This is a genomic window from Flavobacterium tistrianum (genome assembly GCF_003254545.1).
GTDB classification, from domain to species: domain Bacteria; phylum Bacteroidota; class Bacteroidia; order Flavobacteriales; family Flavobacteriaceae; genus Flavobacterium; species Flavobacterium tistrianum.
The window spans coordinates 288,358-346,028 of record NZ_QJRH01000068.1 but is presented as its reverse complement, the minus strand read 5'-3'; the positions used below and the strand labels follow the sequence as shown (position 1 = coordinate 346,028).

The window sequence follows — 57,671 nt, the reverse complement described above, 5'->3', positions numbered from 1 at the left end:
GCCCAAATAAATTGTGGAGGAACCCCATACTTGATAACTCATCGTAATTCAGGATTGTCTTGTTTTCCAATGACCATGACTTTTACTAATCGAGCAAATTCAGCAGATGTAGTTTTGGCAGTAGTTCCAACTGGAAATGGAGATATTATTGGTGGTTTTACGCCAGGTGCTACATATAATATTTCTTACACTGATGGCGCTGGATATACTTCAGGATTATGGAATGTTAATACAGTTGGTTTTCCTGCAACTTCATCTTATACAGTGGGGCAAGTATCTAGTGGTGTTCAGCCTAATTTAAATACATTAGGTTTTGGACGCCTTGCAGTAAGTTTTACCACTATTCCTGGTCAAAATGCAACAGTGGAAGTAATTGCATCAAGCAACCCTACAGCTGTTCCTGTTGGCACGACATTTACCAATATTGCATCTAGTGTTTATTTACCATCAGTAAATCCATCCGATCCGGGAGCTTATTGGCCAAAGGGAACTTATAGATTACAAATCACTAGCCTTTGCGGTTCGGCACCTTTAAATGTAACCGTTTCAGGATATGTTGCCAGCCTTTCGGGCTATACGACAACTCCAGTCTGCGGAGGTTTTAACTATACGATGAACGGCAATTTTGATGTTCCAACTGCCTATGAGGTGCGTATTATTTCCGGCCCATCAAGCGTAGGGCAGACAAGAGACATGGCCAGTGCAACAGCATCACTTCCTTTTAATGGGTTAGGTTACGGCACTTATGTTTTCGGTCTTCGTATAAAAGGAGGAACAACAGACGTATTAACCCAGACGGTAACCTACGACGCGAACAATGCCATAATAGTAGACAAGACAAATACGGGAGGTTTCGTGTGCGCTTCCGGCGCCACAAATGGGGTTTTAACGATCACTGCCGCTTCCAATTCTCCAGCTCCTGGGAATGTCCTCCAATATGCCTTAAGCACGGACGGCGGAGCGACTTTCGGGGCTTATCAGAGCGGCAACACCTTCAGCGGCCTTACTGATAACACTTATTTTTTCAGGATAGCAGATGGCTGCGGAAATGTGATCACACAGTCGGTTCAGATCGGTGTTGCCGCAGCGCCTGAAGCGACGGCAGACGGCTTGAACACTCCTGCGGTGATCTGCGATAAGACCTCAGGCAGCGTGCATCTGGATGTTGATATCTTTGGAGCCCTGTCATACTTATGGACAGGCCCGGGAATCAATGCATCAAACCGGAATGAGAAAGACCCTCTGGTCAATTATTCGGATTTAACAGTCGGTGCAAATAATTATACCTGCACAGTTACTCTCGGTGCGCCCTGCAGCAGCAGCGTGGTCTCCAATCTGACCATTAATGTGAATGCAAGGCCGACAGTTGCAACCAATGCGCCTGCGCCTGTCTGCACGCCAAATACGGTCAATCTTACCGATCCTGCCGTTACGGCTGGAAGCGCTTCGGGTCTGACGTATGCCTATTTCTCAGACGAACAGGCCACGATTCCCGTTGCAGATCCAACGGCAGTTTCGGTTCGCGACACCTATTATATAAAAGGAACGGACGCTAACGGATGCTTCAGCATCATGCCGGTTGAAGTGACTGTAAATGAGCTTCCGCAGGCTGCTGTAACATATCTAAACGGCCCCTACTGCCAGACGGGAACAGCGCTTCCCGAAGAGCTGGGCACTGCAGGGGGAACCTACACTTCGGATCCGGGCTTAATAATTGACGCAAACACTGGAGAAATAGATTTGGCTGCATCAGCATTAGGGGTCCACACCATTACTTATGCATTCAGCGACGGAAGCTGTTCTAATTCCATAACAACAGATGTCACAATTAATGCCCTTCCGACGGCCTCAATAAATTATCCGAACGGACCTTACTGCAACAGAGGAACTGTTTCATCTGTAGAGACAGGCATAACAAATGGGCAGTACAGCTCAGATGCAGGGCTCAGCATTGATCAAATTACGGGAGATATTGATCTGGGAGCATCTGTGCCTGGAACTTACACGGTTACCTATACATTCAATAACGGAACCTGTTCAAACAGCACCACAGCGACAGTTACGATAAATCCAACAGCGCTTCCTTCAGCTTTGGCCGATATAACAGCTGAATGTTCTATAAACTCTTTAACGGCTCCGACCCTAACAGATCCATGTGCAGGCTTAATAACTGCCACAACACCGACACTTTTTCCAATCACAGCCCAAGGGACAACCCCAGTAACCTGGACTTTTGACTATGGAAACGGATATACCCAGACGGCAAACCAAAATATAATAATCAAGGATATTACAGCACCAGCAGTTCCAATACTGGCCGATGTTACGGCAGAATGTTCCGTTACAGCACTGGCAGCTCCGACCGCAGCAGACAATTGCGCGGGAACCGTAACGGGAACCACTGCGGCGCAATTGCCGATCACCGCGCAGGGAACAACAGTGGTGACCTGGACTTTTGATGACGGGAATGGAAATATCTCGACAGCCGTGCAGAATGTCATAATCAAAGACATAACAGCGCCAATAGTTCCGGTACTGGCCGATGTTACGGCAGAATGTTCCGTGACGGCATTGACAGCTCCGACCGCGACAGACAATTGCGCGGGAACCGTAACGGGAACAACAACGGCGCAATTGCCGATCACCGCACAGGGGACAACTGTGGTAACATGGATTTTTGATGATGGGAACGGGAATATTTCAACAGCAGACCAGAATGTGATTATAAAAGATATAACAGCTCCGGCAGTTCCGATACTGGCAGATGTTACGGCTGAATGTTCCGTGGCAGCATTAACGGCTCCGACCACAACAGACAATTGCGCGGGAACCATAACGGGAACGACTATGGCCCAATTGCCGATCACCGCGCAGGGGACAACTGTGGTGACATGGACTTTTGATGACGGCAACGGAAACATTTCAACAGCAGACCAGAATGTTATCATAAAGGATGTTACAGCTCCAGCAGTTCCGATACTGGCCGATGTTACAGCCGAATGTTCCGTGGCAGCATTAACGGCTCCGACCGCAGCAGATAATTGTGCGGGAACCGTAACGGGAACCACAACAGCCCAATTGCCGATCACCGCGCAGGGGACAACTGTGGTGACATGGACTTTTGATGACGGGAACGGAAACATTTCAACAGCAGACCAGAATGTGGTTGTAAAAGATATTACAGCTCCAGCAGTTCCGATACTGGCCGATGTTACGGCAGAATGTTCCGTGACGGCATTAACAGCTCCGACCGCAGCAGATAATTGTGCGGGAACCGTAACGGGAACCACAACAGCGCAATTGCCGATTACCGCGCAGGGTACAACAGTGGTGACATGGAGTTTTGATGACGGGAACGGCAATATTTCGACAGCGAACCAGAATGTGATAATTAAAGATGTTACGCCGCCAGCTGCGCCAGTCTTGGCCGATGTTGCGGCAGAATGTTCCGTGACGGCATTAACAGCACCGACCGCATCAGACAATTGCGCGGGAACTATAACGGGAACAACTACGACTGTTTTCCCAATAACAGCGCAGGGAACAACGGTCGTTGCATGGAATTTTGATGACGGCAACGGCAATATCTCGACAGCGAACCAGAATGTGATAATTAAAGATGTTACAGCTCCGGCAGTTCCGGTACTGGCAGATGTTGCGGCAGAATGTTCCGTGACGGCATTAACAGCACCGACCGCATCAGACAATTGCGCGGGAACTATAACGGGAACAACTACGACTGTTTTCCCAATAACAGCGCAGGGAACAACGGTCGTTGCATGGAATTTTGATGACGGCAACGGCAATATCTCGACAGCGAACCAGAATGTGATCATAAAAGATATCACTGCACCTGCAATCCCTATTTTGTCAGATATAACAGGACAATGCAACGTGACGCCAGCTGCTCCAACAACTACCGATGCATGTGCAGGAGTCATTACGGGAACGACAACTACTGTTTTTCCGATAACAGCTGCTGGAACAACAGTTATTGCCTGGACTTTTAATGATGGAAACGGTAATAGTGTAACGGCCAACCAGAATGTAATCATTAGCAATATTGCTTTGGCAGGAGCAGAAACTGCGGCCTGTTCTGCAGTGCAGCCCGGATACAATATCACTTTATCAGTAACAGGCCAGGCGCCTTATACTGCTACAGGAACCGGAGCACCGGGAACATGGTCGGGAAATACTTGGACATCGGGGCTTATCAGTTCGGGAACCAATTATAGCGTAAGCCTGCAGGATGCGAATGCCTGCAATGCGGTAGCCGTATCCGGAATTTCGCCAAACTGCTGCCGTTTCAGTGTGATCTGCCCAACTTTCCAGCCTACTTCGGTACAGTGCTATGATGAGCTCCCTTCAGCGGGAAGTCTGACAGAGGCACAGTTCGAAGCTTTAGGAAACGGCGACGGACGCATTGCAGACACCCGATGCGGAGTGGTGGATATTACAGCATCAAACAGTGCAGATACAGGCTGTAATGCCAATATTACAAGAACCTATACTATAACAGAGTATGCGGATACAAATAATAATGGTGTCCGAGATGCGGGAGAGAACACCGTTCTGGATACGGCAGTCTGCACGCAGATTATTCAGGTTCGCGATACTACAGCTCCTGTTTTTGCAGAAGCATTGCCTGAGAAGGTTATATCGGCAGATTGTGATACAATTCCGCCTGCACAAACTTTTACAGCGACAGATAACTGCGGCAGTGCGGCAGTTGCTTATGACGAGCAGAGAGTTGACGGGGACTGCGCCAGCAGATATTCGCTAATTAGGACTTGGACAGCTTCTGATAAGTGCGGGAATCAGAGTTCCTTTGTGCAGACAGTAAATGTTTCTTGTGTTGAAGAAGTTTACAATGCCATATCGGCAAATGGAGACGGGCTAAACGACAGCTTTTTTATTAAAGGGATAGACTGCTATCCGGACAATAAAGTAAAAATCTACAATAGATATGGTGTTATTGTCTATGAAAAGAATGGCTATGATAATGTTACCAATCCGTTTCAGGGCTTCTCAGACGGGCGTGCAACAGTTGCCAGAGGAAACAAGCTTCCAACCGGAACCTATTTCTACACTTTAGAATATGACAGCAACGGAAGAAAAGTCGAAAAAGCCGGATATCTTTATGTCAATAGCCAATAGAATAGAATTACTAAAAAAAGCGGTTTCATATTATAACATGAAACCGCTTTTTTTTAAAGCCAAAAGCTTCTTTCTTTAAATTTGATAGACTTTCCTATTTCGAAGCCATGTAATTTAATATTTGACCGTTATGAGTTTCTTAAAAAGAAGTTTTCTTTTATTCTGTTGCATCCTTCTTTCTCAAGTTTTAAAAGCCTAAGATGCTCCTTACGCCATGGGATTTATTCCGGCATCTATAAGCGAAGTTGACGTTGCTTTTCCTTTAATAGAAAAATGGCATTTGAGTGGTCAAGCAGATATGCAGCTCGTTACACAAGGCACTTACACAAACGAAAATCCTTTTGAATATACCCAGCGTAAAGTGATAAAACCTTGGATTGTTTATTCAGGTTTAAAAAATATGAAGCTTTGGTTGGGATATGCACATAACCAGAAATATGCGATAAAAGAAGCGGGCAATTACAAAACTTTAGAAAACAGGCTTATTGTTATGGGGACCTATACTCAGGAAATGCCCAAAGGATCTCTGTTTGAGCAAGTGCGTTTTGAAACTAAGTTTTTTGATGACAGAAATGGCAATCATCAAACGATACCAAGAATAAGGGCTCGTTTTGGTGTCAATCATTATTTGAGACAAAGCAAGGAGAAACCAATTTTTCTAGCGCCGAATATTGGATATTATACTGAATTAATGCTGAAGTTTGCTTCAAAAGATTATGCCGAGGAACATTTTGATATTTTCAGACTTTCAGTTTATTATACTGCTGGAATTACGCCAAACATTCACTTCTTGGCGGGTGTAATAGGTCAGATGCAGCTGCGAACCAACGGAACTCAATTTGATGTTTATTACGGACTAATGGTCTCATTAAAATATAGCGTAAAACCAAAAGCACGCGAAACTTTTGATAGCGTTGATGGCGGTGCAGATTAACCAAATTATTTCTGACGATTTTAAAAGAGTTTATTTTGCTAAAAACTTATAATATTTAACTTTGGGAACGTTATAAGAAATAAACAAAATGAAACAAGCGATTATAAATGCTGTTGTACACACAGGAGAAGAAATAATAGAAAATGGAGTTGTAGTTGTAGAAAACGGAGCTATTATTTCGGTTCAAAAAGAAATTCCAAACGATATTAAGACAATTGATTTGGGAGGAAATCATCTTTCGGCAGGATTTATAGATATTCAGATTAATGGAGGAGAAAAGTATTATTTTAGCCAAACGCCAAACGAAAAAACCATTCAAGATATTTACGATGCCAGCATGAAATACGGCACTACGCATGTTTTACCTTGTTTAATTTCTTCATCAAGAGAAACCATTTTAGAAGGAATTGAGGCAGTTCGCAATTACATGAAAAAACATCAGAATGGTGTAATTGGAATGCATTTAGAAGGGCCTTTCTTGAATCCTCAGAGACGTGGAGCACATAGCATCGATCAGGTTCGAAAACCGACTGATGAAGAACTGGAAGAAATCATCAGTAAAGGAAAAGACGTTATCAAAGTCATTACCATTGCTCCAGAATGTTTTACAGAAAAACAATTAAATATGCTGATTGAAAGTGGCATTACAATTTCAATCGGACATTCTACTCTTACTCATAAAGAAGCACAGCCTTATTTCGCAAAAGGAATCAATCTCGTGACCCATTTGTTTAATGCTATGTCACAATTCGGACATCGTGAGCCAGGATTGGTGGGAGCCGTTTTTGAGAACGAAAAGGTCTATGCTCCAGTAATTTTAGACGGTGTGCATTGTGATTACGCTGCAGCTAAAATTGCTTACAAATTAAAACAAGATAAATTCTTCTTAATTAGCGATGCTACATTCCTAGGACGTAAAGTAGCCAATTTTAAATGGGATAATTTTGATGCTCATTTAGTAGATGGTTTCTATAGAAATGACGACGGAAATCTTGCAGGCGCCTCAATCTCAATGACAGAAGCAGTGCAAAATGCTTATAATCATCTACAGGTTTCTGCTGATGAAGCGATAAAAATGGCAACCACAAGAGTAGCCGCAGCAATTGGGATGAAAGAAAAAGTAGGAAAAATCAAGGAAGGTTTTCCTGCAAGCTTTGTGCAGTTTGATTCTGATTTGGCTACAATAAAAACTTTAGATTTTAGGCAATAGAAACTTTAAAATCTGACCTTTAAGTATAGTGGGAGTTTACTAAAAAAATATTTTCAGTAAACTTTTGGTTCGTATTTTTCTTGCAATTTACTTGTATATACAAAGTATGTTTATAGTTTTGCACGGATATTTAACCCCAAACCTACTTACTTAATGATGAGAAAAAGCACTCACTTTTTTGTATTTGCCCTATTGGCAAGTATCCTTTTTGGCTGTAGCGACGACGGAGATTCGTACAAACCAAATTATCTGCCAACTATAGATGCTACGACTTTACCAGCAGAAAATAAACCGATGACAATGTTTGAAGATGACGAAAGTCCTTCAAAAATGTACGATAAAGTAGACCGATGGTTTCGCGTAAACGAACCGCTTCAGGTTATCCAGAAAGGAAAAGATTCTGTGCAGATTTCGTTGTATTCTCCAGTTGGACTTACAAATGTGAAAATCTATGCAAAACTGCCAAATTACGATAAAAAGTTTGTGATTTATACTTTTTCAAAAATACCAGCTTTTCATCGTTCATTTCATAAACTTCCTTTGACCGAAAAAGCAAACGATTATCTGTTGGAAACGGGAAGTACAGTAACGATAGATAAAATTGAAGGATTTTCTTCTGGCGCAATTCAGTTCTCAGTTGAATCGGATGATCCTTTATTTCAAAAATTCAAAAAAATAAAATCAAATCATTTAGTTCAGTTTCATGATGGATACCATATTAATGAACTAGGGAAATTTCTTCCTATGAATCCTGCTTTGGCAAAAGAAGCAATCACAATGATCATTAATTATTCTTATGCGTTGAGCCACCCATTGTATTACAGCACATTTACCAATTTTGATAAATACAAGCAAGAGCAAGCTGTAGCAGCTGGAACGGGAATAAACGGAGCTTTAAACTGGCACGGAAATGCTGATGATGTAGATGGAGTTTACGATTATTATTCTAAAGAAGAAATAGAAAAAATATACTGGAATTATTTAGATAAAAGAACCGTTTGGATGGCAATGGTTGGAGGAGATTCTGCTTGGGGCGGAGGAAATCTAGCGTCGCAATGGGAATCGGGATATGTAACGGGACATTGGGTTGGAGAAATGTCGGTTTGGTCGCATGAATACTCACATCATATTGGTTTTAGCCACAGCAGTAATTTAGCAAATAGCGGAGAAGGCGGTGGCCAGCAGGAAATGCTGACGGAATTTTATAAGTATTTGATTTATTTAAATGATCTTCCTTTTACAGATCCAGATGTTTTAAAAACGTACGAGAAATCAAAATATCTAAGTAAAACTTATAAAAAACCAGTGTTTAAAATTGATCCAAAGAATTCATTCTTAGTTAAATATAAAGGTGAAGGAAAATGGAACTAAAATATAAAACAACAATGAAACATATTTTGCCCCTGATATTTGCGCTTTGTTTTTTTACCAATTGCAGCAAAGACGACAATGAAACCAAAGATTATACCTATTATTATCCAACAGACGAAGCTTCTATCACGGCCGAAAATATTCCAGGAAGCGCAGAAGCATTTGATCCGAAAGGAATAGCAGTTTCAAACGAGAAACTATACGTTATTAACGGAAATGTTTTAGAAGTCTTTAATGCTCTGACATTACAGCATATCAAAACAATTAAAGAATATGTAAAAGGTACAACTACGATTCCGCTGACAAGCTTGACTTCGGTTGCTGTTGACAACGGACGTATCTATGTTGGAAGTACAGAATCTAGATTATTTGTTTTTGATGAAACTACCAATGCAGGAATTAGTACAGTTGGAAACGGACAATGGTGGCAGACTTTTGTACACGTTTTTGGCGTTGTAGTAAAAGACGGATTGATATTCGTTAAAGAAAAAGAAAAAAGCATCAAAGTATTTGAAACGTCTCAGATTACCGAAACGAGTAATTGGAATTTAGAACCTATTGCAAAACTTAATACTTTAAATGGCTACACAGAAGTATATTCTATGGATGTTTATGGCGGAAACCTTGTGGTAGCAGGAAGAGATGCAAAAAGTTATTTGTTCTATAATATTGCGAACATCAAAGCGAACGCTAAAAATTCATTAACAACTCCGATTGAGCCAGAAAAAGTGCAATTTGTAGACATAAAACCAATTGCCGTTTCTTTCAGCAAAGATTGGGCTTTGACCTCAGAAAATGTTGGAAGCACTTCGTATTTAAGATTGTATCCAAAAGAAGAGTTTATCAGACAAAATTATAAGGCAGTTGTAAATGCATCAGATATTTTAGGTCAAAATGCATTTGGAACTATTGTAGGAACTGCACAGCTTGACGATCGCATTTTCTTGTCGGATAATACGAATAAGAAAATCAGAATTGTAAAACTGAATAAATCTACGATTGCAGAACAAAACAACTAGGTTTTTTAAATTCCAAAAAATTAAATTCCAAATTCCAAACTAATTGGAATTTGGATTTTTTTTTTGAATTGAAATAAGATTTGGAATTTGGAATTTTCAAAATTGGAATTTAGATTTTAAAGGTTGGAATTTCAAAATAGCCTACTATATTGATAGGTTAATAAAAGTTTTAATGATTTATAGCTAAAAATTGGAAATAACTATTTAAATTTGCACTCGCTATGAGGAAAGATAACCAGAAAATGAATAATTATTATCGTTACAGCATGATGTGCTGTGCTATTGTAATGGTATTTATTGATCTGGCTTAATATATAAAATGATAAAATTTATTTCAAAAAAGCCTTTCAAGTAATTAATGGAAGGCTTTTTTGTTTTTAAACTGTAAAGAATGATTGAATTAAAAAATGTAACCAAAACTTTTCATCAGAAAGACAGAATTGTTGCTGCTCTATCTGATGTCTCTTTAAAGGTTCCCGAGGGAAAAATTTTTGGTGTAATTGGAACTTCCGGAGCAGGAAAAAGTACTTTAATTCGCTGTGTGAATTTGTTAGAAAGACCAACTTCTGGCGAAATTATCGTTGATGGCAAATCTTTAATGCAATTATCAAACGCTGAATTGGCGATTGAGAGAAGACAAATTGGAATGATTTTTCAGCATTTTAACTTGCTTTCTTCGAGAACAGTTTTTGATAATGTGGCTTTTCCGTTAGAATTGACTGGAACTTCAAAAAGCGAAATCAAAACGCGTGTTTTAGAATTATTGCAATTGGTTGGTTTGGCAGAAAAAGCAAACGATTATCCTGCAAGTCTTTCTGGTGGACAAAAACAAAGAGTTGCCATTGCAAGAACTTTAGCCAATAATCCGAAAGTGCTTTTGTCTGATGAAGCAACAAGCGCACTTGATCCTGCAACAACAAGATCAATTTTAAATTTATTGAAAGACATCAACAAACGCTTAAACATTACTGTTTTGCTGATTACGCACCAAATGGAAGTGGTAAAATCTATTTGTGATGAAGTTGCGGTAATCAGTCACGGAAAATTGATAGAGCAGGGAAGTGTGGGCGAAATCTTTGCAGATCCGAAACATGAACTGACAAAAGAGTTTATTTCTTCTTCACTTCATATCGAAATTCCGTCTGTTTATCAGGAGAAATTGCAAAAACAAGATGACGGGAATTTGAATCCGTTATTGAAGCTGGAAATGACAGGAAAATCGGTTAACGAGCCTGTTATCTCAGAAGTTTCAAGGCTTTTTGATACCGATTTTAAAATCGTCAGCGCACAAATGGATCAGGCGGGCGAAGTTAATTTTGGCGTGATGCTGATTGAACTTTCAGGGAAACGCGAAAATTACGATGCGGCAATTCAATATTTTAATTCAAAACACATTAAAACAGAAATTTTAGGTTATGTCTGATTCTCTTATAGATTTATTGTTAAAAGGAACATGGGAAACCATTGTTATGACTTTTGTATCGGGCTTTTTTGGTTTTTTATTAGGACTTCCAACAGGAATTTTACTGTTCTTAACCCGTAAAAATCAAATTCTAGAACAGCCTGTTTTAAATAGAACATTATCGGTTGTGGTGAACGTTTTTCGTTCTATTCCATTTATTATTCTGATTGTTTGGATGATTCCGTTTACACGCGCCATTGTTGGAACTTCAATTGGTGTGAGTGCGGCTTTGGTTCCATTGAGCATTGGTGCAGCGCCATTTATTGCCCGATTGGTAGAAAACAGTTTACTAAGCCTTCCATCTGGATTAATCGAAGCGGCGAGAGCATTGGGCGCAACGCCTTTGCAAATTGTGTACAAAGTATTACTGCCAGAAGCTTTACCTTCTTTAATCAACGCAGCTTCAATTACCTTAATTACCCTTGTTGGATATTCTGCAATGGGCGGAGCTGTCGGAGCTGGCGGACTTGGGCAAGTAGGTTATCAGTACGGATATATTGGTTATGATGCCCTGACAATGAACTCGGTTTTGGCTTTATTGGTCATTTTGGTATTCGTGATTCAGTTTGCGGGAGACAAATTATCAAAACGATTTGATCACCGATAATCAATTAAAAATTTAGAATTAAAAATTAAAAAATATACAATTATCATGAAAAGAAATATTTTAAGAATAGCTGGGGTTTTGGCTTTGGCGCTTGTTTTATCAAATTGCGGAAAAAGTAAAAACAATGATCCTCATTTTATTAAAGTGGGAGTGGCTTCTGGTCCAGAATTAAAAGTAGCGGAAGCGGCTAAAAAAGTAGCAAAAGAAAAATTCGGATTGGAAGTAGAATTGGTTTCTTTCAACGATTATGTAATTCCAAATGAAGCTTTAAGTCAAGGAGATATCGATGCAAATGCTTTTCAGCACAAACCATATTTAGACGAGCAATCGAAACAAAGAGGATACAAATTGGCTATTATTGGAAATACGTTTGTATACCCAATTGCTGGTTATTCTAAAAAAATAAAAAGCCTTTCTGAATTGAAAAACGAAAGCACGATTATTATTCCAAATGATCCAACAAATGGCGGACGTTCTTTATTGCTTTTACAGAAAAACGGATTATTGAAGTTGAAAGATGGCGTTGGTTTATTGCCAAAAGTAACAGACATTGTAAGCAATCCTAAAAACTTAAAAATTTTAGAATTAGAAGCTCCTCAATTGCCAAGAGCTTTAGATGACCAAAATGTTTCTATCGCGATTATCAACAATACTTTTGCATCTGCAGCTGGATTGGTTCCTTCTCGTGACGCTTTGTTTGTTGAAGATAAAGATTCGCCTTATGTGAATTTGGTAGTAAGCCGTGAAGACAATAAAAACGAAGAAAAAGTAAAACAGTTTTTACAAGCTTTTCAATCTCCAGAAGTAGAAAAAGCAGCCGAGCAGGAATTTAAAGGCGGAGCAGTAAAAGGCTGGTAATTTTTTTAAGTTAAAGAGTTAAAAGTTATGAGTTATGAGTTATGAGTTAGGAGTGTTGCCTAACTTATAATTCATAACCCATATTTTTTTGCCCTATGTGTATATTTATTCAAACATAACCCGTGGTTTCAACCACGGGAATACGCGGTTGCACAAACCACAAACCACAAACCACAAACCACAAACCACAAACCACAAACCACAAACCACAAACCACAAACATTAATAATTATATAAAACAATCTGTTGATTTTGTAAGGCTTACGTTTTTTTGTTGAACTAAATTTAATGTTCAATTTTAAAACAAAAGCCATGAGATCAATTTGGACAGGTTCGGTAAGTTTTGGATTAATTAATATTCCAATAAAAATGTTTTCGGCGGTGCAGGAAAGCAGTTTGGATATGGACATGCTCGACGCAAAAGACCATGCCAACATAAAGTTTAAACGCGTCAATGAAAATACGGGAAAAGAAGTTGATTTTGCCAATATTGTAAAAGGATATAATCTGGAAGGCAAATATATTATTCTGGAAGATTCCGATTTTGAAGCAGCAGATGCCATTAAAACCAAAACAATCGATATTGAAAGTTTTGCTTTCGAAAAAGAAATTCAAAGCATTTATTACGAACAGCCGTATTATCTCGAGCCAGACAAAGGAGCAATGAATGCTTACGGATTACTTCGCGATGCGCTTGAAGCTTCAGGAAAAGTGGGTGTTACCAGATTTGTATTGCGAAACAAAGAAAGTCTCGCAATTTTAAAACCTTATAAAAATGTCATTGTTTTAAATAGAATTCGTTTTGAACAGGAAATTAGAAGTACAGCTGAATTAAAGCTTCCGCCAATGTCCAAAAAATCAACAAAAGAAATGGATATGGCCGAAAAACTAATTGATCAGCTGACGGAGAAATTTGATATTTCTGGTTTTAAAGATGAATATACAGCCAAGCTTTTAGACATCATTAAAAAGAAAGCCAAAGGAAAACCGCAAAAAGCAGCTCCAAAATTAAAAGTCGTACACAAACAAAGCGACGATTTAATGGAAATGCTGAAAGCGAGTTTGGAAACCAAAAAGAAAAAATCGTCTTAACTGTTTTGGCTATTTTCCAGTTTGTGGATAATCTTCTTAATATTTGCGCCTTTAGATAAAACGGGTTTCCATAAATCTCCTTTTTTCTCAAAACGGCTTAATACATTTTTGATGGTAAATTGCGACGGATGCAGTTTTTCATTCACTTCGCTCCATTCCAAAGGTGTAGAAACTGTTGCGCCAGGTTTTGGACGAACAGAATACGGAGCCGCCAAAGTTTGCCCGCGTCTGTTTTGCAAAAAATCGATATATAATTTATTGTTTCTTTTTTTAATGCTTCTATCAACCGTTGTAATTTCAGGAAGTCTGGATTGCACTTCTTTCGCAATCAATTCTCCAAGAATTTTAATGGAATCATAATCATATTTAGCGCCAAGCGGAATATAAATATGTAGTCCAGAAGCTCCAGAAGTTTTGCACAAACATTCCGTTTCCAGTTCGTCTAAAACTTCTTTTACGACCAAAGCAGTCTGAACGACTTGTTTAAAATCGTCTTTTGCAGGATCTAAATCAATTACGAGCCAATCTGGATTCTGAATATGCTTGATGGTCGAATTCCACGGATTCATTTCGATACAGCCTAAATTTGCCATATAAAGCAACGTTTCCTTATCATTACAAATAAGATAATCAATATCGGCATTGTTGGATTCTGAGAAAACTTTTTTGGTTTTAAGCCACTTCGGAATTTTATCGACATCAACATCTTTTTGATAAAAACTTGGAGAATCAATTCCGTTCGGAAAACGATTCATTGATTCTGGACGGTCTTTTAAATACGGAAGAATGAGTTCTGAAACTTCATCATAATAATGAATAATATCGCCTTTCGTGATGCCGTCTTTAGGAAAATATACCTTGTTTTGATTGGTAAGATGCAATACCGTTTTACCGACTTTTAAATCGTAATCGTTCTCTGTTTTTTCCTTTTTATTTTCTGGAGTAATTGTCATTTCATCTGAATTTAGTTGAGTTGAATAGTCTTTTGTGAAGGATAAAAAAACTTCTTCTGCTTTTTTGTCTACTCTTGTTCCGAGATAAACAGGATGTCGCAGATACTGATCTTGCGTCCATTCCGAAAATTTTACCTGACAAACGACTTTTGGTTTTACCCATTGAATTTTATCTCGTATCGGAATTTTTTCGTCAAGCAGAGATTTGTCAATGAAATAAGGTTCTAATTGAGTATAAAGATCTTTCAAAACGGTTTCTGTAAAACCTGTTCCGCATTTGCCAATATATTGCAGTTTTTTGCCATCATATTGACCGAGAAGAATAGCACCAAAATATTTCCTTGAATTTTTAGGTTCTGTAATTCCGATAATAATAGCTTCTTCTTCGTTAGCAGTTTTTATTTTGAGCCAGTTTGTACTTCTTCGATTGATGGTGTAAGTGCTGTCGGCTTTTTTGGCAATTATGCCTTCGGTTTTATTTCTAACCGCTTTTTCAAATTGTTTAATTCCATCTCCAACTGTATGTTCAGAATAAAAAACATTCGAAAAAGGATATTTATTAAAGAGAATTTTCAGGAGTTCTTTTCGTTCCAAAAGCGATAATTCGGTAATCAGATTTCCGTCTAGATTCAATAAATCAAAAACGTAATATTTGAGATTCCCTATTCCCGTTTTCATGTAATTTTGAAGCAATTGGAAATCGGCTCTGCCAGAATCATTTTCTACGACAATTTCGCCGTCCAAAACTACGGTGTGATCTATTTGTTTTAATTCGTCGGCAATGGGTCTGAAATTAGCATTAAAAGAAATTTCGTTTCTGCTAAACAAATCTACCTGCTGTGCATTAATAACCGCAATAGTTCTATAGCCGTCGTATTTATTTTCGAAAATCCATTCCTCATCATCAAAAGGCTTTTCTCGAACACTGGCAAGCATTGGTTTTATAAATTCAGCTATCTCAACTTTTGGATTGGACTTTTTTTTTACGGTTTTTTTCTCAGCTGTTTTTTCTTCAGTTTTTGAAGCCAATTTTTCAGATTTTTCAATAAGCTGTTCCAAACTTCTTTTAGAAATAACCGATTTGTTTTTTTCTAAAATATCTTCAGTCGAAGCATATTTATCATTTTTCTTGATTAAAAGCCAAGCATTTTCCTGTTTGCCATGAAGTTTAACCAGCGAAAATTCGCCTTTTAGTTTTTTTCCTTTTAAAACAAAACTCAAACGACCTTTTGCTAGATCGCTTAATAATTGTTTTTCATCAGAAGCGGTTTTTTCATCCGAAGTATAGGTTCCGTTATCCCATACAATTACATTTCCAGCACCATAATTTCCTTCTGGAATAGTACCTTCAAAATCTTTATAACTGTACGGATGATCTTCAACCATCATGGCGAGACGTTTTACTTCAGGATCCATTGACGGACCTTTTGGCACTGCCCAGCTTTTTAAAACTCCATCCATTTCTAACCTAAAATCATAATGGAGATGCGACGCGGCATGTTTCTGCACGACAAAAATCAATTCGTTAGCCGATTTTTCAACTTTTCCTTTTGGCTCTCGGGTTTGTTTAAAATCTCTTTTCTGATTGTATTTAGACAGTGACATAAGCTTTCAGAAGTATTAAAATGGTTAATGTAATAGAGTAAAGCGCCGTTGCTGTAACCGCAAAAATAATATGGGCAAAGAACAGCTGAATATAATAACCTTTAAAATCAATTGGGGGTTGATGATCGGTCATTTTAAATATGATAATCCAGCTGAGTATGCCAATTACACCACTGATAACGCCTAATATAAGCGCACTTAGTGGAGAAATTGGCAAAATATTCTTCACCCATACTATGTGATATCCCATAACAAATAGAAAACCAATAATGTAATGTATCAGCCATCCCCATGTTTTCTGAGATTTTTCGGAAAGGCTAATGTTTGTTTTTCTAAGAGCAAAACTCAATAAAACGGGTTCTTTATACAATTCTCTAAAGTTTTTCGACATCGCGTAACTAAACCAAGTCATAGTCGATGTAGCCCCAATAGAAACTAAAATTAGCTGTATAATGATGTAAACCATATCGTCCTTTTTTTGAATTAAAACTCTATTTCAAAGTTATTTTTTAAAAGGCTTTTTTATGTTATAGGATTAAAAGTAGTAATTATATAATTACAATTAAAGTATTGATTGTCAATTAACTTATGGTTTAAATGTTATAATCCTTAAAGGGAATTGTATAAGTTTTAAGCCCAAAAGCATTCTAAATTTGTTAGTCTATTATTTGAGAAATACCTCACAATCTAATAAAATCAGTTCATTGAATGACAAATGTAAAAGCAATAAAAAATGAAAAATTCGAAGAAAACAAACCAAGACAATTCTGATGGCAAACAGAATGATTTAGAATTTAATAAATCAAGTGCTGAGAATGAGTTTTTAACTACCAATCAAGGAGTTAAGATAAATGATAACAACAATTCTTTAAAATCTGGAGAAAGAGGGCCATCTCTTTTAGAAGATTTTATATTGCGAGAAAAAATTACGCATTTTGATCACGAAAGAATTCCAGAGCGTATTGTTCACGCAAGAGGTTCTGGTGCTCATGGATATTTTGAATTGTACAAAACGATGGAAAAATATACCAAAGCAGGTTTCTTAAATGATACGAGTATAAAAACTCCAGTTTTTGTTCGATTTTCGACTGTTGCGGGTTCACGAGGTTCTACAGATTTGGCTCGAGATGTTCGTGGTTTTGCCGTTAAGTTTTATACTCAGGAAGGCGTTTTTGATTTGGTTGGAAATAATATGCCCGTATTTTTTATTCAAGATGCCATGAAATTTCCAGACTTAATTCATGCCGTAAAAGCAGAACCGCATAACGAAATTCCGCAAGCCGCTTCGGCACATGATACCTTTTGGGATTTTATTTCGCTAATGCCCGAATCGATGCATATGATTATGTGGGTAATGAGCGACAGGGCGATTCCGAGAAGTTTAAGAATGATGGAAGGTTTTGGCGTGCATACTTTTAGATTTGTTAATGATCAAAACGAATCGCATTTTGTAAAATTTCATTGGAAACCAAAATTAGGCACGCACGCAGTTGCTTGGGATGAAGCACAGAAAATATCAGGAAAAAATTCAGATTTTCATAAACAGGATTTATGGGAAGCCATAGAAGCAGGAAATTTTCCAGAATGGGAATTGGGTGTTCAGATTATTCCTGAAAGCGACGAACATAAATTTGATTTTGATCTTCTTGACCCGACCAAATTAGTTCCAGAAGAATTAGTTCCAGTTACGATTATCGGAAAAATGGTTTTGAATAAAAATCCAGATAACTTTTTTGCAGAAACAGAGCAGGTGGCTTTTCACCCAGGACATATAGTTCCGGGAATTGATTTTACAAATGATCCTTTACTTCAAGGAAGATTATTTTCGTATACCGATACGCAATTATCAAGATTAGGAAGTCCGAACTTTCATGAAATTCCAATTAACAGAACCATCGCACCAATGCACAACAATCAGCGTGACGGACATATGCGCCAAGAAATTGCAAAAGGCAAGGTGAGCTATCATCCAAATTCTTTAGGAGGCGGATGCCCGTTTCAAGCCAAAATGGATCAGGGCGGATTTGTGAGTTTTAATGAACGTGTTGACGCTCATAAAGTGCGAGCAAGAAGTAAAAGCTTTTCGGATCATTTTAGTCAGGCAGCGCTTTTTTACAATAGCCAGACTCCTATAGAACAAGATCATATTGCAAGTGCATTGTCTTTTGAATTGGGAAAAGTAGAAACGGTTTCAATAAGAGAAAGAATGCTCGGACTTTTAAATCAAGTAAACGCTGATTTAGGAGCAAAGGTTGCTAAAAATTTAGGAATTCCAGTTCCAAAAGATGTTGAAAAACCAATTAATCATGGTGTTGGGGCAGATGATGAAGGAAATCAAGAACCTGCAAAAGTAAAGCAAAATATAGGAAGTTCAGATGCTTTGAGCATGCTTAAAAATCCCACTATTTCAAATACGATTGCAACTCGACAAATAGCTTTTTTATGTGCTGATGGTGTAAGTGCAGATTCTATAAAAGTAATGAAAACAGCCTTACTAAATGCTGGAGCAAAAGCCGTTATTATAGCACCGCATCTAGGAACTATTGTTTCTGCGGAAGGAACAGAAATTCCGGTAGAGCAAACTTATAAAATTGCAGCATCGGTACTTTTTGATGGTGTTTTTATTCCAGCTGGAAAAGGAATCTCCGATCTTTCAAAAATTAAAGAAGTAAAAGAATTTTTAAACGATTCTTATCATCACTGTAAATTTATTGCAGCTGAAGCCGAAGGAGTACAGGTGCTAAAAAACAACAGTGATATAAAAGACAAAGATTCGGGAGTTCTAATAAGTGAAAATGCTGCTGATAAAAACTTAAGCGTTTCTTTTATAAAAGCTTTAGGAAGACATCGCTTCTGGGAAAGAGAAAAAACTTTGTAATTTATTGCATAATTAGCTGTCTCAAAAGACAGCCATTTTTTTGTTTAGAATAAAAAATGGACTCATTTATAGTCAAACATAGTCCGTGGTTTCAACCACGGGGACATCCGCATAAGAAATAATCGTTGCGTTCCAGTGGTTGAAACCACGGGTTATGTTTTGAAATTCTGGACGTAGTAATGCAATTTTTTTTGATTTGCCGTTTTGTTTAATACGCATTTATATTCAATATAGCCCGTGGTTTCAACCACGGGGACGCATGCATAAGAAATCCCGCTGTGTTTGCCATGGTTTTAACCACGGGTTATGTTTATATGGATTGAAAAATTATTTCTCTAGAATAATCGCCAAACTCTCACTCAAAATAGCAACCGCTTTTTCCATTTCTTCTTTTTCAAAATTCCCAAATCCTAAACGTGTTGCAGTAAGATCTTTGGTTTGATATAAAATAGTTTTTGGAAGAAATAAACCCTGTTTGGAACATTCTTTTTGAAACTGAATTAGATTAAAATGATCCAGCCATTCAACCCAAATGGCCAAACCTCTTGGCGGAATTTTAAATTTGATTTTGCCTTTTAGTTTTTCATTAAGAATCGAAACAAAATGATCCCGTCGTTCTTTATAGATTTTTTTATTTTTCTTAGATAGACGATGCACTTCACCTTCAGTAATCCATTCGGTTAAAACCTGTTCTTTTATAACATCAATTCTTGGTTCGAGAATATTTTGATGCTTTTCTAGTTCTTTTATAAATTCGGCAGGCGCGGCGACAAAACCGTAACTGAATCCAGATGGCAATGATTTTCCGAAAGAACCAATATAAACCACTTTTTGGTTGGAATCAAAAGCGGCCAATGGCAAAACAGGATTATTATCGTAATGAAATTCAAAATCATAATCGTCTTCCAAAATCACAAATCCGTATTGGTTGGCCAATTCCAGAACTTCGATTCTTTTTTTAGCGCTAAGCGAAATGGTGGTCGGATAATGATAATTGGATGTCAGATATAAAACCCTGATTTTTGATGTTTCGCAAATTTCCTTTAAACGTTTGGTATCAATTCCGTCTTCATTTACGGGAATAGAAATAATCTGCGCTCCCGTATTGGTCAATGTCATGTTTGACATATAATATCCCGGCGAAGCTACGATGACTTTATCGCCTGGAGTAATAAGTACTTTTGTGACCAGATACAAAGCGATTTCGTGACTGCTTGCCGTAAGAAGATTTGAAGTTGAAATACGAATTCCTCGGGTAAGATTCAGATAATTAGAAAAATGAGTTTTAAAATTCGAATGTGAACGCAACTCTATCTGCTCGTAGGTCTTAGACGTTTTTCGTCTTTTTAATTTTGAGACATATAATCTTGCCAAAACATCGGTTTGAACCAATCGTAAATCGGGCATTCCATCATTAAACTGACATGGAATATTACTGATTTCTATTGGACTTTCAAGAATCGTAGAACGCTGAAAATTAAATCCAATATTATCTTGAGATGCATTTTGTTCTTTTGAAACAGTAAATTCAGCTTTGTTTTTTTGTTTTTGCTGAGATAAAATAAAAGTCCCTTTGTTTGGAAGAGTTTCAATCCAGCCTTGTGATTCTAAATCTTGAAAGGCTTTGATTAAAGTGTTTCGGTTAACAGAAAGCACTTTACATAAAATTCTGGTGCCAGGAAGTTTGGTGCCTTCGGGAAGAAAACCCGTTTGTATGGCTTTGATAAATTCAAAAACAAGCTGTAAGTAAATAGCAGTGCTTTCTTCTGGTTTAAGCTGAATAAAGCTTTTAAAAGGAATTTCAACCGGACTATCCATAATTTATAAACTGACACTTTTGTTGGTACGGCAAGATACTGCTTTTCTTAAAATTTTTAGGAAAAAAGAAAAAAGATCTTTACATAAGTGCTAGAACGATGACCAAATCAAACTATTAAGTCCGGCTGAAATATTTTCTAACCGACTTACACTTTAAAAATCAGTTTCTTTTTGTAGAAAATCCATAAGATAAACGACCAAAAAACAGCATAAGATAAAGCATAAGCGAGTGATGCATTTAATGGGTTTTCAAAACAAGGAACAATTCCGTGGTTATATATATATGCTTGAAGTCCAATTTCTTCTCCAGCTTTTTCGGGATCGGCTACTTTTATGCCACTTAAAACTCTCGGAATTATTCCAGAAAAGAAAAATACAATCATCGGGTTTACACCCCAGATCAGAAACAATTTAGTCCATTTTTTATGTCCTTTAATGTCAATTATATAATACAAAAGCGTTAAACATATTGTTGCAATTCCAGCTGTGTATAAAACATAAGAACTTGTCCAAAGTGATTTGTTAATAGGGAAGAAGATGTTCCAAATTAAACCTCCAATTACTAAAGCAGTTCCTGCAATGGCGGTCTTTTTTACGATTTCCATTTTATCAACAGATAAATTTAATAGCTGACCAATGTACATTCCTAAAATTCCAGTTCCAATGGCTGGTAAAGTGCTTAAGATTCCTTCAGGATCCCAAGTTTTAGATGAAGCCCATAAATGTCCGTTTAGAAGTGTATCGTCTATCCAAGCCGCAAGATTGGTGCCTTTGTCGAAATTGGCTGGACCAAATCCAGGAACGGGAACAAAAGCCATTACAAGCCAATATCCAATTAAAAGTGTGGCTAAAACTAAAAGCTGTGTTTTTAAATTAGTCTTTAAATACAAAATAGAAGTAAAGAAATACACAATCGCAATTCGCTGTAAAACGCCTGGGACTCTGGTATCTTCAAAATGTTCCAAACCGCTAAATGATAATGAGATAAGAATTAGAAATACTCCAACGGCAAGAATGGTTTTGACTTTCATTGAAAAGTTTCCTAAAAAGGCATAAGCAACCGCAAAAGCAATTACCAATCTTAATCCTAATAACGGAATTCCTTCTAGACCAAATAAATGGATTCTGCTGAAAACACTTAAAAATAATCCTAAACAGAAAATTCGAAGCGAGCGTACTAAAATTTTATTGAAAACGCTTCCGTCAAAATGTTTTACGGGCATTGCAAACGGAATTGCAGTTCCCATTATGAATACAAAAAACGGGAAAACTAGATCAGTAGGCGTGCAACCATGCCATTCGGCGTGTTCTAAAGGCGGGTAAATAGATGACCAGCTTCCCGGATTATTGACAATCGTCATTAAGAGAATGGTAAATCCTCTAAAGACATCGAGTGAAGTTAAACGTTCTTTTGTCATTGGGTTTGATAGTTTAGATTTTTTTAAAGATGAAAGATGCAAGAAGCAAGATTATAGATTTTTGTTTTTTGTTTTTTTTGGAATTTATTTGATAATTGCATCTTGAATAATCTGTTGAATTTCTTCTCTGATTTTTCCTTTGGCTAATTTATTTTCTTCATTTACTACTTCCGGATACGTTCTGTTGGATAGGAATACATACACAATTTCGGTTTCTGGATCTGCCCAAGCCATATTGCCTGTAAATCCTGTGTGGCCAAAACTTGCTTCAGATACACAGTCGCAGGTTGGTCCGCCTTTGTGTACTCTTTTGTCAAATCCTAAACCTCTTAGAACGCCTTGATTTTTATAATAACAAGTATTAAAAGCATCAAAAGTCTGCGGAGAAAAATATTGAATGCCACCGTAATTTCCTTTCTGTAAAAACAGCTGCATCATTTTGGCAACATCCATCGCATTAGAAAAAATTCCCGCGTGACCTGCCACTCCGCCTTCCATTGCGGCTGCCATGTCATGCACGTAACCCTGAATAGTCTGGTGTCTGAAATAGTTATCAATTTCGGTTGGAGCAATACTGCTTTTTTCAAATCTATCCAACGGATTGTAAAGCGTATTGGTCATTCCTAGTGTACTGTAGAAATTTTCTTTGCTCAGATCTTCTAGTTTTTTATGTGTTTTTCTTTCTAAATATTCTTTTAGAATGATAAAAGTAAAATCGCTGTATTTGTATTCTTTTTTTATTGCTACAGGACTTTCAGCAATGATTTTCATAATTGTATCATGATAATCATTTCTGATATAAAGATTGTCGGCTACTTTTGTTGTAAAACCATTTTCGGCTACTTTTCGATAATATTTTTCAGAAGGCTGATTATTGCTGTCTAAAGTTGCTTTGTAAAACGGAATCCATGCCTGAAGTCCTGCGTAGTGATTTAGCAGATTTTTGAAAGTGATGTTTTCTTTGTTTGTTTTGGCAAAAAAAGGCAACATATCTTTCAATTTGGTATCCAGTTCTACTTTATTCTTATCATACAATTGCATCACATTTGGCAATGTCGAAATCATTTTTGAAATTGAAGCAACATCATATAAGTCGGTATCAGTTACTTTTTTCCCGTTATCATAAGTTTGCGCTCCATACGATTTCTGAAAAATCACATTTCCTTTTCTAGCCACCAAAACCTGCATTCCTGGTGCCATTTTTCCATCAATTGCTTTTTGCGCTACGGCATCAATTTTAGATAATATTGCAGGATTCATATTTACATTTTCTGGAGCTGTAAAAGCCATACGATTTAGTTTTTCGGTACTCAAACCATCATTTACATGGAAAGCATCATTTATAGAAACGGGTAATTTTCCTTTGGCTTCGATGGCACCAAAAAGCAATCCTGCCGAAACAACCTGACTGATATCTGAGTTTTGATATGAAACCACTAGTCCTTCAATATCATCAAAATTATTAATAGACAATAATGAATAAGGTTTTGCAAAAATGTCTAAAATTACTTTGTTGTGTTTTGCAATTTCTTTCAGCCAAAGCATTTCTTGAAGCGTAAATTCTTGTTTTTCCCAAGCTTTATTTACTTTATGATAGCTGATAATAACCTTGTCAAATTTTTTCAATTCTTTATTCAGACTGTCAAGATTGCTGTCTTTAACTTCTGTGATTTCGGTATATTTTTTCAGCGTAGAAACAAAAGTACTGTTGGTATCTTCGCCTAGTTTTATGTAAGCAATTTTTTCACTTAAATCTTTTATTGGAAGAATTTCTTTTTCGTTTTTTAAAACCGTAATCGCATTTTCATACAGTTTATAATGTAAGGCATCATTTTGGGACGGATTTAAATCATTGTATAAATTATTTAAATCAATCGGTTTGTATTTATTTAATCCTGCTTTGTATTTAAAATGAAGAATTTTTTTAACCGAATGTGCCAAGCGTTCTTCGGTAATTACTTGCGTATTGTAAGCCTCTTCCAATTTCTGAAACGCAACTGGTACATTTTCTGGACAAAGTAAAATATCATTTCCTGCTAAAATAACAGCGATTTCTAGATCTCCAGGACCTTTAAAATTGGCTGCGCCTTTCATTGCCAAACCATCAGTAAAAATCAATCCGTTGAAACCTAATTCTTTTTGAAGCAGATTTGTCACCACATTGTAAGAAGCCGAAGATGGGCAGTTTGGCTGCGATTCTAAGCTCGGAATATTAAGATGCGCGACCATTACAGAAGCTAGACCTTCGTCGAATAATTTTTTGTACGGATATAATTCAACTAACTCCAAGCGCTCTTTAGAAAAATTAACGGTTGGTAAAGCGTGATGCGAATCGGTTGAAGTGTCTCCGTGTCCAGGAAAGTGTTTTCCAGTACAGAAAACGCCATTTCCTTGTATTCCTTTCATTAAAGCAAGCGCTTTTTCGGTTACATTGACTTTATCTTCACCAAAAGAGCGGTTTCCGATAATTGGATTTTTCGGATTTGTATTAATATCTAAAACAGGTGCAAAATTGAAATGAACGCCGATTCGTTTGTTTTCGGCTGCCATATTTCTTCCCACATTTTCAATTAAACTTAAATCCTGAATAGCGCCCAAAGTCATATTCCAAGGATAACGGTATGTAGAGTCCAATCTCATGGCTAATCCCCATTCGGCATCGATTCCGATCATCAAAGGCACTTTTGCTTTTGACTGATATAAGTTGGTTAATTTCGCCTGACGAATTGGTCCGCCTTGAAAGAAAATAACGTTTCCTATTTTGTAATCTTCAATCAATTTGCTGATCTGATTAACATGTACAGAATCTTTATTTGAATAGGCAGAAACCATAAACAATTGTCCGATTTTTTCCTGTACGGTCATTTTATTGTAAATGCTGTCAACCCAAGCGGTTTCTTTATCAGAATCTTTAAAGAAAGTTTTTTTCTCTGAAGTATTTTTTTGTACATAAACAACAGTGTCTTTTAAAGGAATATCTTTTTTAGCATCTGTTATTCCGTTATTTTTTTTGGATGCGCAATTGGTAATTAAAAATATAAAAGCGGCGTATAAACTAATTTTTATGAATGAATTTTTCATATAATTTTTTTTAATAATCAATTTGAGTTTAAGTGCATTAAAATCAAATTGATTCATTAATAGTATTAAGCTGAATTAAAAACTTATTTCTTTTTCACTGCGTGAACTGGTAATAAATAGTCCTAAATAAGTAATTAATCCGTTTAGTATAATTAATTCATTATCAAAAACATATCCTGCAAATAAAACTTTAGAATATTCATTGATAAAATAGGTGAATAATGGGGAAAGCAAACAGATAAACGGAACGAGTTTATCGTTTACATGTCTTGATTTTTGGAATAAACCAAAAGCGTATAATCCTAATAATGGACCATACGTGTATGAAGCAACTTTAAAAATCATTCCGACTACAGAACTGTCATTGATTGAGTTAAAAATCAGGATGATAAAAAAGACTAAAACTGAAAAACTGATATGAACTAAATGCCTAATTTTTACGGTGTTTTTTTTATGGCTGTTTTCTGCTTTGTCCATGCCTAAAAAGTCAACGCAAAAAGAAGTTGTTAAGGCTGTTAGGGCAGAATCTGTGGTTGCAAAAGTGGCAGCAATAATTCCTAGTAAAAATACAATTGCAGGAATAAGCGCTAAATGGTTTAAAGCAATTTCAGGGAAAAGTAAATCGGTTCTTGGTTTTCCTGTAACTAAATCGGTTGGAACAGCGATTCCGTTTTTGTTGGCATAGATGTATAAAAGCGCTCCAACACTCAAAAAGAAAATATTGATGATAACAAAGATTCCTGTAAAAGTGAACATGTTTTTTTGTGCTTCGCCAATGTTTTTACAGCTTAGGTTCTTTTGCATTAAATCTTGATCTAAACCTGTCATGGCAATGGTTACGAACATTCCGCCAAGAATTTGTTTTATGAAATGGAATTTACTTCCCATAAAATCATCAAAGAAAAAGATCTTAGAATAATTGCTGTTTTTTACTTCTTCAAATGCGCTGATAGCACTTAAATCCATTCGATCACAAATGAAATAAATAGTTAGGAAAACAGAAGTCACTAGAAAGAAAGTCTGTAAAGTATCGGTAATAATAATCGTTTTTAATCCGCCTCTATATGTGTAAGAGAAGATTAACAGCAACGAAATTAAAACAGTAAAAGCAAAAGGAACATGGTAAAAATCGAAGACAAAACGCTGTAAAACAATCACCACAAGATAAAGTCTGAACGCTGAGCTGATAGTTCGGCTGATTAAGAAAATAGAAGCGGCTGTTTTATAGCTAAAAACACCCATTCTTTGCTCAATATATCCGTAAATCGAAGTCAGATTCATTCTGTAATACAATGGCAATAAGAGCTTTGTAATGACAATAAATCCAAGCGCATTTCCTAAAACAAACTGAAAATATTTAAATTGTTCACCGCTTGGTGCTCCAACTTCTCCAGGAACAGAGATAAAGGTTACTCCAGAAAGAGCTGTTCCGATCATTCCGAAAGCCACTAAATACCATTTTGAATTTTTATTGGCAGTAAAAAAGGCCTCGTTTCCGCTGTCTTTTTTACTTACTCGATGAGAAATATAAAATAATGTTCCGAAATAAATGATAATAAGGAGAAGGATGGTACTTGGTGTCATTTTATAGTTTTGGTGATTTTTGGTTTTTTATAAATAATTCAAATGTGGATTTTTTTAATTGACCTGACGGATTTTACTCTATCAGGTCGGTGTTAAAAACTCCAAAAAATGAATTTATTCAGCTTTTGAATTTGTATAAATCTATAAAAAGATTTTGATAGTGTGGTTTTTAGTTTTCCTGATTTTTGGTGTGTGCCAAAAGAACAGCTCTTACGCTTTTATGCTTTTGCAATAATTCGTCGGCTGCCTCATATTCTAAGTCTAGTTCTTCCATTATCATTTTGATAGCGCGTTTTACTAGTTTTTCGTTAGAAAGCTGCATGTCAACCATTTTGTTGCCTTTTACTTTTCCTAGTTTGATCATTACCGAAGTTGAAATCATATTCAAAGTAAGTTTTTGAGCTGTTCCTGCTTTCATTCTCGTACTTCCTGTTAAGAATTCAGGACCTACGATTAATTCAATTGGATAATCAGCTTCTTGAGCAATAAGTCCGTTGCTGATACAAGAAATACTTCCTGTTTTAATATTGTGTTCTTTAGCTTTTTTAAGGGCTCCTAAAACGTAAGGCGTGTTTCCAGAAGCCGCAATTCCGATAATCATATCTAGGCTTGAAATTTCGTACTTAGCTAAATCTTTCCATGCTTGTTCAGTATCATCTTCTGCATTTTCTACCGCTTTTCTAATGGCAGTGTCTCCACCAGCAATAATTCCGATAATCATATCATGCGAAACCCCAAAAGTTGGCGGACACTCAGATGCATCTAAAATTCCGATTCTTCCAGATGTTCCAGCTCCGATATAAAATAATCTTCCGCCCAATTGCATTTTTTTTACAATGGCTTTAACCAGTTTTTCTATTTTAGGAATTTGCTGTTCAATAATATGCGGAACTTTTTTGTCTTCTGTATTAATGTTTGTAAGAAGTTCTTTCACGCTCATTTGATCCAAGTCTTTGTACAAAGATTCTTGTTCAGTTTCAGGATTTTTATTTTTCATTTTTCTTTTTTTTGATTTTTGAACCTAAAATTTTTCAATTTTAGAATCTCTATTTTACATTAATAGTTTGCTGTTTTATCTTGAATGGAATTTAATTTTAAAACATAGAAACACAGGTTTTGATTTTTGTTTAAAAAGGTAACCAATCTTTAAAAAAACAAACAAAGAGAACTACATTTCTGCTAGCAATATATATGTGTGTGTGTATGCTAATGGAACGCTTTTTTGTAGGTCTATCAAGTTCTATGTTTCTAGTGTTTAAAAAATTAAGTCTAAGAGGACTGAATTATAAATGTTATTTATAAATCAGGTATTTTGTTCGCATTTTTTTGAAAGCTTCCAAATCTTTCTGCCAAGATTGTCTTATGACTTTTTCAGAAACTCCGCTTTCAATTTGCTGCTGCAGTTTTTTTGTTCCTGCCAGTTTGGTAAAAAATGCATTGAAGAATTTTGTTTTATCGCTCGTATTCTGATACGCTTTAATAAGCCATTTCAATTCTAGTTGCTTTAATTTTGGATAAGCTGTTAAATCTTCGCCAAAGCATTCTTTTCCGTTATATAAAGGATCTTTTGCACCAAAATTGGGTTTCGGAGTAAAACTGAAATTGGTTTTGGTTAAATATGGAGAACCGTAGATTTGAAATTGTTTTTCAGTTCCGCGTCCCATACTCACATTTGTTCCTTCAAAAAGACATAAACTTGCGTATAAATTTATAGATTGGTCATTTGGCAAATTCGGAGATGGTTTTACCAATAAACTGTAAGGCATTGTTCTGCTGTAATCTACACAAGGAATAACGGTTAGCTTACATTGAGCGCCATCTTTCAGCCATTTTTCTCCATTTATCATTTGAGCATATTCACCAATTGTCATTCCGTGTAGAAGCGGAATAGGGTGCATGCCAACAAAACTTGTAAATTCTTTTTCTAAAAGTGGTCCGTCAACAATAGAACCATTTGGGTTTGGACGATCAAAAACAATAAGCGGAACATTATTTTCTGCACAGGCTTCCATTACATAATGCAAAGAAGAAATGTAGGTGTAGAATCGTGCTCCTACATCTTGCAAGTCAAAAATCATGACATCAATTCCAGATAACTGCGCTGGTTTTGGCTTTTTGTTGTCGCCATAAAGGGAAATAATCGGCAGACCTGTTTTCGGATCTTTTCCATCAACAACATGTTCGCCAGCATCGGCTGTTCCTCTAAATCCGTGTTCTGGAGCAAAAATAGTCTGAACAGCAATTTTTTTCTCCAACAGAAAATCAACCACATGAGTTTTGTTGGATAAAATTCCAGTTTGATTGGTTACAATACCAACTTTTTTATCTTTTAAAAGCGGCAGGTATTTTTCGTAATTGTCAGCGCCCGTTTTTATAACAGCATTATTTATTTCTGCTGAAATAATGGTTTTATATGGCCGAATGACTGCCGAATATGACGTAGCATGAAACAGAAATGCTGTAACAAAAGCACTTTTTGCTATAAATTTTATCATTTTAATACAGTTATTAGTTAAAGACGAATTGGACTAATAAAATTACTATTTTATCGGAGTATATGAATGTTTTAGGCAGATTTGGGGAATCTAAAAACTAACAAGATATAACCTGCATGAATCAGGATTAATTTTTCTATTTGATCTTTTTATTAGTCACAGTCTTTAAAAAGAGTATTTTAAAATACTGCCTCCGAAAAGTCTCACGTTGGAGGCAGTATTATAAGATAAGGTTTTTCAGTTTTTACCGAATTACCAGCCTGGGTTTTGTTTCAATTCTACACCTTCTGCAGCATATAAATTGATATCATTTGTTGGAATTGCACTCAAGTAATTTTTTGGAGATATAAATAATCTTGAAACACCAGCAGCATAAGGAATTACATATCCTTGCGCGTTTACTTTTGTTTTAGAGTTAGTTCCTATTAAAGCCATTATTCTAGCTCCTAAAATAACATCTGGATTAGAATTAGTGTCCAAATAATCTCCTTTTTTCCAACGCATTAGATCTTCTTTTCTCATTGTAGTCCAAGCCATAAACTCGATTCTGCGCTCACGACGAATCTCCCATATAATTGGATTCACAATTCCTGAAATTTGCTCTAATGCAGTTGTTCTTTGCGGGTCATCGATCTGAATGCCGTTTGCACTTGCATTTGTACCATCTGTAGTCAAAGTTGCAATTCCAGCACGTGTACGAACTTTGTTAAGTGATAAATTTAAATCAGCCGTAGTAATTGTACCTAATTCTGCACATGCTTCAGCATAATTCAAATACACTTCGCTAAGTGTGAAAACTGGAGCATCAATTTGATTTTGCCCAATTGTGGTAACCTCTGTACCTGTTGTAGCAGGATTATTATACAATTGGAAAACATAACCTGTTATAGATGTTAAACCGTTGTAAGGTTTGTCAGAGTAAGCGTAATCTGCTGTACTGAAAGCTTTAGCAAATCTTGGATCTCTGTTGGCAAAAGTATTCGCGATAGTGTTGTCTCCTAAATATTGTGTATTGCCAGCTTGTTTAATAGGCAATCCGTTAGTAGTTACATAGCTTTCTGCGGCAAATTTTGTTAATCCGTTTTGAACAGTAGAGGTATTAGTATAGGCTTGGATTCCATTTCCTAAAACACCTTTTATGTATCTTTTTGTCAAGATTACTTCTGTATTTCCTAATAATTCAACAGAATTGTAAAGAGATTTCCAATCTGTGTTTAATTTATAAGCGTTGTTATTCATTACAGCTAAAGAAGCATCTTTAGCTTTTTGAAGATACGCATTTCCATTTTGAGCCAAGTTGTATTTTCTGTAAGTACCTTCGCCCAAACATACTCGGCTTAATAATGCGTAAGCAGTATATTTATTTACAGTTACATTGCTGTCATCAACGTTTAATAACAACGGAATAGCTTCTTCTAAGTCTTTAATTACATTGTCTATTACTTCTGCTCTAGATAAAGCAGGTTTGTAAACATTTGCATCGCTTTGTGCTAAGTACTTGTCTGTATAAGGGACGTTACCAAACTGCTGTGCTAAACGAAAATAAGTATGGGCTCTAAAGAACTTAGCAACACCTATGTAGTGATTTTTCTTCGTCTGATCCATAGGAACATTTGGAACTCTTTCTAACATAAGATTGCAACGACGAATCAAAGTGTAATATTCATTCCAGTTTGTGTTAGTTGCATTTGGAGCTGTTAGAAAGTTCGTAAAAACGTTCATCGCCAAGTTGTCATCTATTAAACCTGTAGCCGAAGCATGGAAATAAAAATCTGCTGTAGTACCAGCATTATTTCCGTATCCATTAAAGGTATTATAGTTCAACCAAGAAAATGTTTTTACGTTATTTTCTGAAGTCCAAAAATTCTTATCAGTGAATACATCTTCCGGAGGTGTATCCAAAAAATCTGAACAGCTAACAGTTAGACTTGCAAAAGTAAGCAAGGCAACTGAAAGTTTTATCTTAGAGTTTATGATTAATTTTCTCATCTTAATTAATTTTTGATTTTTAAATACCTTTATTAAAACGCAAGTTGTATACCAACTGACCATGTTTTAGAGTAAGGGAAAGTTCTTCCCCACATTGATTCACTTTCATTAATTTCTGGGTCTACTGGTAATTTGCTGCTTTTCCAAGTAGCTAAGTTGAAACCTGAAACGTATGGTCTAATTTTATCAAATCCAGCCTTTTGAGAAATGCTTTTTGGGAAAGTATATCCAAGAGTCATAGATTTTAAACGTAAATATGACATATCTAATAAATAACGAGATTGTGCCACAAAATTGTTTGATCCAGGCGCATAAGTTCCAAAAGCATTAGTTGCATGTCCAGGGTATGGATTAGGGAAATAGGCATCTGTATTTTCAGGTGTCCAGTAATCATTTTGGTTCTGATACATAGCATCTGTTCTGTTGTAGAAAGGCAATACTAAGTCTGAAGTTGTCCAGTAATCACGCTTTCCAACTCCTTGGAAGAAAGCATCAATATCAAATCCGTATAAAGCACCGCCTAAACGAACTCCATATTGGTAGCGAGGCGTAGTGTTACCAATAACTTTTAAATCTCCTGGTTTAAGAGCTGTTCCGTCACCTCTTGAGATTACTCCGTCTCCATCCAAATCTTTATACATTACATCTCCTGCGCCAAATTTAAACGCTCCACTTCTGATATTTTTATAATCAACACCGTTTACTATTAATCCTGTCGCATCTACTTGATCTGTTGTTTGAATTAATCGGTCTGTTTCTAATCCCCAGATTTCACCCAATTTTTGACCAGCATAAAAAGATCCTAAAAGTTTAGAAGAGTTGTTCCATTCTGTTACTTCTGTAGTGTTATCAGAAAGTGTAAGATCTGCATAAACATTAATGTCTTTGTTTATTTGTTTATTAAAGTTAAGTGCAAGTTCCCAACCTCTTGTTCTTAAGTTTCCAGAGTTTGTATTGGCAGCAGTCTGACCAAATGAACCTGGAAGTGTTTTACCCGGAGCTAACATTCCTTTAGTATCACGCTGATAGTAATCAAATGTTAAACCTAACATGCTAAATATTCTAATATCAATACCAATATCTTGAGTAGTTACTTTTTCCCAAGTTAAATTCGGGTCAACGTTTGTTGGCTGATTAACAGTAGGAGGAATAGTTGTACCGCTACCTATCCAATAAGGGTTAGGATTAGTAGTAACGTTAGTCATAACTGGTAAAAATGCATTGTTAGCGATATTTTGATTTCCGATTGAACCAATAGATCCACGAATTTTCAAATCATTTAACCAGCTTTTTGTTCCTTCCATAAAGCTCTCTTCAGAAATTCTATATCCAACAGAAGCAGAAGGGAAGAATCCCCATTGCTCATTAGTAGGGAATTTTGACGAACCATCATAACGTCCGTTTACCTCCAATAGATATTTACCTTTATAATCATAGTTTACACGTGCAAAAAATCCTGCAATTGCATATCTTGATAAACCTGGATTTAGAATGTCATTAGAAACAAGAGGCGAAGTAAATTGGTCGCCAATAGCTAAGTTAAATTCTGGTTTGGTTTTGTCCAAAAGTGTATTTCTGCGAGCATAAGTTCTTTCTTGATCGTACCATTCTGTATTCAAACCACCTAATACTTTAAAGTTGTGGTTTTCTCCTAATGTCTTAGTATAATTTCCGAAGATATTGGCTACATTTCTAGTGTAAGATGTTTTGGCTTGCGCAACAAAATCGTTGGCAGTTTCCATTGAAGTAGGTTTTCCGGCAACTAAGTCAGCAGCACTTGTCCACCAGTCCCAAAGCGGTACCTGACCACCATTCATTTTTAGACTTGAAAAATTGCTGTTAAAGCTATATTCTCCAACAATGTTAAAGTCTTTTGTAATTTGAGCAGTAAGTCTTCCGCTTAGTCTCATATCATTTGATTTACTTTCATTTTGAGATGCATTTGCCATATAACCAGGCGCATGTCTAAAGTAAGTACCGTTATAAGTACCATAAGGGAAATAAGAACCCCAACGCATATAGTACCCGAAATATCCGTTACCAGCAGTATCAATACCATTGTTGTAGTAGTTAAAAGGAGAATCGTATTCTTGGAAAGTTCCCAATACTTTAAAATCTCCAGTAAGCCAGCTTGCTAACTCCGTTGTCAAACCAAGATTAAGATTGAATCTTTGGTTGGTTTCATTATTGATTTTCATTACACCATCTTGATTAGAAAGTCCTAACGAAACAATAAACGAACTTTTGTCACTCAAAGAACCTTGAGCAGATAAATTATGAAGTGTTTGTACCGCATTCTTTTTCAACATTTCATCATGCGGATTCCAAATTCTGTAGAAATATTCTTTTCCTCCAATAACATCAAAATCTTCTCCTAAGATCATGTTTTTGTCATTTGGATTTCTAGTTGCAGCATATTTTTCTTTCCAGTTAATGATACCAGGTAATAATGTTTTGTAGTTCATACCGAAAGATTCTGGATTTGCATTTCCAGCTCTAGCTTGCGCGTCTATCATTGCTGGAAGCTCTACAGTTGGATCATTAAATTGAACCAAAGAAATTGGATTGCTCCAACCTGTGTTATTGCTATAAGCAAATCTTACTTTTCCTTTTGAATTTTTACCGCTCTTAGTAGTAATTAAGATAACTCCAAATGCAGCACGAGCACCATAAATAGAAGCTGAAGCAGCATCTTTAAGCACAGACATCGACTCTACATCTTCAGCATTTAGCATCGACAACTCGCCTGGAACACCGTCTACTAAAATAAGTGGTGATCCTTTAGCTTCTCCATTTATAATAGTTCCAGCTCCACGAATGTTAACATTTGATCCTTTACTTATATTACCTGAATTAAAAGTAATATTAAGTCCTGGAGTGGTTCCTTGTAAACCTCTTGTTATATCAGTGATAGGAACACTTCCTAGAGCTTTTTTTACATCTACTTTTGCAACCGCTCCAGTAAGATTAGCTTTTTTCTGAGAAGCAAAACCTACAACAACAACTTCGTCTAGTTTCGAAGTGCTTTCTGAAAGACCAACATCTATTTTCTGTTGGTTTTCCACTTTAATTGATTGGGTTTCGTAACCCATGTAACTAAAGTTTAGAGTTCGTCCTGATGCTACAGAAATACTGTAGTGTCCATCAAAGTCAGTTGTAGTGCCGCTATTTGTTCCCTGAATAACGACGCTGACTCCAGGAATTGGAATTCCGTCTGCTTTGCTTTTTACTGTTCCAGTAACTGTTTTTGCTTGTCCAAATGCTGTTTGAATGCACAAAACCAACACTGAAATAAAGAGTAACTTTTTCATGATTAATCTGGTTTTTTATGGTTGTTGTTGAGCAAATATATTTATTTATTGCATATAAATGCATTATTTTGAATTTTTTTTCGAAAAATAATTTAAAAAACGCAAAATAACGCAAATTTTAGTAAAAAAATAAGAACTGAATTTGTTTTCAAAATCTTTCCGTTGCATGATTTTGCAGTTTTTAATGCCTTTTCTGAGATGGAATGAAATATTTGATATATTTGTGATGAATTTTAACTTTTATAAAAATATGCTGAAAGCCGAAAGACATAAATACATAATGACTAAACTTATTGAAGACCAAAAAGTTGTTACAACAGATTTAGCTTTGGCTCTCGATTTGTCAGAAGATACGATAAGAAGAGATTTGAATGAATTGGACAGTAAAAAGCTCTTAGAGAAAGTGTATGGCGGTGCGGTTCAAGTTAAAGAGAAATCTGCAAATGTATTTGATATTGCAATATCGGCAGAAGAACAGAAAAAACAAATCGTGACAAAAGCATTGTCTCTTCTGCATGATGATCAGGTTATTATAATGAGTGGAGGAAGCACCAATCTCGTTTTTGCAAAGTTAATTCCGGCAGATTTAAAAGCTACAATATATACATATAGTTTACCAATAGCTATGCAATTATCTCAACACCCAAATATCGATTTGATTTTTATTGGCGGAAAAATGCAGAAAAACGCAATGGTAACTATTGGTATGGATGTGATTCAGGTAGTTTCTAAAATTAAAGCCGATATTTGTTTCATTGGCGCCAGCAGCATTAATATAAAACAAGGACTTACAGAAGTAGGTTATGAAATTTCAATTGTTAAAAAAGCAATGATAGAAGCTTCTGACAGAGTAGTTTCGATGTTTTCTTCGGATAAATTGAATACCAAAATGCCACACGGTGTTTGCGATCTTACACAGTTGGATACTATTGTGACAGAATTAGATCCAGAAGATGAAAAACTAGATGAATATAGAAAATCTGGAGTCTTTATCTTATAACTTTAAACTTATCTAATGTAATTTTTGCGTTTTGTTGCGTTATTTGAATTTAATTATGTTAAAAAACGCAAAATAATGTATTTGTATGCTTTTTGTATCTATATTTGTTAAAACTAATTTTATTAGTCGGATATATTTATGAAAATATTTTCTTCGTCTGCTGACCATTTTTCTGCATTTGAAGAGGTTCAAAGCTTCCAAGAGGAACTTTAATAAATATTTCAATTCTAATAAAATTTAGAATGTATTGTTTTTGCCGAATAGCTTTTTAGCGAAGCAGAAACGAAACATGTATTAAAGAACCAAAAGCAACAGAACCAATTAAATGTCCGATTCTCTCCAATTACAAGAATTAGAAACTTCTTTAGAAGGAACTCTTTTTTATGATGACCTTCATAAAAAAATATATGCCACAGATGCTTCTGCTTATAGAATTATGCCTCTTGCTGTGGCTATTCCAAAATCAGAAAATGATATTATAAATATTATTCGATTTGCTTCCAGAAATAAAATTTCCATAACGCCAAGAACGGCAGGAACTTCATTAGCTGGCCAAACTGTAGGAAGCGGAATCATTGTAGATGTCTCTAAACATTTTAATAAAATTGTTTCTTTTGATCCTAAAAAGAAAACCATAACCGTTCAGCCTGGAGTAATTCGTGATGAACTGAATTTATATTTAAAACCTCACGGACTTTTTTTTGCTCCAACTACATCAACAACCAATAGATGTATGATTGGCGGAATGGTCGGAAATAATTCGTCAGGAACAACCTCAATTCGCTACGGTGTTACCCGAGATAAAATTGTAGAAATAAAAGCCGTTTTAAGCGACGGAACTACTGCAATATTCAAAGATTTGACTTCTGAAGAATTTATTGAGAAAACAAAAGGTGATTCTCTAGAAAATAAAATCTACAAAACCATTTACGAAGAACTTTCGAACAAAGAAAACCAAGAAGAAATCTTAAGAGAATTTCCAAAACCAGAAATTCATAGACGAAATACGGGTTATGCGATTGATGTTCTACTAAAATCGAAACTTTTTTCGGGAACAGAAGATACCATTAATTTAGGAAAACTCCTTTGCGGAAGTGAAGGAACTTTGGCATTTACGACTGAAATCACTTTAAAAGTAGATGATTTGCCGCCAGTAAACAATATTATGGTGGTAGCGCATTTTCATACGATTCATGAAAGTTTAGAAGCCGTAGTTACTGCAATGAAACATCATTTGTATACTTGCGAAATGATGGACGACACAATTTTAGACTGTACCAAAACCAATAGAGAACAAGCCAAAAACCGATTTTTTATTGTTGGCGAACCAAAAGCGGTTATTATGCTTGAAGTGGGATCGCACATTAGTATGGAAGATGCCGAACTGCAAGCTGATGCATTAATTAAAGATCTTGAAAATAATGGTTTCGGATATGCTTTGCCAAAAATTTACGGAGAAGATATTGACAAAGTAAACGAGGTGAGAAAAGCAGGTCTTGGACTTTTAGGAAGTATTGTTGGAGATGATAAAGCTGCCGATTCTATTGAAGATACAGCCGTAGAATTGAGCGATCTTCCAAATTACATTGCCGATTTTGCAGCGATGATGGAAAGACACGGACAAAGTGCGATTTATTATGCGCATGCTGGAGCGGGAGAATTGCATTTGCGTCCGAAGATAAATTTGAAGACAAAAGAAGGATTGCATCAGTTTAGGAATTTATCTACTGAAGTAGCGCATTTGGTAAAAAAATATAGAGGTTCGTTGAGCGGTGAACACGGTGATGGAATTTTGCGTGGAGAGTTTCTACCGTTTATGATTGGCGATAAAAATTACGAATTGCTGAAAAGAGTAAAAAAAGCATTCGATCCTGATACTATTCTGAATGTTGGGAAAATCGTAAATGCTTCTAAAATGGATGAAAATCTTCGTTTTGAAGCAGGACGAGTAGAGCCTGAAATAAAAACGATTCAAGATTTCTCGGATAGTTTAGGAGTTTTACGTGCTGCCGAAAAATGCAACGGTTCGGGCGATTGCCGTAAAATGCCTTCAGCGGGCGGAACTTTATGTCCGAGTTATCGTGCGACAAGAAATGAAAAAGATACAACTCGTGCACGTGCGAATGCTTTACGAGAATATCTGACAAATTCAGAAAAAGAAAATAAATTCGATCACGAAGAATTATATAAGGTTTTTGAATTGTGTGTAAGCTGTAAAGCCTGCGCAAGCGAATGTCCGAGCAATGTTGACGTAGCAACTTTAAAAGCTGAATTTTTATACCAATATCAAAAGGCAAATGGTTTTTCTTTCCGAAATAAAATATTTGCTTTCAATTCGAAATTGAATGAATTGGGAAGTATCGCGCCATCAGTTACCAATTGGGTTTCCAATCTTTCATTCGTTAAAACAAAAATGGGAATTGCACCTGAAAGACAAGTTCCGTTATTGGCTCCAAAAACATTTAGAAAATGGTATGAAAAGAACAAAAAGCATAACACAAACAGCTCTTTTGAGAATGGAAGCGTTTATCTTTTCTGTGATGAATTTACCAATTATTACGATGTTTCAGTCGGAATTGATGCGTACGAACTGTTAACAGAATTAGGTTACAGAGTAATTGTAATTGATCATGAAGAAAGCGGAAGAGCTTTTATTTCAAAAGGTTTTCTAGAAGAAGCGCAGGAAATTGCCAATAAAAACATTAATATTTTTAAAAATATAATTTCTGAAAACACGCCTTTAATCGGAATTGAACCTTCGGCAATATTAACTTTTAGAGACGAATATATTCGATTGGCTGCAGATAAGGAAAGCGCAGAGAAATTAGCTAAAAATACTTTTACAATTGAAGAGTTTTTCAAAAGAGAAATTGCAAACGGAAAAATTCACGCAGATCAATTTTCTGAAAAAGAGAAGAATATAAAAATTCATGGGCATTGTCATCAAAAGTCATTAAGCTCAGTTGAAGCTTCTTTTGCGATGTTGAATGTTCCAAAAAATAATACGGTTACGATTTATAATTCTGGATGTTGCGGAATGGCGGGTTCATTTGGATATGAAAAAGAGCATTACGAAATCAGTATGAAAATGGGAGAAGACACTTTGTTTCCGAAAATTAGAGCGACAGAATTATCAACCGAAATCGCTGCTGCAGGAACCAGTTGCCGTCATCAGATTTTTGACGGAACGAATAGAAAAGCTATGCATCCCGTGACTATTTTGAGAGATTGTTTGAAGTAATTTTTTGTATTTTACTCATGCATTTCAAAAATATTATTTTATAAAACATCAATTATGAAAAAAATAATTTACTCAATCTTATTACTGCTTTTCGTTTTTACAGCCAAAGCTGCTAAGGTTGATACTTTACAGGTTTTTAGTGCTTCGATGCAGAAGAATATTAAAACTTGCGTGGTAGTTCCAGATAATTATAAAAAGAGCAAGAAAGCATTTCCGGTGGTTTATCTGCTTCACGGCTATAGCGGAAATTATAGATCTTGGGCAAAAGATTTTAAAGAACTAGGAAAACAGGTTGATCAATATGGTTTTATAGTGGTTGGTGTAGACGGAAATTATTCAAGCTGGTATTTCGATAGTCCAATAGATCCGAGTTTTAAATATGAAACTTATGTCGTAAAAGAATTAGTGCCGTTTATTGACAAACAATACAGAACAATTGCAGACCGTAAAGCAAGAGCCATTTCAGGCTTAAGCATGGGCGGACATGGTGCTTTGTATCTTTCATTCAAACATCAAGATGTATTTGGTGCGGCAGGAAGCATGAGCGGAGGAGTAGATTTTCGTCCTTTTCCTGAAAATTGGGATATCAAAAAAAGATTAGGTCCAATAACAGAATATCCTGAAAATTGGGATAAAAATACAGTTACTAATATGTTGGATTTGGTAAAAGACAATAAATTAAAACTGATTATTGACTGTGGAGTTGACGATTTCTTTATGAAAGTGAACAGAGAACTTCATGCAAAAATGTTAGACTTAAAGATAAATCACGATTATATAGAACGCCCAGGCGAGCATAATTTAAAATACTGGGAGAATTCCTTAAAATATCAATTGCTGTTTTTTTACAATTATTTTAATAATGCCGAAAAAACGCAGTAAACGTTGAGTGTATTGCCATTTTGTTGATTTATGGCAATACATAAATTTTGGTTGGTTATCCTAACAGGTTTTCAGAACCTGTTAGGTATTTTTTTCGCCAATGATCAAATTTTTAAAATAGAAAACAATTACAGTTTTCCGCAAGATTTGTAGAGAGGCACGAAATTATGTCTAACACGAACTGCGATATGATTCTAAATAAATTATAGTTTAATAAAATTAAAATTACCAATGAAAAATCTATTTTTAAGAATATTATTGCTTTTTGTGATAGTTTCTGGGTTCTCTCAAAATGCAGGAAAATCAGAAAACATCAAATTTGTGCAACTTACAGACTTGCACGTTTCAGTAGGAAATGACAATGACTTTTTATTGCAGAATATTGTAAAAGAAATCAATAATTCAGATTTTGAATTTGCGGTTGTAACCGGAGATTTGACCAATCGCGGTGCGGATGATGAATTAAAACAAGTGCATTCGATACTTTCTCAATTGAAGATTCCATATTATGTAATTTCTGGAAATCATGAAACGAACTGGAGTGAAAGCGCCGGTTTGACGTATAAAAAAATCTTTGGCGAGGATCGATTTGTTTTTTCAAAAGGGGATTATGTCTTTATTGGTTTTCCGTGTGGACCTTACATGAAAATGGGAGATGGCTTTGTGAAACACGAAGATGTACTTTGGCTGGATAAAACCTTAAAAGAAAATCTTAAAAACAACAATAAAAAAGTACTAAATTTTGCTCATTACCCGTTAGATAACAGTGTGAGTAATTACAAAGAAGTGCTTTCTGTTTTAGAAAAATATCCAACAGTTGCTACTTTTTGCGGCCATGGACACACTTTAAAAAAATATAATTTCTCAGGTCTGAGTGGTATTATGGGAACTTCGATAACTTCGCTTGACGGAAAAACAAAAAGTTATAATCAAGTAATCATCAGCAAAGACAGTATCAGTATCTATCAAAAAGAAATTGATAAACCGGGAGTTTTTAAATTTTCGGTGCCATCAAAACCTTCTAAAATTGAAATCCCGAAAGATACTGTTGCATTCCAATCTCCTTTCTATAAAGATATTGCTTCTATTTACAGCCTTCCTGCATTCGATAAAAAGAATCTTTATTTCACCAATTCAATTGGCGAAATAAAATCGGTTAACCTGAAAAATAAAAGTGTAAGCTGGAAAACGGAAACAGGAAATTCAATTTATTTTTCTCCAATAATTGTAAAAAATAATTTGGTTATTGGTACAATAGAAGGAAATCTACTAGGATTTGATACTCAATCAGGAAAACAAAAATGGACAATTCCTGTTGGTGGCGTTTTGGTAGGTTCGCCAATTGCAGAAAACAATAAAGTTTATACCGCAAGTTCTACAGCATTTATTTGTGCAGATGCTGTGACTGGAAAAGTCATTTGGCAGAGCAATTTACCAGCTTCTTATTCGCAGGGAACTCCGCTAATACAAGACGATAAAATAATTTTTGGAGTGTGGGATTCGTATGTGTATTGTTTGGATAAAAATACAGGAAAACTGATCTGGAAATGGAATAATGGCAATGATAAACAAATCTTGTATTCTGCAGGAAATGTCAATATGGTTGCATCAAAAAACAGACTTTATTTTGTTACGCCCCAAAGATTCTTAACCATTTTAGATATTGAAACGGGCAAAACGCTTTTGAGAACTTCGAAGTGGAAAATCAGAGAATCAATGGGTAAAAGCCAAGACGGAAAATGGTTTTATGGCAAAACAATGGAGGGAGAACTGGTAAGAGTGCCTCTTAATGATACTATTGAATTGACTGAAGAAAATGTTGTAAACCAAAGCAAAGTTTTGGATTTAAAATGGGGCTATGAACACAATCCAGCAGCAATATTAGAGAAAAACAATAAAATATATTTAGGAAGCCGAAAAGGTGAAGTTGTAATTGTTGATGCCACAAAATTTGAAATCATAAAACAAATTAACTTGGGAAGTTCAAGCATAAATGGCTTTACACTCGATGATAAAGGACAAGTTTGGGCATCACTTATAGAAGGCGGAATTTATTTATTGGAATAACTTCTACGAGATTATTTTTCAAGTTTTTTTCTCGGGCATAAAATTTTGCTCGCAAAGTCGCAAAGTCGCAAAGTTTTTCATTTTTTAAGTTTTTAATAATGCTTTGCGACTTCGCGACTTTGCGAGATTATAAAAACTTTGCGAACCTTGCGTAAATCTTTGCGAACTTTTCGGTTAAAACATTTAACAGCAGTTAACTACCCAAAAATACAATCTTATGAAAAGTCTAAAATTACTAATCCTAATAGTGCTGATTCAGACCAAAATTTTCAGTCAGCAATCTCCAAAAAGAGAAATGCGTGCGGCGTGGATTTCTACCGTAGATAATATCGACTGGCCATCAAAACCAGGATTATCAGATAAACAGATGAAAGCTGAAATGATTAGCATTTTAGATAATTTGCGATCGAATAATTTGAACACCGTAATTTTTCAAATTCGCCCAACAGCCGATGCTTATTACAAATCTACAAAAGAACCAGCATCGCATTGGATAACAGGAACTCAAGGCGTCGCACCAGGTTTTGATCCGTTGCAGATGATGATTGATGAAGCAGGAAAACGTGGTATGAACGTTCATGTTTGGCTGAATCCCTATCGTGTACAAAAAGATACTTTAAAAGATGTTTTGACAAAAACGCATTTGTTTTTTAAGAAACCAGAATTATTTCTAACCTACGGAAAATCAAGATATTTTAATCCAGGTTATAAAGAAACCAGAGATTTTGTTTCGTCTGTTGTGGGTGAAATAGTTAGAAATTATGATATTCAGGCCGTTCACATGGACGATTATTTTTATCCGTATAAAATTGAAGGACAAGAATTTCCTGATGAAAAAGCTTTCGCTAAAGAACCACGCCAGTTTAAAGACAAAGACGATTGGAGAAGAGACAATGTCGATTTAATCATCAAACAAATTAGAGATACTATTATTGCTAATAAACCAGAAGTTGAATTCGGAATTTCACCTTTTGGAGTTTGGAGAAATATTGCCAAAGATTCGCAAGGTTCTAATACTAGAGCGGGTGCAACCAATTATGATGATTTGTATGCCAATATTTTAAAATGGCAAAAAGAAAACTGGATCGATTATGTTACGCCTCAAATATATTGGCACATTGGTTTTGACCGCGCCAATTTTGAAGTTCTGGCAAAATGGTGGGCAGAACATAAATATGGAGCAAATGTTTATGTGGGTCATGGCGATTACAAAATTTCAACTACTGCCAAAGAACCAGAATGGAGAAGTCCAGACCAGATTGTAAAACAAATCGAAATGATTCGTAAACTGCCACAAATTGATGGTTCGATGCATTTTACTGCAAATTCATTTTTTAAAAAGGGAGATACATTAAGAAATGCTCTTGTTCAAAAAGAATATAAATACATCGCTTTAACTCCTGAAGCCAACAGAATTACAAGATTAAAACCAGAACCGCCAACAAATGCTGTGATTGCTAAAAAAGGCAATAATGCAGTTCTGACTTGGAAAGCGGCACTAAATGACAAAAAATATGTAATCTACAGATTTCCAAAAGGAAGAATAACCGATTTCTCAAATCCTGAGAATATTTATTATGTGACAACGTCTCTAAAACTAGAAGTGCCAAATGCCGGTTTGGAAAACTACGTTTATGCGCTCACGGCTTTGAGTCAAACTCAGACGGAAAGCAGTCCAATTGAATTTTCAGTAAAATAAAATATAAAAAGAAATGAGAAAAAGTATTCTTCTATTAGCCCTATTTCTAAGTTCGCTTAGTATTGTACAAGCCCAAAAATTAGACATAATTCCAAAACCTGTATCAGTTCAGCAAATTGCAGGACAATTTGTTTTTCCTTCGCCATTAAAAATTGTTGTAGACAAAAAACTGAAAAATAGTGTCGATTATATTACTTCAGATTTTTCAAAAAATAGCGGAATTACCCCAATTGTTTCGATTGGAAAAAAACACGGAAAAAATAACATTTCATTTCTAGTAGATAAGAAATTGGATCTTCCAAACGAAGGATATCAATTGGAGATAAATGAAAAAGGAATTTTCGTAAAAGGAAAAACAGATAAAGGCGTTTTAAACGGATTCCAAACTTTACTGCAAATTTGCTCTGCGAAAGAAGTTAAAAAAGGAATTCTTCCGTTTGTGAAAATAGAAGATTATCCTCGTTTTGATTGGCGTGGCATGATGCTGGATTGTTCAAGACAATTTTTTGACAAACAGACTGTAAAAAACTATATCGATTGGCTCGCGGCACATAAAATGAATGTTTTTCATTGGCATTTAACTGACGATAATGGCTGGAGAATCGAAATCAAATCTATGCCAGATTTGACTTTAAAAGGCGCTTGGAGAGGTCCAGGTGAAGTTTTATTGCCATCTTATGGTTCTGGAGACAAACGTTACGGAGGTTTTTATACGCAAGAAGACATTAAAGAAGTAGTGGCTTATGCAGCAGATCGTGGTATTTCTGTAATGCCAGAAATCGAAATTCCGGGACATTCGCGCGCCGTAACGGCTTCGTATCCAGAAGTGGGTTGTGTTATAACGCAAGAGCTTAAAAGTGTTCAGGGAGAAGTAAAAAATGTTTGGTGCGTTGGGCGAGAAGAAAATTATGATCTTTTGGATTCTATTATAAGAGAAGTTTCAGGATTATTTCCTTTTGAATATATTCATGTGGCAGGAGACGAAGTGAATCGTGCCAATTGGGAACATTGTCCAAAATGTCAAGCTTTAATGGCAAAAGAAGGATTTACAGATAGTTTTCAGCTTCAGAACTATTTCTTTAAAAGAGTTCAAAAAATTGTAGACAAATACCATAAAAAAACGGATGGTTGGAATGAGATTCTGAAAGGCGGAGAAATTGATCCAAATACATTAATTTCTGCGTGGCAGGGAATTAGTTACGGAATCGAATCGGCAAAAAAAGGATATAAAACCATCATGATGCCAGGGCAATTTACGTATTATGATATGGCGCAATCTGAAACAGAACGCGGTCACCGTTGGGCAGCAATCACCGATACCAAAAGAGCCTATTCGTTTGAACCAATTCCTGATACTGATTTAACTCCCGAAGAGCAGAAAAATATAATTGGAGTTCAGGGTGCTTTGTGGAGCGAGTATTTGGATCGTCCTGCAAGAATTATGGAATACCAAAGTTATCCAAGAATCAGCGCGTTGTCTGAAATTGGCTGGTCTAAAAAAGAAGATAAAAATTGGGATGATTTTTATGGAAGATTAACCAATAGCCATTTGAAAAGATTGGCAGATATGGGAATTGCTTTCAGAGATTTTCCGCCAACAGCGATTTATAAAAACGGAACTATTACGGTAACGCCGCCTTATGAAGGTGCCTTTGTACGTTTTGACAAAGATGGAAATGAGCCAACAAGACAATCGCCTTTGTATACAGGACCAATTCAGACAAAAGATTATGAGAGTTATTTGTTCAGAGTATTTTTTAATGAATATTCGGCAAGTCCTGCAGTCAAAGCTGAAAAAATGCCTGTTGCCAATTGGAATACATCAAAAGCTGAAGTTTTGACTATTTCTGAGAATATCTCAGAACATGTGGATAAAAAAGGCATTTGGTATTTGACTTTTAACCCAACAGATGATGGTGCGAACGGAACAATCAAAAATGTGTCGCTTTTTGAAAATGATAAAGTAGTGCAGACTTATGCAGATGAAAAAGCTTTAAAATCAAAACCTCGTTTGAGATTTCTGATTGATAATTACAATGAAAAAAATACGTACAGATTAGATTTTACGGTTGAGAATAAAGAAGAGAAAAAGTCTGCTGCAAACGTAAAATTCAATTGTTCGCCCTATCAGGAACCAGAAGTAAAAGTGACTTCGTCGATGGCAGAAAATCCAAAGTTTCCAATTTCGAATCTGCAAGATTATAACGAAGAATCGTATTTGCGTACCGATGTTGCCTGCAAAAACGGCGATTGGATTTTATATACTTTTACGAACCCTGTAACTTCTTCTAAAATAGATGTTTTAAGTGGAATTCCGCATCACCCAAGATTTATAATAAATAACGGCTATGTTGAGTTTTCATACAATGGAACTGATTTTATAAAAGGCGATAATTTTGATTACGGAAATGCATCCATTTATCCGAAACAGCCTGTAAAAGCAGTAAGAATACAAATTACAGGAACCAATAATGAGCCTTTGATGGCAGGACAGGACTTAAAAATTAATCCATAGTGTTATGAAAAATATTGGTATTAAAATTATAATGGTTTCCTTGATTTTTCTGGGAGCAAAAGGTTATTCACAGAAAAACGCAAAGCAATCTTTTGATGTAAAGCGAAATGAAGTTTATATCGATTCGATGATGACAAATGCTTTGGAGAAAAGCTTTTTCCCAGGAGCACAAATTATCGTGGGTACAGGAGATTTTAATCTGATTTCTAAAAATTATGGCTATCACGATTATACCAAAAAGCAATTAGTAAAATCAGAAGACGTTTTTGATTTGGCTTCAATGTCTAAAGTTTTGGGCGCAACACTTGTAACAATGCGTTTGGTCGGAAATGGAAAAATTAAATTGACAGATCAAGTTGGACAAATTGTTCCAATGTATAAAAACACAGCTATTTCAGATTTAACGCTTTTTGAACTCTTAACGCATACTTCTGGATTAACGCCAAGTATTACTTTTTATCAAGCATTGCTTTCTACGCCAGACAATTCGCCTTTTTTGAGCAATCAGAAATCTGAGCAATATGTTGAGCCTTTTGATAATATGTATGTGAACAAAAACATAGTTTACGATTCAAAATATTTGGTTTTTGAACCAAAGGAAAACTGGGTTCAGATTTATAAAAACATGTGGCTCAATCCAGAATTTTATCCGTCGGTTTATGAAAGGATTGCAAAGGCAAATACAAATCCGAGAGGGAAATATTTGTACAGCGATTTAAACTTGCTTTTGGTGAAACAAATGATTGAAACCAAAACAGGAAAAAAACTGGATCAGTTTACAAATGAAATTTATACCGAATTGGGCATTTCAAAAATTGGATATAATCCGCTAAAATGGACTTCTATAGATAATGTCATGCCAACTGAAGTAGATAATTTCTTTAGAAAAGATACTGTAAAAGGTTATGTACACGATGAAGCTGCGGCTATTTTTGGGGGTGTTTCTGGAAATGCAGGTTTGTTTGCAAACGCAGAATCGATTGCCGTAATCTGCAAAATGCTAATGAACAACGGAAATTATAAAGGAAAACAGATTCTAAAAGCAAAAGTTGTAAAAGAGTTTACAGATTCTCCTCTTGTAAAAGAAGGAATTTATCGCGGTTTAGGTTTTGATAAAAGAAAACCAGACGAGTTTTTTACAAAAGATGATTTTGGACATACTGGTTTTACAGGAACTTTTTTCTTTATGAATCGAAATACAAATCGATTTTTAATCATTCTAACAAATCGAGTTAATCCAACTAGAACAAACAGATTAATGTACAAAGACGATTTTAGTGCAAAGATCTGGAGACAGATTAATAGGTCTTAAAAGCTTTTTTCCGCCACGAATTCACGAATTATTAATTCAATACATTGTCTATAATATGCTACAAATTATTTAAATTAATTAGTGTAATTCTAGACATTATTTTTCACACAGATTATAAAAAAATAATTCGTGAATTCGTGGCAAAAAAAAAATACCACAATAATTTACGAATCGTTTATAATAGATTAGAGGAAAAAAGGTTTAGCGATGTGCAAAAAAATGCGAGCTAAATATTTGATTTATAAGTAATATCTTTCAGGTTTGTATTCGTTTTATTTAATTTTACACCAAATAGAATAGAAAACAAACCGGACCACTTATAATTATTGAACTGGTATACTTTGTTGGTACGGTAAGCCATTACTTTTGCCAAAAAAATAGTAAACCAAAATGAAAAAAATCTATTTTGCTGCCTTTGCAGTAATTTGTACCAATTTTTACGCACAGACAAAAAAAGATTCCATCAACCAAATGGATGAAGTCGTTATTAATGAAGGCCGTTTTAATACACCAATTTCTAAGCAAAACAGAAATGTATATGTTATTTCGAGCGAAACCATTAAAAAACTGCCAGGAAGAACATTGCAAGAAGTATTGCAATATGCTAATGGAGTTGATATCAGACAAAGAGGACCATTCGGAACTCAAGCTGACATTAGTGTTGACGGTGGAAGTTTTGAGCAGACTGTTGTTCTATTAAACGGAGCAAAAGTTATTGACTCGCAAACTGCCCATAATATGCTAAATCTGCCTCTTCCGGTTGAGGCAATTGAAAGAATTGAGGTAGTTCGCGGACCAGCAGCGAGAATTTACGGAATCAACAGTTTAACTGGAGCAATTAATATTATTACCAAAAAGCCAACCGATTCTGGATTTATGGTAAGCACTTATGCAGGTTCTAACTTCGAAAAAGATACCCAAGATACAGGTGATACTTTTTACGGAACAGGAGTTCAGGCTGGAGCAGTTTTAGGTAAAGAGAAACAGCAGCATTTACTTTTTGCTTCCCATGATAAAAGCAACGGTTACCACTACAATACAGCATTCGAAAACAATAAAATTTTCTATCAGGGAAATGTTCAGATCAATGATAAAAATGAAATTCAGGGTTCTGCAGGCTACATCAAAAACGGGTTTGGAGCAAACGGATTCTACGCTGCGCCAGGAGATAAAAACTCAACAGAAATTGTTCAGACTACTTTTGCCAATCTTCAATCCAATCATCAAATTACGGAGAGTTGGAAAATTATGCCGAGAATAACATATCGTTACAATTATGATGATTACCGTTATTTAGGAAACTCAAATTTGGCTGTTGGAAGAAGCCAGCATTACACCAATTCTATCGCAGGAGAATTGAACTCTACAGTAAAATTATCGAAAGGAGAAATTGGTTTTGGAGCTGAATTTAGAAATGAAAACATCCACTCTTCAAACATTGGAGATCACGATCGCGAAAATGTTGGACTTTATGCAGAATACAGAAGAAGCTTTACTGAAAAACTAGATGTAAATATCGGAACATATTTAAATTACAATTCTGATTATAAATGGCAGATTTATCCAGGAATCGATGCAAGTTATGCCATTACAGATGCCTTTAAGATTATTGGAAATGTTGGAACAAGCCAAAGAATTCCGTCTTTTACAGATTTATATTTGAAACAGACAGGAAATGTTGGAAACCCAGATTTAGATTCGGAAAACGCTTTTCAGAGTGAAATTGGTTTCAAATACAACAAAAGAGCTTTGAGTTTGAATGCGAATTATTTCTACAGAAAAATCGACAATTATATCGATTGGATGCGAAATCTAACAACACAGCCTTGGCAAAGTCAAAATACAGGAGATTTGAATACAAACGGAATTAATTTACGCGGAAATTACAGATTTGATTTCTCTAAAGATTCAAGATTAAGCATTCTTTTGGCCTACACCTATTTAGATTCTGAGTTCAAAAGTGCGCGTACAGAAACGTATTCAAAATATGCAATTTCTTCATTAAAACACCAAATTACCAATACGATAGATTATCAGTTTAAAAACTTATCTGTAATGTTTGCCACTCGTTTTAACGAAAGAATTACAGGCCCATCTTATTGGATAAATGACTTTAGAGTAAGTCAGGCGATTAATAAATTCACCATTTTCTTAGATGGACAGAATATTTTTAATGCCACTTATTACGAAGTAGGGGCAGTGCCATTGCCTTCACGCTGGTTTACTTTGGGGGTAAAACTAGTTACTTTTTAAAGAGAATTTTTTTCAGAACTTTAGATTGTTAGAAACAGCCTGTAAGCTTTATGTTTGCAGGCTGTTTTGTTTTTTAGTCAAGTGTAGAAACATTTAAGCTATCTGCCTTTTTGTATACTGAGGCTTCTTTTTGACTGCGAGGAGAATCTTCATCTTCACAGAGCGCTTCACAGCTATAATGAGCTCCTATTGAAATAATGATTACGAAAATTTTCAGAGATAAGTTTTTCATATGTCGGGATTATTGGTTTAAAATTTTTCCCAAAATAGAGGGATCGTTATTCTGTCGCTTACATAATTATTAGAGATTGTTTCATTATTCTCATTTTTAAATCTTAGATTATTTGTTTGATATTTAGTGTTTTATAAAAATAAATATGGGAATTATATAAATCTGTATAAAAATTGTATAAATAAACGATTTTAAAAGTTGGAACTTTGAAAATAGAGAATATTCTGAATGTCTAACCCAAAAGATTGTAATCATGAATATAAAAGGAAACATAATAGTAATAGAAGAAAATAAAGAGAATCGTCTCCTATTTCAGGAAATTATTTCAGATTTGAAACTTCGAAATAATTTGCTTTGTTTTAACACTTTTGCAGAAGCTATGTCGCATATGACGACTCAAAAAAATATACCTTTTTTGTTATTTTCGAATGTATTGCAATTCAATGAAGATGACCGTCAATCTAATTATAAAAAAACAATATTAAGGAAAATGAAATGTCCTTGTCTTTTCTATTCTATTTTGTTTACCAGTTCTTTTGTCATAGACACTTATGCAATACCAGCAAAGAGTTATTTTATTACGCCTTATAGTGATGAAAAATTTAAAGAAACCATACAAACTATAATAGAATATTGGTCATTAAAACATTCTGCTGAACAATACAAATCAAAATGGCGAAACAAAATCAAAACATTATAACCAGAATCATATAAAATTTCTCCAAAATGATATAACAAATGCTTTGCTTAATTTGTTGAATTTTACTGTTTTATGAAAACAAAGTAATAATCATACTTTCAATTTTTGATGGTATAAAAAGCAGCAGAAAATGGATACAAGAAATGAAAAAAACGATTTATTCCAAGAAGGTATTGATCGTACGCAAGAAGCAAATTGGGATCCTATTTTAGGATATCATATGTATTTTCCGAATGATGAGAATAAGGCAGAAGAATTAAATGAAGCAACGAGTCCAATTCAAAAACAAAATACAGGAGATTGGGGAGATGATGCTGATTATGAAGAACTCAGACATAAAGATAATTCTGAGATGAATATTCAAACCTTTGGAAATGAAGATACAAAAACGGATTAAAGAGTAAAAAGAGCGGAAAAATATCCGCTCTTTTTTATACAGGAAGATAAATGCAAATTGCCGTTCCTATTTCTGGTTTGCTCGATGCCTGAATAAAGCCATTATGATTAGAAACAATTTTGTGCACGAGAGTTAAACCTAGTCCGCTGCCATAATGATTTTCGTTACTGTGGAGTTTATAGAAAGGATTAAAAATTAGATTTTCAAAATCTTTTGCAAAACCCATTCCATTATCTCTAATCATGATTTTAGCATAATTTAGATTAGAATCTGCTTTTATGTGCTTGAGTTCTTCTGGAGATGGATTGGCAGCACTTATCTGAATTTGCGGGTTTGTTTCTTTCTTTGCATATTTGATGGAATTGGTTATTAATTGCGAAAAAAGCTGTTTCAACTGAGAAGGAATGCCATATAAAACAGGAAGCAGATCGAAAGTTATCTCTGCTTTGTGTTCTTGAATAATGCTTTTGAGTTCAGTAACGGTTTTTTTTACCACAACATTTAGATCCGTTTTTTTAAAAGACTTTTCGCTAAAATTCACTTTAGAATAGTCAATCAAATCTTCAATAAGCTGATTCAGGTTTACTGCCGAACTTAGCAGACGGTTAAGATTATGTCTGCCCGATTCTGATAGATTTTTTTCGTTGTCTAAAATCTTTTTTCCGAACATGTATATTTTACGGCCAGGTTCTAAAAGATTGTGGCTGGCAGCATCGGTAAAAGATTCCAATTGTCTGTTGTAACTTTGAAGTTCTTGGTTTTTATTTTTTATCAATTCGTTGCTAAACTCTAATTCGGTGACATCTTCAAGCGCAATCAAAATCATCCCTTCAGGAACTGAATCAGCTATAGGAGCAGCATTCAGAAGCATTGTTTTCTTTATGCCGTTGTCGAGATTAAACTGGATCTTGAAATTTTCAATCACTTTACCCAGAAGCACCTTGTTTAAAACCGATTCTTTAAATTCAGGTATGTTCCAATGGCATGATCCAATCTCAAAGAGCGACTGTCCTTCGGTCTCTTCTTGTAATGCTTTAAAATAATGATAGAAGGAAGGATTGACAGTTTTAATTATTGCATTCTTGTCAATTATAATTAGCGGACCACGAATTGTTTTTACAATAGATTCATAAAAATTACGCATTACAGCTAGTTCTTCGCGACGATTTTGCAGTTCATCATTTACATACGAAAGCTCTTTATTGTTAGACTGAAGCTCTTCTGCAGAGGCAGATAGTTTTTCGTTTATAAGCTGTAATTCTTCTGAATTTGTAAGTAATTCTTCGTTGGTGGTTTGCAACTCTTCAAAATAAATCTGCTGTTCTTCTGTAACTCTTTTAAAATCGCCTTGAAGCTGATGCAATTCTTTTTCGAGTTCGCTAGAATGGTTTTCGTCCAAAATCACTTTTTCAGAATGTGCGGCTGATTTTTTACAGAAAACAATCAGCAATAAATCATGATTTGACGGAAGAAAAATGACTTCAAAAGAAGTTAAAAAAGGCTGTTTTTTTACAGAAATATGGCCACTTGAACTATTTTTTTTCTCGTTTCGGGTTTTTAAAATGGCATTTCTTAGTTCAAAACTAATTTCTTCACGAACCATATTCAAAATATTGAAACTTGGTTTCCCCGATGCCGGCTGTAAAAACGGACTCGTGTCTCCATGAAAATACACAATTTCAAGCTGTTCGTTGATCATTACTGCGGCCGGAGAAAAGTTTTCAAGAAGAATATCAGAGGCAATTTTTTTATAATCAGTTTCATTAGTTTCAGGAACATCATTTTTCGATTTTTCGTTCAGTCCTAATCGAATGGTTTTGTTTCGTTTAATATCATTTTTTCTGATATAGATTTTTTCCTGTTTGTTTATGGGCGTAAATAAATCGGAAACACCATTGGCCGATTCGGATTTCCCTAAAAACAAAATGCCATTATCTCTAAGTGAATAATGAAAAGAAGCCAAAACCTGATTTTGCAATTGTGTGTCAAAATAAATTAGAACATTTCGGCAGGAAATAAAATCTATTTTTGAAAATGAAGTATCGCGTGTCAAATCATGGACAGCAAAAACGCACATATCTCGAATAATTTTAGTGATATGATACCCATTATTTCTTTTGATGAAATATTTTTCGAGTCTTTCGCTCTCAATATTTTTGACGTCCTGCTGGGTATAAACTCCCGAACGTGCTTTTGCAATGCAATGTTCTGATAAATCGGAAGCAAAAATTTGAATTGAAATATTGGATTTATTATGCTGTTCTAAATATTCGTGAAGGCATATTGCCATTGAGTAAGGCTCTTCGCCAGTCGAACATCCTGCAGACCAGATCCTTAAAGTGCCTGTATCAAAATTTTCTAAGAGTGCAGGAAAAATAGTTTTACACAAGTGATCAAAATAAGACTGATCCCTAAAAAAATAGGTTACAGGAATTAAGATGTCATTGAATAAATATTCTAGTTCTGCATTGTTATTTTTAAGAAAATTGAGATATTTTTGAGTAGTTTCCTGATGTGTAATGACCATCCTTTTGGCAATGCGTCTCCGGATTGTCTGATGTTTATAATGATAAAAATCGGTACGGGTTTTAAGGTATAATAGCGAGATAATTTCTTTAAGCAGTTTTTTTTCATCTGCTGTAACATTTTCTTCACTTTCTTCATACGCATGATTAGCAATATAGCTTTTTTGTATTTCTGCTAATTTTTCTGCCACTCGATCTGCTGCAGTAAAATGATCTATAAAATCTGAAGTATCATCATTTTTTGGGATCCCTTTTTTGTGTGAAACGGCAATTGAAGTTCCGCCCATTTCTTTCACTTTTTTCAATCCTGCAAAGCTATCCAGAGAAGTTCCCGAAATTACGAGTCCAATAGTGTAACTTTTGTAAACCGTCGCAAGTGCGTCAAAAAATAAATCTAGGCAATTTGTGGCAATGCTGCTTCTGGTTCGCAATTTAAGGATAAGAAGCCCATTTTCTAACTCAAGAAAGTTATTCTCAGGAATAATGTAAATGTGATTGGGATGAAGATCAATTGTATTTACAATTTCGATTACTGGTATTTTGGAATGTTCTGTAAGCTTTTCGGCAAGCTTTTCGGATTGAGCATAATGCAAATCTTCAATAATAATAAAGGCCATTCCTGAATCTGCTGGAAATTCTGAAATTATTTTTTTTAGAATTTCAAATTCAGTTGTCGCAGTACTAATTCCTACAACAGGAAATCCGGCTGTTTTTTGAATTTTATTTAAATGTACAATATCCATGGTCGTTTAGTTTTAGATCATAATCAAATAGTTATGAGTAATTAATTGCAATGCAAAAAACTGATGCTATCAGTAAAAAGCAACAACAAAACAGACGACAGAATAGTATAGATTTATAAACGAGATTACTTCACCTAAAACGATTAAAACAGCTGCTTTGAATTTTTGTTTTGTAAAAAACTTAAAGGCTAGTAAATAGAACAGCCTTAGTTTTTGGTTTTCAAGATGAAGTTTTAAAAAAATGATTTTTGTATGGTACGTTAAATGTAAGATTATGTGCAGGAGGTTTTTTACACAATTACCAATTCAAATTATATAATTCTCATTTGTGATTAAATAGAAAACACTTGTACAAAAAATGTACAAGTGTTCTCAAGTAAAAAAAAATGAAAAAGTGGGGTATTTTTTAGGTTAAATAATCTGAAGATGAGGTCTTACTTGCATACTAACAATATCGCAGCGTTTAGGTTGCGATAAACAAAACAAAACACTCATCGCAATATCTTCTGCTTCTAACATTTTCATTTCCTTTATTTTTTCTTTTTGAACTTCTTTTGGATCTTGTTGCATATCGCTCGTTACTGCACCTGGCTCAACGTGAGACACTTTTATTCCCAGCGGATTAATTTCTTTGCGTAATGCTGTGCTAAAACCTCTTATGGCAGTTTTGGTGGCAACATAAATAACGCCCGTCTTTTCCTTTGCTTCAGCACTCATAGAACCAATGTTTACAATATGACCCCATTTTTGCTCTGTCATTCTGTTGACAGCTTCTTTTGCAAAAGCAATGTATCCCAAAATATTAGTTTCTAGGACATACTTCCAATCCTCATAATCGCCTTCAATAATGCCGTGGGCAGGCAGAGCAGCGTTGTTGATTAAAATATCTATTCCGCCAAGAACTTTATCAATCCTTTCCCAAATTCTGGTAATATCTTCTTGGCGAGTAATATCTGCCGTTTCGCCAAAGATTTCACCTTTAGATGATTTGCACTTAATATCATCCATGGCATAATAAAAATCGGTTTCATCTCTTCCAAAGATAAAAACTCGTCCGCCGAGTGAAACCAGCAAATCTGCAATTGCTTTCCCAATTCCGGTTGTGCCGCCTGTTATTACAATTCGTTTTTGTGAGATATTGTCGGTAAAGTATTTTGATAAGATTTCCATACGATATGTTTTTTTATTTAATATGAAGATTGCTTAAATTGCTTTCCGCAGGACCATTTAATACTGTTCCGTCAGACGCAAATCTGGAGCCATGGCATGGACAGTCAAAAGATTTTTCGTCTGAATTCCATTGCACAATACAGCCCAAATGAGGGCAAACAGCAGAGAAGGCATGAAGCGTTTTGTCGTAATCTCGATAAACGGCCACTTTTCGTAATCCGAAAGAAAGAATACCACCTTCTCCAGGTTCTAAATCGGCTGTGTTATCAAGATCAGATCCGGTAATCCAGTCAAGATATTGAGAAGCCATATTTCCAGCTTCTTTCATATAATCTCCAATTGCTTTAAAGGTAATTCGCGACGGACTGTACAAATCTTGCCATTTATTCTCGATTCCCTGAATCATATCAGAAATAATCATGGCGCCAATAGTAGCGTGCGTCATTCCGTTTCCAGAATCTCCCGTAATGATAAAGACATTTTGATCGCCTGGATTTCTGCCTAGAAAACCTAAAGAATCAAAAGGCTCCATAACCTGTCCCGACCATTTGTAGCTGATTTCATCTAATAGCGGAAAATATTTTTTGCCCCAATTTTCTAATAGTTCGTAACGTGAAAATGCAGAAATTCCCTCTTCATCAGCCTGTCCTGTTTTATGATCTTCGCCTCCAATAATGAGCAAATCATATTCATCATCAAAATTTTGCAATCGAACATAATGATAAGGCTGTGCGACCCATTTAGATTCTGGATCACCAGTGTCCCACCATAAAGCATGCGGCAGACTGCCTTTCGGGATTTTTCCTCCAATAACATATGTTCGGTAAGCATGCTGTTTGGTATGCATTGTTAGGACATCGTTAATTGGCGTATTAGTTGCTACAACAATATATTTGGCACTAAATTCAAAACCATTTACGGTGGCGCTTTTTTCGGTTATATTTTCGGCATGAGCTTCAGTATAAATAGTGCCGCCAAGTTCGATTATGGCTTTAGAAAGTCCTTTCAGATAATGTAAAATATGAAATTGCGCCTGATTTTTAAATGCCAGACATCTTTGATTTTGAGAATTGGCTAGAGAAGGCGTGTGGTTTAAAAGAACAGTTTCTAATCTTGCGTTTTGAGTAGCTTCAAATTCTTTATCCAAATTTTTTTCCTTATCATTAGGATGAAGAAATAAATAGCCATTAACTCTTTCAAAATCGCAATCAATCTGTAATTCATTTACAATTTTCTCGATTTCGTCTATAGCAGCAGAATGGCTTTCGGCGGCGAGCCAAGCGTTCTCTTTGCCAAAAGTATTCTGAAGATAATAATATCTATCGTCTAAGGCACAAGTTAAATGCGCTGTAGTTCTTCCGGTTTCTCCGCTTCCTATAAAACCGTCTTCTGCCAAAACCACTTTTTTCCCTGCCTTTAAAAGTTTGTAAGCAGTTGTAAGTCCGGCAATACCACCTCCGATAATTAGAACTTCAGTTTTGATATCCTGAGTTGGTTTCTCAAAAGCAATTATATCAGTAGAATCAATCCAGAAAGAAACATTATCGCCAGAAGTAATGCTGCCTTCATTTATATTTTGATTTGAATTTTCCATTTTTTAATCCTTATTTAGATATGTAATCCATTCATTTCAAAACTACTAAGTAAAAATTAGAGAGTGCTTACAGCTTTGTTTATAAAATTTTATAGGATTTCCAGTGCGATTTTATGTAAAAATTATGTCAAATGCTGTAAACATAAATGTTTGAATATTAGTTTCTTGGTTAAAATTGTAAAACGTATAATTATGAAGGAAATAAAAGTTTTGATTCTTATCATTTTAATAGCAACGATAAGTTCATGTAAAAATAATAATGACGGTTATAGCGATGAAATAGAAACTAGCACAACACCGCTTGATACTGGCGCTACAAGAAAAGACACAACTAACATAAATAATAATTCGGGTAGTCCAGATGCTTCAAGACAGAGTACCGCAGGAACGGGAACGGGACCGAGCGCAAGTGCAGAAGACGGAGCAACTTACACGAGTGAGTCTGGTGTACAGAAAGATAGCGTGAGAATTAAAAAAGACAGCATCAAAAAGAGAAAGA

34 protein-coding genes (2 of these 34 only partly in view) are annotated in these 57,671 nt (G+C 35.5%); 21 read left to right on the top strand and 13 right to left on the bottom strand.

The window, feature by feature from the left end:
• The 9 genes from DMB71_RS11990 to ku all read left to right on the top strand — a co-directional run.
• A protein-coding gene (locus DMB71_RS11990) for a gliding motility-associated C-terminal domain-containing protein (RefSeq protein WP_111366359.1) crosses the window boundary here: on the top strand, nucleotides 1-5,157 show its 3' portion. The gene continues 642 nt to the left of window position 1, outside the view; 5,157 of the gene's 5,799 nt are visible here — the last part of the coding sequence; its start codon lies beyond the left edge, outside the window; it ends in the stop codon at nucleotides 5,155-5,157.
• Between the two features lie 214 nt (nucleotides 5,158-5,371).
• On the top strand, nucleotides 5,372-6,091 hold the full coding sequence (locus DMB71_RS11985; RefSeq protein WP_111366357.1) for a DUF2490 domain-containing protein: 720 nt from the start codon (nucleotides 5,372-5,374) through the stop codon (nucleotides 6,089-6,091).
• An 88-nt stretch (nucleotides 6,092-6,179) separates the two neighbouring features.
• Nucleotides 6,180-7,301, top strand: a complete 1,122-nt coding sequence (nagA, locus tag DMB71_RS11980) for an N-acetylglucosamine-6-phosphate deacetylase (RefSeq protein ID WP_111366355.1) — start codon at nucleotides 6,180-6,182, stop codon at nucleotides 7,299-7,301.
• Nucleotides 7,302-7,454: 153 nt separating this feature from the next.
• Nucleotides 7,455-8,672: a hypothetical protein gene (locus DMB71_RS11975; RefSeq protein ID WP_239452963.1), complete on the top strand. Its 1,218-nt coding sequence runs from the start codon at nucleotides 7,455-7,457 to the stop codon at nucleotides 8,670-8,672.
• A gap of 14 nt (nucleotides 8,673-8,686) precedes the next feature.
• Entirely contained in the window at nucleotides 8,687-9,691 is a 1,005-nt protein-coding gene (locus DMB71_RS11970; protein ID WP_239452962.1) for an NHL repeat-containing protein, read from the top strand.
• 391 nt (nucleotides 9,692-10,082) lie between these two features.
• Nucleotides 10,083-11,114, top strand: coding sequence for a methionine ABC transporter ATP-binding protein MetN (gene metN, locus DMB71_RS11965; RefSeq protein WP_111366350.1), 1,032 nt, complete (start codon nucleotides 10,083-10,085; stop codon nucleotides 11,112-11,114).
• Entirely contained in the window at nucleotides 11,107-11,760 is a 654-nt protein-coding gene (locus tag DMB71_RS11960) for a methionine ABC transporter permease MetI (protein WP_111366349.1), read from the top strand. The genes metN and DMB71_RS11960 overlap by 8 nt, the downstream gene beginning before the upstream one ends.
• Nucleotides 11,761-11,805: 45 nt before the next feature.
• A complete protein-coding gene (metQ, locus tag DMB71_RS11955) occupies nucleotides 11,806-12,618 on the top strand; it encodes a methionine ABC transporter substrate-binding lipoprotein MetQ (RefSeq protein ID WP_111366347.1) in 813 nt (270 codons plus the stop codon).
• A gap of 312 nt (nucleotides 12,619-12,930) precedes the next feature.
• Nucleotides 12,931-13,710: a non-homologous end joining protein Ku gene (ku, locus tag DMB71_RS11950; protein ID WP_111366385.1), complete on the top strand. Its 780-nt coding sequence runs from the start codon at nucleotides 12,931-12,933 to the stop codon at nucleotides 13,708-13,710.
• Here ku and ligD read toward each other — a convergent pair.
• A complete protein-coding gene (ligD, locus tag DMB71_RS11945; protein WP_111366345.1) occupies nucleotides 13,707-16,268 on the bottom strand; it encodes a DNA ligase D in 2,562 nt (853 codons plus the stop codon). The two genes, ku and ligD, sit on opposite strands and share 4 nt — an antisense overlap.
• The gene (locus DMB71_RS11940) at nucleotides 16,255-16,734 is read right to left on the bottom strand and encodes a hypothetical protein (protein ID WP_111366343.1); all 480 of its coding nucleotides are present in this window, start codon (nucleotides 16,732-16,734) and stop codon (nucleotides 16,255-16,257) included. Before DMB71_RS11940 ends, ligD begins: the two co-directional genes overlap by 14 nt.
• A 267-nt stretch (nucleotides 16,735-17,001) precedes the next feature.
• Here DMB71_RS11940 and DMB71_RS11935 point away from each other — a divergent pair, with 267 nt between their 5' ends.
• Complete coding sequence (locus DMB71_RS11935; protein WP_111366342.1) at nucleotides 17,002-19,146, top strand: catalase; 2,145 nt, start codon at nucleotides 17,002-17,004, stop codon at nucleotides 19,144-19,146.
• Nucleotides 19,147-19,473: 327 nt separating this feature from the next.
• Here DMB71_RS11935 and DMB71_RS11930 read toward each other — a convergent pair whose 3' ends face one another.
• From DMB71_RS11930 to DMB71_RS11895, 8 genes are all read right to left on the bottom strand, one after another.
• Entirely contained in the window at nucleotides 19,474-20,964 is a 1,491-nt protein-coding gene (locus DMB71_RS11930; protein WP_111366340.1) for an aminotransferase-like domain-containing protein, read from the bottom strand.
• Between the two features lie 146 nt (nucleotides 20,965-21,110).
• Nucleotides 21,111-22,382 carry an acyltransferase family protein gene (locus DMB71_RS11925; RefSeq protein ID WP_111366339.1) on the bottom strand — a complete coding sequence of 424 codons (1,272 nt, stop codon included), beginning with the start codon at nucleotides 22,380-22,382 and terminating at the stop codon, nucleotides 21,111-21,113.
• Between the two features lie 84 nt (nucleotides 22,383-22,466).
• The gene (locus DMB71_RS11920) at nucleotides 22,467-25,463 is read right to left on the bottom strand and encodes a glycoside hydrolase family 3 N-terminal domain-containing protein (protein ID WP_111366383.1); all 2,997 of its coding nucleotides are present in this window, start codon (nucleotides 25,461-25,463) and stop codon (nucleotides 22,467-22,469) included.
• 75 nt (nucleotides 25,464-25,538) lie between these two features.
• Nucleotides 25,539-27,047 (bottom strand): sodium:solute symporter, encoded by a 1,509-nt coding sequence (locus tag DMB71_RS11915; protein ID WP_111366337.1) that lies wholly within the window; start codon nucleotides 27,045-27,047, stop codon nucleotides 25,539-25,541.
• A gap of 169 nt (nucleotides 27,048-27,216) precedes the next feature.
• Entirely contained in the window at nucleotides 27,217-28,044 is an 828-nt protein-coding gene (murQ, locus tag DMB71_RS11910) for an N-acetylmuramic acid 6-phosphate etherase (protein ID WP_111366335.1), read from the bottom strand.
• A 295-nt stretch (nucleotides 28,045-28,339) separates the two neighbouring features.
• Complete coding sequence (locus DMB71_RS11905; RefSeq protein ID WP_111366334.1) at nucleotides 28,340-29,542, bottom strand: exo-beta-N-acetylmuramidase NamZ family protein; 1,203 nt, start codon at nucleotides 29,540-29,542, stop codon at nucleotides 28,340-28,342.
• Nucleotides 29,543-29,794: 252 nt separating this feature from the next.
• Entirely contained in the window at nucleotides 29,795-31,531 is a 1,737-nt protein-coding gene (locus DMB71_RS11900) for a RagB/SusD family nutrient uptake outer membrane protein (RefSeq protein ID WP_111366332.1), read from the bottom strand.
• Nucleotides 31,532-31,563: 32 nt separating this feature from the next.
• Nucleotides 31,564-34,842, bottom strand: coding sequence for a SusC/RagA family TonB-linked outer membrane protein (locus tag DMB71_RS11895; RefSeq protein WP_111366330.1), 3,279 nt, complete (start codon nucleotides 34,840-34,842; stop codon nucleotides 31,564-31,566).
• A 250-nt stretch (nucleotides 34,843-35,092) separates the two neighbouring features.
• On the opposite strand from DMB71_RS11895, the gene DMB71_RS11890 reads away from it, so the two are divergent.
• From DMB71_RS11890 to DMB71_RS11845, 10 genes are all read left to right on the top strand, one after another.
• The gene (locus DMB71_RS11890) at nucleotides 35,093-35,842 is read left to right on the top strand and encodes a DeoR/GlpR family DNA-binding transcription regulator (protein WP_111366381.1); all 750 of its coding nucleotides are present in this window, start codon (nucleotides 35,093-35,095) and stop codon (nucleotides 35,840-35,842) included.
• A 325-nt stretch (nucleotides 35,843-36,167) separates the two neighbouring features.
• Nucleotides 36,168-39,083 (top strand): FAD-binding and (Fe-S)-binding domain-containing protein, encoded by a 2,916-nt coding sequence (locus DMB71_RS11885; protein ID WP_111366329.1) that lies wholly within the window; start codon nucleotides 36,168-36,170, stop codon nucleotides 39,081-39,083.
• Between the two features lie 54 nt (nucleotides 39,084-39,137).
• Nucleotides 39,138-39,965: an alpha/beta hydrolase gene (locus DMB71_RS11880; protein ID WP_111366327.1), complete on the top strand. Its 828-nt coding sequence runs from the start codon at nucleotides 39,138-39,140 to the stop codon at nucleotides 39,963-39,965.
• Between the two features lie 231 nt (nucleotides 39,966-40,196).
• Nucleotides 40,197-42,032 (top strand): outer membrane protein assembly factor BamB family protein, encoded by a 1,836-nt coding sequence (locus tag DMB71_RS11875; protein WP_111366326.1) that lies wholly within the window; start codon nucleotides 40,197-40,199, stop codon nucleotides 42,030-42,032.
• Nucleotides 42,033-42,249: 217 nt separating this feature from the next.
• Nucleotides 42,250-43,731, top strand: a complete 1,482-nt coding sequence (locus DMB71_RS11870; protein WP_111366324.1) for a glycoside hydrolase family 10 protein — start codon at nucleotides 42,250-42,252, stop codon at nucleotides 43,729-43,731.
• Nucleotides 43,732-43,744: 13 nt separating this feature from the next.
• Nucleotides 43,745-46,246, top strand: a complete 2,502-nt coding sequence (locus DMB71_RS11865) for a beta-N-acetylhexosaminidase (RefSeq protein ID WP_111366322.1) — start codon at nucleotides 43,745-43,747, stop codon at nucleotides 46,244-46,246.
• 4 nt (nucleotides 46,247-46,250) lie between these two features.
• The gene (locus DMB71_RS11860; protein WP_111366321.1) at nucleotides 46,251-47,558 is read left to right on the top strand and encodes a serine hydrolase domain-containing protein; all 1,308 of its coding nucleotides are present in this window, start codon (nucleotides 46,251-46,253) and stop codon (nucleotides 47,556-47,558) included.
• A 390-nt stretch (nucleotides 47,559-47,948) separates the two neighbouring features.
• The gene (locus DMB71_RS11855) at nucleotides 47,949-49,811 is read left to right on the top strand and encodes a TonB-dependent receptor plug domain-containing protein (protein WP_111366319.1); all 1,863 of its coding nucleotides are present in this window, start codon (nucleotides 47,949-47,951) and stop codon (nucleotides 49,809-49,811) included.
• A gap of 485 nt (nucleotides 49,812-50,296) precedes the next feature.
• The gene (locus DMB71_RS11850; protein ID WP_111366317.1) at nucleotides 50,297-50,743 is read left to right on the top strand and encodes a hypothetical protein; all 447 of its coding nucleotides are present in this window, start codon (nucleotides 50,297-50,299) and stop codon (nucleotides 50,741-50,743) included.
• A gap of 130 nt (nucleotides 50,744-50,873) precedes the next feature.
• Nucleotides 50,874-51,140 carry a hypothetical protein gene (locus DMB71_RS11845; RefSeq protein ID WP_111366315.1) on the top strand — a complete coding sequence of 89 codons (267 nt, stop codon included), beginning with the start codon at nucleotides 50,874-50,876 and terminating at the stop codon, nucleotides 51,138-51,140.
• 34 nt (nucleotides 51,141-51,174) lie between these two features.
• On the opposite strand, the gene DMB71_RS11840 is transcribed toward DMB71_RS11845, so the two are convergent.
• The 3 genes from DMB71_RS11840 to DMB71_RS11830 all read right to left on the bottom strand — a co-directional run bounded on the left by DMB71_RS11840 (nucleotide 51,175) and on the right by DMB71_RS11830 (nucleotide 57,172).
• A complete protein-coding gene (locus DMB71_RS11840) occupies nucleotides 51,175-54,408 on the bottom strand; it encodes a CheR family methyltransferase (protein WP_111366314.1) in 3,234 nt (1,077 codons plus the stop codon).
• Nucleotides 54,409-54,819: 411 nt separating this feature from the next.
• Nucleotides 54,820-55,578, bottom strand: a complete 759-nt coding sequence (locus tag DMB71_RS11835) for an SDR family oxidoreductase (RefSeq protein ID WP_111366312.1) — start codon at nucleotides 55,576-55,578, stop codon at nucleotides 54,820-54,822.
• A 13-nt stretch (nucleotides 55,579-55,591) separates the two neighbouring features.
• Nucleotides 55,592-57,172, bottom strand: coding sequence for an FAD-dependent oxidoreductase (locus tag DMB71_RS11830; RefSeq protein WP_111366310.1), 1,581 nt, complete (start codon nucleotides 57,170-57,172; stop codon nucleotides 55,592-55,594).
• A 192-nt stretch (nucleotides 57,173-57,364) separates the two neighbouring features.
• On the opposite strand from DMB71_RS11830, the gene DMB71_RS11825 reads away from it, so the two are divergent.
• Nucleotides 57,365-57,671, top strand: partial view of a hypothetical protein gene (locus tag DMB71_RS11825; protein WP_162614819.1) — the 5' portion only. 5 nt of this gene lie beyond the right edge of the window; only the first 307 of its 312 coding nucleotides appear in the window; the start codon lies at nucleotides 57,365-57,367; the stop codon falls past the right edge of the window.

Bases quoted from the DNA above. Each gene is read 5' to 3' on its own strand.
- DMB71_RS11855 (WP_111366319.1), top strand. From the start codon at position 47,949: ATGAAAAAAATCTATTTTGCTGCCTTTGCAGTAATTTGTACCAATTTT.
- DMB71_RS11845 (WP_111366315.1), top strand. From the start codon at position 50,874: ATGGATACAAGAAATGAAAAAAACGATTTATTCCAAGAAGGTATTGAT.
- DMB71_RS11935 (WP_111366342.1), top strand. From the start codon at position 17,002: ATGAAAAATTCGAAGAAAACAAACCAAGACAATTCTGATGGCAAACAG.
- DMB71_RS11920 (WP_111366383.1), bottom strand. From the start codon at position 25,463: ATGAAAAATTCATTCATAAAAATTAGTTTATACGCCGCTTTTATATTT.
- DMB71_RS11880 (WP_111366327.1), top strand. From the start codon at position 39,138: ATGAAAAAAATAATTTACTCAATCTTATTACTGCTTTTCGTTTTTACA.
- DMB71_RS11875 (WP_111366326.1), top strand. From the start codon at position 40,197: ATGAAAAATCTATTTTTAAGAATATTATTGCTTTTTGTGATAGTTTCT.
- DMB71_RS11940 (WP_111366343.1), bottom strand. From the start codon at position 16,734: ATGGTTTACATCATTATACAGCTAATTTTAGTTTCTATTGGGGCTACA.
- DMB71_RS11865 (WP_111366322.1), top strand. From the start codon at position 43,745: ATGAGAAAAAGTATTCTTCTATTAGCCCTATTTCTAAGTTCGCTTAGT.
- nagA (WP_111366355.1), top strand. From the start codon at position 6,180: ATGAAACAAGCGATTATAAATGCTGTTGTACACACAGGAGAAGAAATA.
- DMB71_RS11960 (WP_111366349.1), top strand. From the start codon at position 11,107: ATGTCTGATTCTCTTATAGATTTATTGTTAAAAGGAACATGGGAAACC.
- DMB71_RS11985 (WP_111366357.1), top strand. From the start codon at position 5,372: ATGGGATTTATTCCGGCATCTATAAGCGAAGTTGACGTTGCTTTTCCT.
- metN (WP_111366350.1), top strand. From the start codon at position 10,083: ATGATTGAATTAAAAAATGTAACCAAAACTTTTCATCAGAAAGACAGA.
- DMB71_RS11840 (WP_111366314.1), bottom strand. From the start codon at position 54,408: ATGGATATTGTACATTTAAATAAAATTCAAAAAACAGCCGGATTTCCT.
- DMB71_RS11850 (WP_111366317.1), top strand. From the start codon at position 50,297: ATGAATATAAAAGGAAACATAATAGTAATAGAAGAAAATAAAGAGAAT.
- metQ (WP_111366347.1), top strand. From the start codon at position 11,806: ATGAAAAGAAATATTTTAAGAATAGCTGGGGTTTTGGCTTTGGCGCTT.
- DMB71_RS11835 (WP_111366312.1), bottom strand. From the start codon at position 55,578: ATGGAAATCTTATCAAAATACTTTACCGACAATATCTCACAAAAACGA.
- DMB71_RS11905 (WP_111366334.1), bottom strand. From the start codon at position 29,542: ATGATAAAATTTATAGCAAAAAGTGCTTTTGTTACAGCATTTCTGTTT.
- DMB71_RS11830 (WP_111366310.1), bottom strand. From the start codon at position 57,172: ATGGAAAATTCAAATCAAAATATAAATGAAGGCAGCATTACTTCTGGC.
- DMB71_RS11885 (WP_111366329.1), top strand. From the start codon at position 36,168: ATGTCCGATTCTCTCCAATTACAAGAATTAGAAACTTCTTTAGAAGGA.
- DMB71_RS11970 (WP_239452962.1), top strand. From the start codon at position 8,687: ATGAAACATATTTTGCCCCTGATATTTGCGCTTTGTTTTTTTACCAAT.
- ku (WP_111366385.1), top strand. From the start codon at position 12,931: ATGAGATCAATTTGGACAGGTTCGGTAAGTTTTGGATTAATTAATATT.
- DMB71_RS11925 (WP_111366339.1), bottom strand. From the start codon at position 22,382: ATGACAAAAGAACGTTTAACTTCACTCGATGTCTTTAGAGGATTTACC.
- DMB71_RS11895 (WP_111366330.1), bottom strand. From the start codon at position 34,842: ATGAAAAAGTTACTCTTTATTTCAGTGTTGGTTTTGTGCATTCAAACA.
- DMB71_RS11870 (WP_111366324.1), top strand. From the start codon at position 42,250: ATGAAAAGTCTAAAATTACTAATCCTAATAGTGCTGATTCAGACCAAA.
- DMB71_RS11890 (WP_111366381.1), top strand. From the start codon at position 35,093: ATGCTGAAAGCCGAAAGACATAAATACATAATGACTAAACTTATTGAA.
- DMB71_RS11915 (WP_111366337.1), bottom strand. From the start codon at position 27,047: ATGACACCAAGTACCATCCTTCTCCTTATTATCATTTATTTCGGAACA.
- murQ (WP_111366335.1), bottom strand. From the start codon at position 28,044: ATGAAAAATAAAAATCCTGAAACTGAACAAGAATCTTTGTACAAAGAC.
- ligD (WP_111366345.1), bottom strand. From the start codon at position 16,268: ATGTCACTGTCTAAATACAATCAGAAAAGAGATTTTAAACAAACCCGA.
- DMB71_RS11900 (WP_111366332.1), bottom strand. From the start codon at position 31,531: ATGAGAAAATTAATCATAAACTCTAAGATAAAACTTTCAGTTGCCTTG.
- DMB71_RS11860 (WP_111366321.1), top strand. From the start codon at position 46,251: ATGAAAAATATTGGTATTAAAATTATAATGGTTTCCTTGATTTTTCTG.
- DMB71_RS11930 (WP_111366340.1), bottom strand. From the start codon at position 20,964: ATGGATAGTCCGGTTGAAATTCCTTTTAAAAGCTTTATTCAGCTTAAA.
- DMB71_RS11975 (WP_239452963.1), top strand. From the start codon at position 7,455: ATGATGAGAAAAAGCACTCACTTTTTTGTATTTGCCCTATTGGCAAGT.